Here is a 56,855-nt window from a genome sequence, read left to right as displayed (position 1 = left end):
TTGGTTTCGGCCGATGCGGTACCCACCAGCTCGATGCCGACGAAGGCAAACACCGCAATCTGGAATCCGGCCACGAAGCCCATGAAGCCGGTCGGGAACATTCCGCCGTGCTCCCACAAGTTGGTGAAGGACGCGCGGGCGCCTTCGGTCTCGAACCCGGTGATGATCATGACAAGGCCCGTGATGATCAGGGCAACAATGGCAATGATCTTGATCAGTGCGAACCAGAACTCGGTCTCACCGAACGCCTTCACCGTGGGCAGGTTCAATGCGAGCAGGGTCAAGATGCAGGCCAGAGCCGGAATCCAAAGGGCCAGGTCCGGCCACCAGAAAGCCACGTAATATGCGATCGCGACCACGTCGGCAATGCCCGTGACAATCCAGCAGAACCAGTAGGTCCACCCCGTGAAGAAGGAAGCCCACGGACCGAGGATGTCGCCGGCGAAGTCGCCGAAGTTCTTGTACTGGAGATTGCTCAGCAGCAATTCGCCCATGGCACGCATGACGAAAAAGAGCATGAAGCCAATGATCATGTACACAAAAATGACGGAAGGGCCCGCGACCGAGATGGTCTTTCCGGATCCCATGAACAAGCCCGTGCCAATGGCGCCACCAATGGCCATGAGTTGGATGTGGCGGTTTGACAGTGCCCGCTGGAGTGGGGGACTGGCTTGAGGAACGATGTCCTCCCACTCGGTTTCGGTGGAATTTTCACTCATTTTTCCGGTCCTTGGTCTAGAAGAATGAAAGGTGGTGGAAACTATCTGTCTTTCCACACGATACGCTCGAAATCGGACGATGTTCAGAGGAAACGATGCCCGCCATTTCCTCGAGGGATCAGTGGAATCACGCGCTTCTTCAAGAGTTCAACCAGGATTTTGCCGTGTGGCCCAAATGGCCGCAATGTTTGGCAGTGCGGAGCCGATCGGGACCCCTGAGTGCCCGTCGGCAGCGAGAAAAATTGCCACCCCGAAAGAACCTGGCTCCGACGGCGACTGCCAGTACACGGTGTCCCAGGGCGGGAAGTCGTGCGGCATCATCCGCCACGTGCATCCGGTGCGGTTCACGTACAGGATCGCGTCCACGATCCGCCGGCGCGAATGGATCGCGGGCCGGCCACCGGTCTTCACCGGCAGCATCGGCTCGACCAGTGCCCGTTGTTCATCCGTCAGGTCCGAGGGGTGTGGACGTTGAACCGGATCGTCCTTCATGCTTCAATGATGGCCCCGTCCGCTGCAGCGGTCATCGGGAAACACCCAAAGCTTTCCCAACACGTGTTTGGTCTGCACCAATGCGGGCCCGACGGGTGCCGCAGCCGGCCCTCCCGCCGGCTGCACCCCGGGGCTCACGGCACGATCCGCCCTTTGTCCAGGTGGATCCGGCACCCGGAAAACCGTGCCTGCAGCGCCCGGTCGTGGCTCACCAGCACAACGGTTCCGGCGAAGGACTCCAGTGCCAGCTCAAGTTCGTCGGCCAGTGCGGGGGAGAGGTGGTTGGTCGGCTCATCGAGCAGCAACACCTCCGCCGGGCGGGCAAAGAGCCGCGCCACATCGAGCCGGCGGCGCTGGCCCAACGACATCGAATCGATGCGCTGGAGCAGCTCCGCAGGCCGGAACAGTCCCAGCGACAGCAGCTGGGCCACATCGTCGGCGAGCTCCTGCCCCGAGCCGAGGCAAAACGCCTGCGCCGCCATCCACAGTGCGGGGAAAACCGTCGGCTGCTGGCGGAGGTACCCCACCGGCCCCCTGGCCACGCACGACCCGGAACCGGGCAGCGGCATCCCGGAGATGGCATCTAGCAGCGTTGATTTCCCGGCGCCGTTGGCCCCGGTGACCAGCAGCCTTCCGCCTTCGGGCACCAGCAAGTGGTCGATGGACAGGCGGCCCGGGACCCGCAACCCCTGGATCCTGATGGCCGGGAGCGACTCGCCGCGGGCGGATGAACCGGATGCGGCCGCGGGGCCCGGGCCGGGGTCAGCCAAGCGGCCGGGCAAGGGACCGGGCATGAAATGCAGCGGCTCGACGGGCGCCGGAGCCTCGTTGGCCTGCAGCTGCTCCATGCGGGTGTTCGCCCGACGCAGTGCCCCGGAGGAACCGTGGGTGCGGTCGCGGGCACGGAACGCGCCATGGCCGAAGCCGGGCTTTTCCGCCTTCCGGGGGATCCCGGCCACGGCGGCGTGCGAACGCTCGGCCAGCCGCGCTGCTGTGGCCAGGTCCTCCTCCCACTGTTCACGCGAACGGACCATGGCGCGTCGCTGCGCCGCCTTGGCCCGCAGGTACCCGTCGTAGCCGTCCGCATGGCGCATCACCGCCCCGTCGTCGAGCTCGATGATGGCGTCCGCGACCCGGCGCAGGAACAACCGCTCATGCGTGCAGAACACCACGGTCCCGCGGTGGCCGGCCAGCCGCTTCTCCAGCCAGGCCAGGGCATCCGCGTCCAGGTTGTTGGTGGGCTCGTCGAGCAGCAGCACCTCAGGGTTCGCCGCCAGCGCCGAGGCCAGCGCGAGCCGGGAGAGCTCCCCGCCGGAGAGTGTGGACAGCGGCCGATCGCCGGGGATGTTCCCCAGCCCCAGCCGGTGGGCCGATGTCGCCAGGCGCCGGGCGGCCCCGGCGCCGTCGCGGGCTTCGTGGAGTGCCGCCAGACGCGCGTATTCCTCGAGGGCGGCCGGCAGCTGGTCCTCGCGTGCGCGCGAGAGGGCCTCGGCCGCGGAAGCCAGACGTGTCTCGAGCTCGCGCACCGGGGCCAGGGCATGGGCCTGGAAGCTGGCCACGCTCCACCCCGGGTCGTATTCCGGTTGCTGCGGCAGGTAGCCGATGCCTCCGGCGGCCTGACGGATCGCGGTTCCGGATGCCGGGGCCTGGTCGCCGGCCAGCAGGCGCAGCAGCGTGCTCTTCCCGCTGCCGTTCTCGCCGATCACGGCCAGGCGTTCGCCCGGCCGCACCGAGAAGTCAAGGTCCCGGAACACCGGGCGTGCCGGATAGGAGAAGGAAAGGGCATGGAATGAAAGTTGGGTTTTCATGGGGTTTCCCGTGTATTCCGCGCAGCAGCAGGGGGTGCATGCGCAGCTGCGCTCGCTGGGGTAGGAGGAATGCATCCCCGAAACCGTTCAAGCCCGCGGCATCGACCAGTTGGCCAGCGGCAGGGCACGGCGGGGTGCCAGGAACCCGGCGGCCACCACGATCATGCGTGGTGCGAACACCGGGGACTCCGAATCACAGGAAGAAAGCCCACATGGCACGACCCTAGCAATCCGGTGCGGAGGATGTCGAGACCCCCGCGGGGAGATGCACCGCCGTCCACGCGTCCCGCCGGCACGTGCCACGCGCGGGTTCCCGCCCCGGGATCGGTCCCGGAAGGGGGTTCGGCTATCGCGCCGCCAACCCCGGATGCCTACACGGGTGCACAGGCTTGCCTATAGCATCAGGCCAAGGCGCGTTCTCCGTGCGGAACACGCGCGTGGATGGCGGCTCTGCCCCCGTGCACGCGCGGCCGGAAAGCCCGAAACACACAGAAACGAGCCCGGAGACAACGATGCACGATGGAACCGCGGCCCCGCACGTCCCCACGCCCGGCCCGGCCCGCTGGCGCGTGCTAGCCGTTCTGCTGGCGACGCTGTTCATGATGATGGTCTCAGTGAACATCGTCAATGTCCTGCTTCCATCCGTGCAGCACGGGTTGGGTGCCACGCAAGCCGACCTCCAGTGGGTGTTGGCGGGGTACGCATTGAGCTTCGGGGTGCTGCTTGTCGCCGCCGGCCGGGCCGGTGACGTCTATGGACGCGGGGCGATCTTCCTGACCGGGGTGCTGCTCTTCACGCTGTCTTCCGTCGCGGCGGGAATGGCCGTGGACCCGCTGAGCCTGAACGTTGCCCGGGCTTTCCAAGGCATTGGTGCGGGACTGATCAACCCACAGATCATGGGGATGATCCAACACTATTTCCGGGGCCAGGAGCGTGGCCGGGCCTACGGGAGCGTGGGGATGGTGCCGGGGCTCTCGGTGGCACTGGGCCCGCTGCTGGGCGGAGCGCTCATCGCCTGGCTGGGGCCGGATGCAGGATGGCGTTGGAGCTTCCTGATCAATGTGCCGGTCGGCGCCGTGGCAGTGGTGCTGGCGTTGCGCTGGTTCCCCCCCGCCCGTTGTTCACCGGCGCGCGGACCCGTTCCCGCCAGCTGGCCCGGAGCCGGGCCCCGGGCACCGGTGGACCGGTAGTAAAACGGACCGACATGGATCCGGTCGGCGGTGTGCTGCTGGGGCTCGGGGTGTTGGCCATGCTGCTGCCCTTCGTGCAGGGCCGTGAAACCCCTGGGTGTGGGGGCTGCTGCCCGCCGGGCTCGTAGTGGTGGCCGGGTGGGTGTTCTGGGAAAAGACTTATGCGGCCCGCGGTAGATCCCCGATGGTGGACTTGGGGCTGTTCCGCATCGGCTCCTACACGATGGGCACGGCGGTTGCCGGGCTCTACTTCGTCGGGGTGCCCAGCGTCTGGGTGCTGGTGGCGATCTACGTACAGCAGGGCCAGGGTTTCAGCGCGCTGGAGGCCGGGTTGCTGGGCTTGCCCGCCGCGATCTGCACCGCGGCCGGGTCCCACCTGGCCGGGCTTCGGGTCATGGAATGCGGTCGCAAGATCGTGATCGCCGGGCTTCTGTGCGCGCTCGCCGGCTTGCTCATCTGCATCGCGGTCATCGAGCTGCACGCGATCGGAATGATCGGGATATGGTGGCTGCTGGCCGGACTGGCGTTCCTTGGCCTGGCCCAGGGTGCGGTCATTGCGCCGAACCAGGCCCTGACCATGCTTGAGGTCCCGCTGGAGTCGGTGGGCAGCGCCGGGGGAGTCATGCAGACGTCCCAGCGCATCGCCACGGCCGTGGGCATGGCCATGATCACCGCGGTTTTCTTCGCGACGCTGGCGGTCAGCAATTGGGACGTGGCCATGCGGGTGGGGTTGGCCGCGATTGTCGTGGTGGCGCTGGCGACGCTGTGGGTGGCGGTCGCCGACCAGCGCCGGCGCTCACGCAAGGTCCAGAAGAATGAAAGGTGATGGGAACTACCTGTCTTTCCACACCAAACGCTCGAAATCGCGCTTTGTTCAGAGGAAACGGTTCCCGCCATTTCCTCGAGGGAGCACTGGAATCACGCGCTTCCAGAAGGTTTTCGCAAGGATTTCGCCGTGCGGCACAATGGACCGCAGTGATTGGCAGTGCGAGGCAGACCGGAACCCCTGATTGCCCGTCGGCAGCGAGAAAAATTGTCACCCCGAAAGAACCCGGCTCCGACAGCCAACGACTGATGGACACGCAGAAAGGCGCCCACGATATTCGGTCCGTGGGCGCCTTCGGCCTGGTTCTTCAGATGTTCAACGAGCGGTTTGTTCTTAGCCCCCGGCAAAGGGCGGCAGGACGTCGAGCTCGTCGGTCGGCTTCAGGGCCCGGGAACGGTCCTGCGCGCTGACGCCGTTGACGAGGAAACTGCAGCGCAGCAACACCGTGCCCAGCGAGGTGGCACGGCGCACCAACAGGTCGCCGCTCACCGGCGCGGAGACCGGTTCACGCGCCGAGAGCAGGTCCAGGACGTGCCCCAGGGTTGCCTCCCCGTCGCTGTCCGGGGTTCCGGCCAACAGGTCGTCAAGGTCGAGGTGTTCCTCGTGGGTGCCGGCAGCCTGGGCGGCTGCCGCGAAATAGCGAATGCGCATTATCCTCCGATGGCGCTCATGGAGCGGTCCGATTGTACAAAGTCCTTGGAGCCGAGCCCCACGTGGTCCATGCCGTGCGCCCGGGGCTTTCCCCACATGGCGGCACGCCAGCGTTCGGCGACCTCGGTGTCGCTGGATCCGTCGCGCAACAATGCGCTCAAGTCGGTTTCCTCGCGCGAGAACAGGCAGCTCATGACCTTGCCCTCGGCCGTGATGCGTGTGCGGCGGCAGTCGGAACAGAACGGCTCGGACACCGAGGCGATGATCCCCACGGCGCCAAGGATCGTCTGCGGATCATCGTGGGTGGACACCAGGAAGCGTTCGGCGGGCGCGCCGTCGCGCGGCCGGGTGTCCGGGTTCAGGATGAAGTGCGGTTCCAGGTAGGCGCGCAGCTGGGCCGCGGTGACCATGTTGTCCTTGCGCCACGTGTGGTCGGCATCCAACGGCATCTGCTCGATGAAGCGTAGTTCCAGCCCGCGTTCCAGCGCCCAGGCCAGCAGTTCGGGTGCCTGCTCGTCGTTGATGCCGCGCATCAGCACCGCGTTGATCTTCACCGGGGCCAGGCCGACGGCCCGGGCCGCATCGATGCCTTCGAACACCGAATCGATGTGGTCGCGGCGGGTGAGCGCGGCGAAGGTTTCGGCATGCAGGGTGTCGAGCGAGACATTGATGCGGCTCAGCCCGGCCTCGGCGAGCGCCGCGGCCTTCTTGGCGAGCCCGACCCCGTTGGTGGTCAGCGAGATCGGCAGCTCCGGGAACTCTTCACGGACTGCTGCAACGATCTGGGTCAGGTCCACGCGGACCAGCGGCTCGCCGCCGGTGAGGCGCAGCTCCCGGATGCCGAGGTCGCGGACGCCGATGCGCACGATCCTGGTGATTTCCTCCAGGGTGAGCAGCTTGGATTTGGGGAGCCAGGCCAGGCCGTCGGCGGGCATGCAGTAGGTGCAGCGCAGGTTGCACTTGTCGATCAGCGAGATGCGCAGGTCTGTGGCCTGCCTGCCGAATTTGTCGCTCAGCCCGGGGGCGTCGGCGGGGGCCGGGGTCAGGATCGTGGGCATGGGGAGGCTGACGGTCGTGGAGCGGGGTGTATCTATTTGCGTCGCCATATATCGAGGGTAGACCACTGGCCGGGGCTTTGTTCCGTGCAGTGTGCCGTGCTGCCGCGGGCGAGACCGGAAGCCGTTCCACATTTGCGGTGTTGATTGCAGGCAAATATCGCACCTGCAATCCATCGGGTTGAAGGATGACGAGTATGCGTATGTCGGGGGCGTCTTCCTCGATGGCCATCCGTGACGACGCGGTGCACCGATTGGTGGCCGACGACGGGTAGTTGGGTGTGGTTCGGGCGCCTGCGCGGGTGAACGTCACATGGGTGACTCCGCTGGGCGAAGAAGTGGCCTCGATCGCGTAGTCCTTCTCGAGGCCCTCCAGTCTGTCCCAGAGGCGCACTCCCCGGCCGAGCAGGACGGGAACCACCACAATGTGCATGTGGTCGATGAGCCCGGCGGCAAGGAACTCACGGATCATCGTGGGGCCTCCGCCGATGCGCACGTTCCGTCCGTCCGCGGCGGCCCGGGCCGTCTCGAGCGCTTAGGCAGGGGATGCGTCGAGGAGGTGGAACGTCGTGCCGCCCTCCGTCTCGATGGAAGGGTGCCTGTGGTGCCTGTGGTGCGTGAGGATGTAGACGGGTGTGCGGGGACGATTCCAGCCGGGGAATGCCCTCGACACGGCATTCGGTCGGTGCAATGCCCCAGGCAAAGCGGAGTGCCTGCGCACCGGCCGCTTCGTTGACCCTAGGATGGTTGCCATGACCTCACCATTTCGCCGCAGCGTCGCAGGGCACCAGGAATGCCTCAGGGAACTAGCCGATGCGGCACTTCTGGATTTGGGCAGCGAAACGGTCCGGTTGCGCGAAGCGCGGGGGCGAAGGCTTGCCGCCACTCTGGTCGCCCCGCGCTCGCTGCCGCCGTGGGACAACTCCCAGATGGACGGGTACGCGGTGTGCACCGGGGACCTGGGTGGCGGCCCGTTGCGCGTCGTGGCCCCGATCGCCGCGGGCGAGGCCGCACCGGCACTGGAACGGGGGAGCGCGGCCCCCATCATGACGGGTGCGCCGATCCCCGCCGGGGCCAACGTCGTCATCCCCATCGAGGCGGCGGTGCCGGACCGCTTCCCCGACGAAGTCCAGCTTGCGGCAGGCTTCCACGTGGGGCTGCCGGCAACCGCCGAGGCCGGCGCGTACATCCGCGTGACGGGCAGCGACATCGCTGCGGGGGACACCGTCCTGGAGGCGGGCACACGATTGGGACCCACCAGCCTGGGAATCCTCGCGGGCCTGGGCATCGGCGACGTGGCAGTCACCCGACGTCCCTCGGTGCTGCTGCTGTCCACCGGCGACGAGCTTGTCGCCCCCGGGGGAGAGCTGGGTCCCGGACAGATCCACGACGCCAACACCACCCTGCTGGCCGCCGCCCTCGAAGCGGCGGGCTGCACCGTCACCACCGTCGGCGTGCTCGATGACTCGCCGGCGCTCTTCACGGACTCCCTACGTGAGGCACTGGCCTCCGGCGAGCGCGGCTACCACCTGGTGATCAGCAGCGGCGGCATCTCCAAGGGGGCCTTCGACGTGGTCAAGGAGGTGCTGGCAACCCACGGCGTCGATTTCGGGTCCGTGGCCATGCAACCCGGCGGACCCCAGGGCGCCGGAACACTGGCACTGCCCGGCTGCGACCCCGTCGCCTTCATCGCCTTCCCCGGCAACCCCGTCAGCGCCTTTGTCAGCTTCGAGATCTTCCTGCGCCCCGCGCTCGCCGAACACCTGGCACTACCCGCCAGACCGACGCTCGAGGCAAGGCTCGTCGAGGACATGGAGTCGATGCCCGGTAAACTACAGGTTCGCCGCGGCACCTACCGGGACGGGACCTTCACCCCGTTGGGAGGGGCCTCCTCGCACCTGCTGGCGGCCCTCGCGGCCAGCAACGCGTTCATCCTCATCGACGAGGACACCACCGAACTCGCCGCGGGCCAGATAGTGCAAACCCTAGTCATTGGAGACGGTTCATGAGCCAGGAGCAACCACCTTCCGCGCTTTCGCACGTGCGTGCCGACGGCAGTGCCCACATGGTCGACGTCAGCGCGAAGGCCGAAACCAGCCGCGAAGCAACGGCCGAGGCAACGCTGCACACCACCGCCGCGGTGCTGGCACTTGTCTCCGTCGCCGGGATGCCCAAGGGCGACGCCCTGGCCGTGGCCCGCATCGCCGGCATCATGGGCGCCAAGAAAACCTCCGAGCTGATCCCGCTCTGTCACCCGCTGCCGATCTCCAAGGTCGTCATCGACTTCGAGCTCGACCCGGCCGGCTCCGTGCGCATCCTGGCCACGGTGAAGACCCGCGGTGTCACCGGCGTGGAGATGGAGGCGCTGACCGCCGTGAGCACCGCGGCGTTGGCCCTGTATGACATGATCAAGGCCGTCGACAAGCATGCAAGCATCGACGGCATGCGCGTGCTGGCCAAGTCCGGTGGCAAGTCCGGTTCCTGGAACATCGCGCCGCAACTACATGAAAACCCCCAAGGAGAACTCCGCGCATGAGCGCCTGCGAACCACTGCCCGGCCCGCGTAAGGCCGCCATCCTGATCTCGTCCACCCGTGCGGCACTCGGCATCTACGAGGACGCCAGCGCCCCGGTGATCGGCGACTGGCTTCAGGAACACAACTTCGACGTCATGCCCGCGGTCATCGTGCCGGACGGGCCGAGCGTCGGTGCCGCCCTGCAAGGCCTGCTGCTGGCCGGCCCGCGGGTCATCATCACCTCCGGCGGCACCGGGCTGAACCCGGACGACACCACCCCGGAGGAAACCGAGCCGCTGCTGGACCGCACGATCCCGGGCATCATGGAGGCGCTGCGCGCCACCGGCCGGGCCAACACGCCTCTGGCCTCGCTCAGCCGCGGGCACGCGGGCGTCGCCGGCGAGACGTTCATCGTGAACCTGCCGGGTTCGCCCTCCGGCGTGATGGACGGGCTGACGGTGCTGGCCCCGCTGATCGCGCACATCTGCGACCAGATCGAGGGCCGGCATGGCCACTAAAGATCCCGCCGCTCCGGGCGAGGTTGTTTACGCCGCGGTCAGCGAAACCGCCCTTGACGTGAACACCGCCTGGGACGAGGTCGAGTCGGAGCGCACGGGAGCCGTCGTCACCTTCGGCGGCATCGTGCGCAACCACGACGGCGGCAAGGAAGTCGTCAAGCTGGTCTACAGCGCCCACCCGAGCGCCAACGGACGCATGCTTGAGCTGGTCGCCGAGGTGGCCTCCCGCCACCCCGGGACACGGCTCTGGGCCGCCCACCGGGTGGGGGAGCTGCAGATCGGCGACGCCGCACTGGTTGCCGCCGCGGCCGCGGCGCACCGTGGAGAGGCCTTCGAAGCCTGCCGCGACCTCGTCGAGACGGTCAAGGCCAACGTGCCGGTGTGGAAGGAACAGTTCTTCGCCGACGGGCACGTCGAATGGGTCGGCAGCGCCTAAACCGACAGCGATTGTGGCGATCGCCCAAGTCGAGCAGGAATCAAGAAGCGCCCGCCGGTCGCTCCGCCTAGAGTGAATCTCGTCAAACAGTTCAACGAAAGGAAATCGCGATGGTCAACACCACCTTCAGCAAAGAGGAAAAAGCCGCCATGCGGGCGGCCGCGGCCGAAGCAAAGGCGGCAAAGGTCGGGGCCGACCTGGAAGCGGCATGCCTGGCCGCCATTGGCGAGATGACCGGCACCGACAAGGAACTGGCCGAGACCCTGCACGATCTGGTCAAGAAGCACACGTCCCTGGGCGCAAAGACCTGGTACGGCATGCCGGCGTACACCAACGCCGAGGGCAAGGTCGTGGTGTTCTTCCAGAGTGCAGCCAAGTTCAAGGTGCGCTATGCCACCATCGGCTTCCAGCCGGACGCCAACCTGGACGCCGGCAATTTCTGGCCGACCTCCTTCGCGGTGACCAAGCTGGCGGCAGACGACCAGAAACAACTGGTGGACCTGCTGAAGAAGGCCGTCAGCGAGGCGTAGTCCCGGAGGTTGGCGCTTTGGCCGGCGCAACGGGGGGTCCACGCGCGCAGTCCCAACCGGAATCGACCGAGCGGCCACGCGGTGGCGCTTGTTCCGTGCCGGCCTAATATGCTGAGCAGGTGCTGAAAGCCGGCCATGCGCCGAGTCGGGATCCTGCCGCATGTTCATGGTGTCCGGAATGGCCGTTCGGCTCGCTGTTAGGAAGCCCACGGTTCCGGTTGCCTCCCGTGCCGTCACCGAAGTGAAGCGCACGGTAGTTTCCCGATACCCTAGAAATCATGAGTGCACCGCTAAAAGTCGCCGTCATCGGCGCATCAGGACGAATGGGAGCCGAGGCCGTCAAGGCCGTAAACTCCGCCACCGACATGGAACTTGTTGCGGCGCTGGGCCGCGGCGACAAGCTCCAGGCCATCTTGGATGCCGGTGCCACCCACGTGGTAGACCTGAGCGTGCCGGCGAGCACCGAGGAAAACGTCCGCTTCGCGGTCGAGAACGGCCTGCACGCCGTGGTCGGCACCACCGGCTGGGACGACACCAAGCGGGCCTCCCTGGAAGCCCTGCTGGCAGAGAACCCGGGAACAGGCGTGCTCATCGCCCCGAACTTCGCCCTGGGTTCCGTGCTGGCCAGCGCCTTCGCCGCCACCGCCGCACGCTACTTCGAATCGGTGGAAATCATCGAGCTGCACCACCCCAACAAGGTCGATGCGCCGTCGGGCACCGCTGTGCGCACCGCCGAGCTGATCGCTGCCGAACGCGCCGCCGCCGGCGTGGCACCGAGCCCGGATGCCACCGAAACCCAGCTTGAGGGCGCCCGCGGCGCCGTCGTCGACGGAATCCACGTGCACTCGGTGCGCCTGCGCGGGCTCGTCGCCCACCAGGAGGTGCTGCTCGGCGGCGAGGGCGAACAGCTCACGCTGCGCCACGACTCCTACGACCGCGCGTCCTTCATGCCCGGCGTCCTGCTGGGCCTGCGCACCGTCGCCTCACGCCCGGGACTGACCTACGGCCTTGACGGCTACCTCGAGTTGGGACGCTAGACGCGCATGAAAACCAAGATCTGGGTCGGCGCCATCCTGCTGCTCTTCGTGTTCTACCTGGTTGCCGCCTTCGGCTCCGCCGCGCGTTTCATCAACTCCGCCGAACCGCTGGCCAAGGTCATCGGCTTTGCGGCACTGGTGATCCCGCTGGTGGGCGTCTGGATCCTGATCCGCGAGGTGCTTTTCGGCTCCCGGACCCAGACCATGGCGGGCATCCTCGAATCCGAGGGACTACTGCCGGAGGACAACCTGCCGCGCACCCCGTCCGGACGCATCGTCAAGGCCGCCGCGGACGAGGACTTCGTGCAGTACAAGGAAGAGGTCGAGGCGAACCCCGAGTCATGGAAGTCCTGGCACCGGCTGGCGCTGGCCTACGACGCTTCCGGGGACCGCAGGCGCGCCCGCGAGTCCATGCGCACCGCCATCGGCTTCTACCTGAAAAGCACCAAGAAGTAGCCACTAAAAACCTATGTCATGAAGTGTGGCCCCTGTTCCGTCGAAACGACGGAGCAGGGGCCACCTTCATATCTGGGCAATGACGTACCCAGTAAGGGCTGCAGCCGTGGACATGAGCCCCGCACGTCATGCGGCGAGACTTGCTCAAACCGCTAGCTGCGGACCGGGCGGGGTTCACACGCCTGACGAGACCGCGCTGTGGGCTATTTCAAGGATCTGTTGTGTCGCCTGCCGTGCCGCCTCACGGTCGGCGTCGGCGATGGCGCGCAGCAACTTGGAGTGTGGTTCGGATTCGGTGAGCTGGTCGGAGGAGAAGAAGCAGTCGTTGCCGGCGATTGACTGGCGCAAGGATTCATCGAAGCTCTGGTAGAGCGCGGTGAGCAATGTGTTGTGTGTGGCAGCGGCTACCGCCAGGTGGAAGGCGAGGTCCTGTGCGACGAACTCTTCAAAGTCGTTCTCGCGGATGGCCCTGCTGCGCAACCGCAGGATCTCCTCCAGGATGTGAATGTCCTCTGCGGTGCGGTGCATGGCGGCCTCGGTGGCTGCGAGGCTGTCCATCGAGCTGCGGACCGTGAGCACTTCCCCCGCGTCGGCGTGGTTCAAGGCGCGGCGGATGGCGACCTGGGTGGCATCGCGGGCCAACACGTATGTGCCCACGCCCTGGCGTGTGGAGAGCAGCCCTTGCTGCACCAGTGCTTTGACGGCCTCGCGCACCGAAGAGCGCGAGACTCCCATGGTTTCAACAAGGGTGGCCTCAGGCGGAATTTTTGAGCCTATAGGCCAGTTTCCACCGCTGATTTCGGCCATCAATTGATCGATCGTCAAGTCAACCAATGAGCGCCGTGAAACTGTCTTCATTGTATGAACTCTATCTTGTAAACTTCTCGCACAAAGGTCTGGTCATCAGACAACTGATGACTGTAGGATAGCAGCGTCTTGTGAAATGAATCACGTTCATTTTGTTCACTGGCGCATCCGCCCGGCGCGGCAATGGCCAATGCAATCTTCTGGAGGAGAAGTGCAATATCGCACCCTGCGGCTACTCATGCCGCTCAGTGTCTTGGCACTGTTACTGACGTCTTGCGTCGGGCAGAACCCGGTGCCACCGACACCGCTTGATCCGGCATCCTTGCTCTCCACGACCCCTGCCGGCAGCAAGGAAGTGGAACTGGTCCGCTGGAATCTGCCCTATGAGCCCATGAGCCTGGACCCCATGAAGTCGTTCAACTACGCGGAGAACACCGCTCTGGCCAACATGTGTGAAAGCCTGATGCGCCTGAATCCCGACCTGTCGATCTCGCCGGGTCTGGCTGGAAAGGTCGAGTTCCCGGATGACACCACGATTGTCTACACCGTGCGGGACGGTGTGAAGTTCTGGGACGGCAGCGACCTGACTGCCGAGGACGTTTCCTACTCGATCGGCCGCCAGGCCGGGCCGGAGAGCCCGAGCTACTTCTCGGACTATTTCCTGAACGTCGATTCGGCCACCGTCACCGGCGAACGCGAGGTCACGGTAAAGCTGGCCCGTCCCGATGCGTTGTTCGCACAGGGCATGGCCAGCGCAGCCGGAGCGATCGTACAGAAGAAGGCCACCGAAGCATCCGGCAGTGAATTCGGCACCCCGCAGGGGAACCTGCAGTGCACCGGGCCCTACCAACTGGACGAGTGGAACAGTGGCAAGTCCATGGAGCTATCCCGGTTCGACGGCTACTGGGACGATTCCCTGCCCTTGCACGTGGAGAAGTTGAGTCTGTCGTTCATTGCCGACGAGTCCACGGCGGTCAATGCGCTGCGTTCGGGATCGGTTGACGGCCAGTTCTTCTACCTGCCACCGGCAGGCATGTCCCAGATGACCGGGAGCGAAGCCGTCGACGTGGCCTACGGCAAGTCTTTGGTGTTCTTCACGCTGCGCGGCACCAGTGCCGAGGGGCCCTTCGCCGATCCGCGGATCCGCAAGGCGCTGTCGCTGGTGATGGACCGCGATGCGATGAGCCGGGTCATTCTGCAGGGCTCGGCCATCGGTGCCGGGACCATGGCCGGACCAGACTACTGGGGCGACCAGGCCGAGATCTTCGAACAAGCGGCCGACCCGCATGCCGGGGACATGGACGTGGAGCAGGCCAAGGCATTGGTCGCGGACTACGGGAAGTTCGAGAAACCCATCGTCATTGCCTTGCAGGGTTCCTCCGCGGTGCACGAGCAATTGGCCAACGTGATCCAGGCGGCCGCAAAGGCCATCGGCATCCCGGTGGAAACCCAGGTGATTCCGGTGGAACAGTTTGGCAACTTGTACTTCGATGAGAGCGCCCGCAAGGGGCTGGATGCCTTCTTCACCAGCTATTACGGCAATGTGCCAGACCCGCTGGATGTCTACCAGGTCTTCAGGAAGTCCAACTCCTCGAACTTCAGCGGCTGGGATGCCGCCGACGGCATCCTGAACCAGGCAATGAGCACCGTCGATGCGCGTGAGCGTGCCGAACTGACGGTCAAGGCCCAGCAGCTGGTCCAGGATCAACAGCCGTGGATCACGATCTCCTACCTGCCAAACATCGTGGTGCAGAACTCGAAGATCTCAGGGGCGACGGCATCGTTCGCCTACCTCTACTATCCGTGGGCTGCCACAATCGGGGGCAAGTAGCCATGAATACCCTTTCTTTCCTTCTCAAACGACTGGGCGGCCTGGCCATCGTGCTGCTCGTGACCTCGTTTCTGGTCTTCGGGCTGCTGTACCTGGCTCCGGGTTCGCCGCTGGCGTTCGTGCTCGGCCCGCGCGGCGGGACCCCGGAACAGATTGCCAAGGTCACGGCCCAGTACCACCTGGACGACCAGTTCCTGCTTCGCTATGTGAACTGGCTGGGCGACGTGCTCGGTGGCAACCTCGGCGAATCGATCGTCTACCGCCAGCCGATCACCGAGCTGTTCGGACCGCGCGTGGGCACCACCATCGCGCTTGTCGCCCTGGCCACGGTGCTGATCGCAGTGGTCGGAATCCTCTTCGGCATGCTCGCCGCGCTCAAGGGCGGGGCAGCGGACCGGATCATCTCCACCATCGCCACCCTGGGGCTGTCCGTCCCGGTGTTCGTCGTCGGCGTCGGGCTCATCAGCGTGTTTTCGGTGGGCCTGGGCTGGTTCCCCACCTTCGGCACCGGAACCGGGGGATGGGACACGCTCTACCACCTGCTGCTTCCGTCGATCACCTTGGCAGTGGCCTCCGCCGCCTACCTGGCACGCATTACCAGGGCCGCGGTAATCGAGGAACGCAGCCGAGAGCACGTGCAGACCGCGACGGTGCGCGGCCTTGCCCCAAACGTGGTCATCCGCCGCCATGTGCTGCGCAACGCGCTGGTGCCGATCACCACGGTCATGGGCTTGACCATCGCGACGCTCATCGCAGGTGCTGTGGTCGTGGAAAACGTCTTTGCCCTGGATGGACTGGGTTCGCTGTTGGTGCGCGCCATCCTGCAGCGTGACTACTCGGTGGTGCAGGCAGTGATCCTCGTGCTGGTCTTCGCGTTCGTCATCATCAATACAATCGTCGATCTGCTGTACTCGGTGATCGACCCTCGCATCAGTCTCGGGAGCAAGCAATGACATCCAGCACGATTTCAGCCGCGGGCATGCGCCAGGTGCGTACGACTTCACTGCGGACACTGACCGAGCGACTGGGGGTCACCGGCGTGGTGGCAGTGGCCATCCTGGCCCTGCTTGTCCTGCTGGCGGTCCTTGCCCCGCTGGTTGCCCCACACGACCCGAACTTCCCGAACCTCTTGGCGGCGCTGAACTACTCCAGCGCCGACCACCTGCTGGGCACCGACGCCCTAGGGCGCGACCTCCTCTCGCGGCTGATCTACGGTGCGCGGATCACCCTGGCCGGCCCCGGGCTGGTGATCCTGATTTCCACGGTCGTGGGTACGGCGCTGGCGCTCATCGCCGCCTGGTGTGGCGGGAAGGTGGACACCGTGATCTCTTGGGTGCTTGACGTGCTGTTCGCGGTGCCGGGCATCGTATTCGGCATGGTCGCCGTGGCCATCTTCGGGCCGAACCTGTTCAACGTGGTTGTCGGACTTGCCGTGGCCTACGTTCCCTACGTGGCCCGTGTGGTGCGTTCCAGCGCGCTGCGTGAGCGCACCATGCCCTACGTTCAGGCAGCCCACCTGCAGGGCCAATCCTCTATCGGAATTGTTCTCAAGCAGATTCTGCCGAACGTGCAACCGATCGTGGTGGCGCAGGCGGTCTCCTCGCTGGGCTTCGCCGTCATGGACCTGGCGGCCCTGTCCTTCCTGGGACTGGGTGTCCAGCCGCCGACCGCCGACCTGGGTCTGATGGTCAAGTCCGGGTTCGACTCGATGATGCGCGGCTACCCGTTGGAAGGAATCAGCGCCGGCGTGGCCATCGTGGCCATCGTGTGGTCGGTGACAGTGATCGGCGACAAACTGACGAGCAATGCAAGGAGCATGGGATGAACACCGCACTGTTGGAGGTCAATGACCTCACCGCAACATTGGTAACTCGCAAACAGCGGCTGCGGCTGCTCGACGGCGTCACCTTCAACATCGAGCCAGGGCGGGCCCTGGGTCTGGTCGGGGAGTCCGGGTCTGGCAAATCGCTGACAACCCGCGCGATCACCCGGCTGCTGGACCCGGCTTTCCGGGTGGGCGGGCAAATCAGCTTCCAGGGCACCGACGTGCTTTCGATGAACGCGGCCGCCCTGCGTTCCTACCGGTTGACCAGGGTGGGGATGATCTTCCAGGACCCCCGGGCCCACATCAACCCGGTATACCGGGTGGGGGACTTCCTGACCGAGGCCCTGGTGCTCGGGCGCGGGATGGACCGCGGGCAGGCCGAGGACCGGGCGATCACGCTGCTGGAAGAGGTCGGGGTGCGCAATGCGTCCTCGCGGCTGCGCCAGTACCCGCATGAGCTGTCGGGCGGCTTGCTCCAGCGCGTGATGATCGCCAGCGTGCTCCTGGCCGAGCCGGAACTGATCCTGGCCGACGAGCCGACCACCGCACTGGATGTCACCGCGCAGTCCGATGTCATGGCGATCCTGGAGGAACAACGCCGGATCCGCGGCATGTCGCTGCTGTTGATCACCCACGACCTGGAACTGGCCGCCGCCTGCTGCGACGAGCTGGCCGTCATGTATGCCGGACAGATCGTTGAACAAGGTGCCGGGATCCACGAGAATCCCAGCCACCCGTACACCACGCAATTGCTCGAGGCCCGCCCGAGCATCGAGTCGAAATCCGACCGCTTGCCCACCTTGAGCTACACCCGAGAGGACCACGAAGCATGGAAGAGCACCCGGTTCGACGCGCAGGAGGTGTCGGCATGAGTGGCGAGCCGATCATCAGGGCACTCAACCTGCGCAAGGAATACAGCTCGGGCTCCGGGAAGGTGTTGGCGGTGGACTCGGTGTCCTTTGAGCTGCATGCCAACGAATCACTGGCCATCGTGGGCGAATCGGGCAGCGGCAAGACTACCGTGGCCAAGATGCTGGTGGGGCTTGAATCACTGAGTGGTGGCTCGCTGGATGTCCTTGGAGCCAGCCGTACCCACCTGCCGCGCACGGCCGCCCAACGCCGGCGCTGGGCCAGCCAGGTGCAGTACGTGTTCCAAGATCCGTACTCTTCGTTGAATGGGCGATCCCGCATCGGGGCCATCATCTCCACCTCCATCGCGCTGCACGCCACCGACAAGCCGGACGCGGCCACGCTGCGCTCCCGTGCGATGGCGCTGCTGGACTCGGTGGGCCTGCCCGAGCGCTTCTTCGATTCCTTCCCCCACCAGATGTCCGGCGGCCAGCGCCAGCGGGTGGCGATCGCCCGGGCGCTGGCAGCGAACCCCCTGGTCCTGGTGCTTGACGAGGCGGTGGCGGCCCTGGACGTATCGATCCAGGCCCAGATCCTCAACCTGCTCAACGACATCCGCGCGGAGCGGGAGATCAGCTACATCTTCATCACCCACGACCTTGCGGTGGTGCGGCAGGTTGCCGAGCGCACCCTGGTCATGGAAAACGGGAGAATCGTTGACCAGGGGGACACCGACACACTGCTCGATACACCGAGCCACCCCTATACACGTGCCTTGCGGGCGGCGGTGCCCGGCCCGGGGTGGCGCCCGCGCCGCCGTGATGACTTGGCGTTGGCGAAGTGACCAGCACGCTGGTCACCGCACGGCACGTACTTGTCCACCAGGGCGACGGGCACCGGATGCTCCGCGACGGGGCGGTGCTCGTGCGCGGCGCGCGGATCGAATGGGTCGGTCCGGCCGAGGACGCCCCCGCTGCCGGGCAGCGCATCGAACTGGGCGAGAGCCTGCTGATGCCCGGGCTGATCGATCTGGAGGGCCTGGCCGACATCGACCACATCGTGCTGGACTCGTGGATCGACGGGGACACAGCTCTGCTGTGGTCCCGGGACTACGCGCCGCGGGCCGTCAACGCCCTGGGCGCGGAGGACCGGTCCCGCATGCGGCTGTACGCGGTGGCCCAACTGGCGCTGCACGGGATCACGTCGTTCATGCCGATCGCCTCGGAAGTCCACACGGCATGGTCCGAGACCCACGATGACGCCATGGACCTGGTGGCGGCGGCACGCGCCGTGGGGCTGCGCGGGTTCATCGGGCCCTCCTACCGTTCGGCGGTCCATGTGGCCGAACCCGACGGCTCCATGGGGATGTTCCACGATGAGGCCGCCGGCCGGCGGGGCTTCGCCGACGCGCTGCGCTTCCTGGACACCGTCCGGGAGCTGGGCGACCCGTTGGTCACCGGTGTGCTCGCCCCGTGCCGGGTCGAATCGGTCAGCCGCGAGCTGCTCGAACGCACGGCACGAGTGGCCGCCGAGCAGAACGCGCTGGTGCGTGTGCACGTGTTCCAGGACCTCTTCGAGAACGAGATGCTTGCCGCCAGCCACGGCACGGATGCGATGGGATTGCTGCGGGAGACCGGGCTGCTGAACGACCGGCTGGTGATTGCGCACGGGGTGTACCTGGACCGGCACCCGCAGGCGATTGGCGAGGATACGGGGCAGCTGGCCGAGCTGGCTGCCGCCGGGGTCTCGATCGTGCATTGCCCGGTCACCAACGCACGCTACTCCTTTCACCTGCATCGCCTGGGGGATTACCTGGAGGCGGGCGTCAACATGGCGCTGGGCTCAGATTCCTTCCCGCCGGACTTGATCCGGGCCATGGATCTGGGAACGCATCTGGCCAAGGCGCAGTACGGCAGTCTTGAATCGCATTTCTTGCCCGAGTACGTGAATGCGGCCACGCTCGGCGGCGCACGGGCGTTGCACCGGGATGACCTGGGCCGCATCGCCGCAGGGGCGAGCGCGGACCTGGCCGCCTTTGCCCTGGATTCCGTGCGCACCGGACCAATGGAGGACCCGCTGCGTACGCTGCTGCAATCGGGCACCGGGGCGAACGCGGTGTTCAGCATGGTGGCCGGGCGCCCGGTGGTCCAGGACGGAAAGTTGCCCGGGGTGGACCTGGAGGCGTTGCGCGAGGACGGGCAACGCATCTTCGACCGGCTCAAGGCTTCCTACTCGGAGCGCACCGCGAGCACTGCAGGGGAGTTGTTCCCTCCGGTTTTCCCCGAGGCCGGCCCGTTTGAATCCCGGGTCGACCCCGTGGAGGAGATGCTTCGGAACTAACCGAGCAGGGTCCCTCCGGCGGCGATCCGGCGCCCGCCGCGGACCACCGCGGCGGGCGTTGGGCGGTTGACGACCAGTTGGGCGATGCCCGGCTGGTCGAACTGCACGTAGTCGGTGGCGGTCGCCGGATCGAAATCCAGCACCCGCTCGATCCCGAGCAGCCGGGCACCTCCCATGGTGGCGATCTCGAAGCAGCGCTGCAGTTCGGCGTCGGTGATCGCCCCGGTGCGGTAACCGAGCAGGTGCATGCGGTCCACCATTGAGCCGGTGCCGAAGGGCGACCATGCGTCGCGCACGCCGTCGGAGCCCAAAGCCAACTTCACCCCGTGCTTCTCCAGCAGGTCCAGGTTGGGAACCGGATCCGGGCCAAGCGCGCAGGTCGCGATCCAGACCCCGGCCTCGGCCAACGCCTCAAGGGTGCGCTCCAGATCGGCCGAGACCGCCTCACAAATGGCGAATGCGTGCCCGATCGTGACCCGGTCGCGCAAGCCCAGTGTGGCGGTGCGTGACGCGATCTCGCGCAGTTCGACCAACCCCTCGGGTCCCATGTCGTGCACGTGGATATCGATGTCCCGGCCGTGCTTCTGCGACAGCCCGAAGACCACATCCAGGTGTCCGTGCAGGTCCTGCTCCAGCCCGATCGGGTCGATGCCGCCGACGAGGTCTGCGCCCTCGGTCAGGGCCGCCTCCAGCAGGTTGACGCTGCCGGGGTCGGTCAGCAGCCCAAACTGTGGGAACGCCACGATCTGCAGGTCCAGCATCTCGCGGTACTTCTCGGCAACCGACCGTGCGGCATGGATGTTCTTCAGGCCGATCCGTGTCCCGAAGTCGATGTGGGCGCGCATTGCCGTGGTGCCGTTGGCGATTGCCTGCTCGACCAGGGCGCCCATTCGGTGTTCCACACTGTCCTGGTATGTCAGTTGGGTTTCCATGTCGTTGGAAATGAGATCCGACAAGGTGGCGGCGGGCTTGCGAGAGAGCCAGGTGCCGCCCCAGGACGTCTTGTCCGGGTGGATATGGGCGTCCACAAATCCCGGCGTAATCAGGCGGGTGGTGGAATCGGTGGTGGACGTCATTGGCTACCTCGTATCTGGTGGGAGTCGATCGGCGATGCGCGGGACCGCTTTCCGCAATGGTATACCAATAGTGTTTGGCGCCTGATCTGCGAGGCTTTTTTGGCTCGCAGGCCCGTGCCGTAGCGAGCGTCCGCGAATTCTGGGGCCATTGCCGGACGACAACCCGCAACGGCCCCGTCGAGGCTTCCTCGGACGAGGCCTTCGCGCGGTGCGGGAGGGGGTCGAGCTCAACGCCGGGTCGCGGAAGCCCTGGATCTGCTTGGTGCTGGCCCATGACGCGGCGGTGCTGCCGGTGCTGTCGTGAGTCGATGTGCACCGCTATCGGCTTCTACCCGTCGAACGCCATGGGGTAACCGGTTCATGGACTGTGGCGATGGCGTGCAACTTGAGCCGACGCAAAGGTGGCCCGTTGGCCCGTTGGCCCGTTGCGCTGTCCGTGCGGAGGCGCGCAACCGCGCGAGAGTCGATATCGAGACTGTGCATGGGGCAATGCTCCGGGATGTTGCTAGTGCCGTTGAGGGGTGCCGAACCCCGGGTTGGCACAAGGGTCTGCCCCATGCGATGCCTGTTCGGGATTCCGGGGCCGCGAAGCTGGGGCTGCTGGGAGTCCGGTGTTCCTACTGACTACATTTTTCGATCAAACAATAGTTGGTATACCGGATTCTTTGAGGCTCATCGGTGCCGGATCCCCCGCCGTCGCCTTGGTGAATGGGGTTCGAGGGCAAGTCGTTTGACCGCAGTCAACCAGCGGTTTCGGTGATTCGCTCGAGGCCCTTCTGGTGCGGACGGGTGGCGCGCGCGAAGGGAGGCGTGCATGCGGAATCACATTTCATGACTTCACACTCTTTCTTTGGAATACCAAAATGGCTACACTTCGAAGAAAGATACTTCACCTCGGATAGAAACGACTGCTCATGACACTTTTACTCAATGCCTCTTCGCTGCAGACGGTCCTCGACATGCCTTCAACTGTTGAAGCCGTGGAACAAGTCTTTGCTGATATTGCCAACGGCACCGCCATGCAGCCGACACCTGTTGCCATGAACGTATCTCCTGCCGATTCCAGCTTCATTGTGATGCCTGGCGTAGCCGCCGGCCCCGGATTGGCGTCGGTCAAGCTACTGGCAGACGTTCCCTCCAATTCGGGTCGCGGATTGCCGACGCAACGGTCCATGATCATGCTGGCCGACCATGTGACCGGCGAACCCTTGGCGATCTTGGATGGGCGGGTTCCCACCCGCATTCGTACTGCAGCCGCTACGGCGGTGGCTACCCGTCATTTGGCTCGTCCCGAGGCATCGACCTTGGGCTTGGTTGGCGCGGGGGCACTGGCGGTGGCGCACGTCGAGGCTCTGTTGTGCGTGCGGCCCATCAAGCGGGTTGTTGTTTGGACGCGCTCGGCAGAACGAATGAAGGAGTTCCGTGCCGCAATTGCCCATCACGATTTGCACGTCGAATCGGTTGACAGCGTTGAGGCGGTTTTCGCCGCCAGCGACATCGTTTGCACGCTGACGCCCTCGGTCGAACCCATCGTCAAGGGGGAGTGGTTCCGTTCGGGGTTGCATGTCAACGCGGTGGGGGCTCGCCCGCGGCCGGGTGAGCGAGAGATCGACACGGTGGGAATGACTCGTGCGCGAGTGGTGGTTGACCATTGGGGTACGGCGAAAACCAAGTCGGGCGCATACCTCGTGGCGTTGTCCGAGGGGGCGATTGCGGCCGAGGACATCGTGGGGGAGTTGGGCCAGGTGGTCTCGGGGCAAATCGTGGGCCGGCGCAACGCCGACGACATTACGTTGTTCAATTCCGTGGGGGTGGGACTGCTGGATCTTGCGATTGGACGGTTGGCCTACGACCGTGCCATTGACCGTGGGCTTGGACAGCACGTGAACCTGGCGCTGTAGTCGAACGGTGAAGTCACGCCGTGAATCCTGAGAGACACATAGACTTGAGGGAACTAGCTGAATCGGACATTGCAACGGAAGGGCAGGAACATTGCCTGTAACGCCAGGGTTTGAACCGGAGTCGGTCCGTGTGACCGACCATATCCGCAACGAGATCATTGACGGTGTCCGTGCCCCGGGGAGCAAGCTTGTCGAGCGTGACTTGGCCAACGAGCTGGGCGTCAGTCGCTTGCCGGTTCGCGAGGCACTCAAGACGTTGGTTGCGGAAGGCATCGTGACGCCCCGGCCGCGCACCTGGGCCGTGGTCCGAGAGTTCACTCCGTCTGACATTGCAGATTTCAATGAGGTACGCAGTGGGCTCGAGCTCATGTCGTTCAAGCTGGCAGCCCAGCGTCATACCCGTCAGGGGCTTGCCGAGCTGCGGGAAGTGCTTGACCAGGAACTCTTGAGCGCTCGAAACGGCGATGCTGTTACCTCGCGTCGGAAGGGTGCCCAATTCCACGAAATCGTGACCAGGCTGGCCGGAAATGACCTGCTGATTGAATTGAACGGGATCTTGTCTTCGCGGATGCGTTGGCTGCTTTCGCAGCACGATGACTTGATCACCATGGCCGAAGAGCACGAAGAGCTATACCAAGCCATCGCGACGCGCGATGTTTCCAAGATGGATGCTTTGGTGAGCGCCCATCTTGAGACAAGTCATTCAAGCGTCATGACCCGTACCGGGGGAGTTGCAGCAGGATCTGCCTAGTGGCAGAGTGCTCCGTGGCCCCAGGAATTCCGCAGATTCCGGGAGCGCGGGGCAGGGAGAGGTGGCTTCATCGCTCTGTGATTGCTCTGGCAAAGTCCGGTCGATGATCGGAGGCGAGTCACTTTTTCACACGGACCGTGCAATTCTTGAGCCGCCAAGGCTTGCAACTTGGAGGATCTCTCCGTTCCGAGGTGAGCTCAGCCCGGGCCTTGAATGCGGGTTGGAAATGAACGGTCGCGAAACCCGAACGTGCGCAGAAGTAGCTGAAGAACGAGGCGCCACTTCAGGGACGGACCACTGTATTGAGCTCCTGCACCATTGCTGTGGACCTCACCGGCAAGCGCAATAGCGATATGGAGGCTCCGCCCCGAATGGGCAGGAGGGGTGAGTATCTTTTCCTGCCCAAGCAGCCAATTCCGGGCCTCACTGTCGCAGTGAAAGACCTCACCGTACTGCCTAAGGCCTGTGCGCGCCTGCGTATCCCGAACGGGCTTGGCCTCGGTTCATTGGTGATGACCTGCTCATGAACCGTGCCGCCACTTGTTCACGACTCCCGGCGGTGTTGCATCCGGAAATGAGTAGGGGACTGGCCGCTCCGCTCCGAGAACAAGCGGCTGAAGTAGGCCGGATCCTCGTAGCCCACCAGCCGGGAGATCCGCTGGATGGGAAGGGCCGTGTCCGCCAGGAGGGACTGTGCCCGCGACATGCGCAACTGCAGCACGAACTCTTTGGGTCCGACCCCCGTTGCGTCCTGCACGGCTCTCCGAAGTTCCGACGGCGACACTCCATGGAGTGCCGCCTGCTCTCTCAGCCCCAGCTGAAGATGGGCGGTTTCGCGCAGCCCGGAAAGTAGGCGTTCATGGGGCCCGACCGGTACGGCGTGGACATGCCTTCCGGCGTCCAGCAGGACGCGCTGGGTGAGTACGGAGGCCTCCAGATCGCCACGGGGCCCTTCGAGGCGCAGGGCTGTCCGCAGTCCTGCGAAAAGTCCAAGCGTCGCGTCAAGGTCCGGGCCTTGGCCCTCGACAAGCTGCAGCCAAGGAGGCTCACGGGGGAGATACCCGAGTTCTTCGAACGCCCGTGCCGTTGGGCCTGCGAAGAGGACCCAGTGCTCGCTCCAGCCGCCGGGGCTCGGGCCGTAGCCGTGGCTGACGCCGGGGAATAGCCACAGGAGGGCCGGCGCCCTGAGCTTCTCCGCCTTGCCCCCGCTATTGAACAGCCCGGTCCCTTCGGAAACGATCACGAGGGCGTGGCTGCTCAGCGTCCGGCCGGAGAAGGAGGGGAGTCGTCCGCTTTGCTCCCCCGCTCCGAGACACACCAAACCAAGGTTCCGCAGCGGTGGGGCGGGCTGTCTGTAGTGCGACCACTCGTCCATTGACCCCATCCTGCTCCTGTCCGGCATGGGAATCAAGCCGAAGAAAAGTCCAAGTGGGCACCGTGGAAGTCCATTCACTCCGAGAGTCCGGATCGACAGACTGGGTGAATGTTGACCTCGAACGGCTACGTCCTGGACGAATCGGAGACCCGTCTGGGCCCGCTCGACCCTGTTCCGGCGTCGGAACGCTTTGACCGTGATGCCCTCTGGACCCGGCTCCGCCGCGACGGCTACCTCTATCTGAAGGGCCAGCTGGACCCGGCCCAACTGCTGGAGTTCCGGCGCTACTACTTCGAATCGCTCGGCGGGGCCAATGTGTACGCAGCGGGAACCGACCCGCTCCTCGGCCTTGCCGCGGCCGGGGACGTGGACCGCGCCGCCATGCGCCGCAGCCTCTTCGACATCATCGTCCCGGGCCCGGAGTACGAGTCGCTGTGCACCATGCCGGCCATCGCGGACTGGTTCGCCTGGCTCCTGGACGACGATGTCCACCTGCACCGGCGCAAGATCATCCGGCACACCAAGCCCGGGGAGGCGGGGATCGGTACCGCCACCCAGGCCCACTACGATCTCGTATACCTGCGCGAGGGTAGTGACAGGGTCCTGTCCATGTGGATTCCGGTGGGCGATTGCCCCCGGGAACGCGGCGGCCTCGCCTACCTGGAGGGCAGCCACCACTGGGTCATGGCAGGGGAACGCGCCGGGACCCTCAAGCTGCCGGCCGCCTCCATCACCGCGGACCTGCCGGGCCTGGCCAGTCAGCACGATGCACGGTGGCTGCTGGCGGATTACGAGGCAGGCGACGTGGTGGTCCACTCGGCGCACATCGTGCATGCCGCCTTGGACAACACAGACGTCGGCGGCATCATGCGCCTCTCCACTGATATCCGCTACCAGCGGGCCGGTGAGCCGATCGACTGGCGATGGCAGGAGCACTGGAGTGACGACGACGGCTTATAGCCGGGCTGGTCAGGCATCCGGTTCCTCGCTTCGGTAACGGAGTTCGCGTTGGGATCCTCGGCGGGGCGACCCCGAGCGAGGCAGAGTCTCCAGATTTGTGCCGCCCGCACCACGCGCTGCAAGTCGCCGTCATAGCCATCGTATGAAACGACTTTGCAGACGCCCTGGTCTTTGGCTGCCACTGGGTCTCGCCATTCGATCGCTCTGAGTGTGGCATGGAGGCACTCCAGTGCGGTGGACCGCGGCCTTAAAGGGAGTTCTGGCAGGGCATGCAGGTTTCGATCCGTTGAGAGCCATCGAAGAAATTGGTTGACCGTTTAAGTAACCACATTTATGTTCAAGTGCGCATCTGGTATCCAGAATTTGATCGATTTTTCCCCATATTTCACAGTTTTTTGACAGCTCGATCGGTCTTTTGAACGCTGTGAATATTTTGGTATTCCATATCTGGATAGTTTGGTATACAGTTTTTCGTGTTGCATGGATCACTCTCGCGAAGGGCTTGTCGTCATGACCAACACAGCTTCGAAGGCTCAAATGCCAGCGGCCACCAAGCCGGCGGCCACGGGCCGCTCACTGCTGGCCACAGCGTGGTTGCGCATCCGCAAGAACCGCGTCGCCATGATCAGCCTGATAGTGGTGATCCTGACGGTTCTGTTCGCCATCTTTGCTCCGGTACTGGTGGCGATCTCGGGCCAAGACCCGAACACAACCAACACTTCCCCGGACGTGTTGGACGACTTCTACACACCGGGTTTGCCCCTGCCGTACTACATGTACCCCAGCGCAGAGCACTGGCTCGGGGTGGAACCGGGCCTGGGCCGGGACCTGTTTGCACGTCTGGCCTACGGGGCCCGGGTCTCGCTGAGCATTGCCCTTCTCTCCACCTTGGTTTCGGTGGTCCTGGGCACCGTTCTGGGAGCCGCTGCCGGATACTTCGGCGGCAAGATCGACATGGTCATCAGCCGCATCATGGACCTGTTCCTGGCCTTCCCCCACCTTCTTCTGGTGCTTTCGATCGCGCCCATCCTCCAATCCAGGCTGGCCGGCACGAACTTGGCCAGTGGGTCTTTCGTTCCCATCGCTTCGCTGGTCATCGTCCTGGGCTTCTTTGGCTGGGCATACCTCGCCCGTGTGGTTCGCGGACAGGTACTGATGATTCGCGAACAGGAATTCATGGATGCGGCGAAGTCTTTCGGCACTTCGCACCGCTCGATGATCCTCAAACAGGTCATTCCCAATGTTTCCGGGGTCGTCTTGGTCTACGCCACGATGATGATTCCCGCCAACATCACGGCAGAGGCGGCCCTGTCCTTCCTAGGTGTCGGCGTCAAGGACCCGACCCCCTCCTGGGGGCAGATGCTCAACGCCGCCCAAGCCGGCAACTGGTACCTGAGCGATCCGTGGTTCCTGGCCGTTCCAAGTATCGCGCTGATCATCACGGTGCTGGCCTTCAACCTGCTGGGCGATGCGCTGCGCGACGCGCTGGATCCCAAGTCCTCACGCTAGATAGATTTCCACCTTTCCAGATTCAATTCGCTTCATTTCCATAGGAGGATCCATGAAAAAGCAAGCAGTCATGATGCTGTCGTTCACGGCGGCGATGGCCCTCGGGCTGACCGCCTGTGCCGGAGGCCCCGGCGTCGCCAAGGGACCCCAAGGCGGGGTCGACCAGTCGGCCGACCGGTACGCACCCGTGGTCGTGCAATCCGGTTTCGCGGAAAAAGGCGGCAACATCAACGTGTTGATGTCCGCAGACTTCGCGACCCTGGATCCGGGCAACTCCAACTACGTGCAGACGGCCAACGTCGGCCAGCTCTACTACCGGACCTTGACCATGGCCAAGGAAACCGCGGGCCAGCCGCCGGAAATCGTCCCGGACCTGGCGACCGACTTGGGCAAGGTCTCGGATGACGGAAAAACCTGGACCTACACCCTGCGTGACGGGCTGAAGTTCGAAGACGGATCCCCGATCACTTCCAAAGACATCAAGTACGGGGTGGAACGCACCTACGCCCGCGACGTCTACACCCAGGCACCCCAGGAGCTGAATTCGGCCCTGACCGATGACGCCTACAAGGGCCCCTACTCCGACGGCGATCTCGAAGCCATCGAAACCCCGGACGACAAGACCATCGTCTTTCACCTCAAGCAGGCCTTCGCCGAATTCCCGGCGCTTGTCTCCCGTTCGAACACCGCACCGGTGCCGAAGGCGAAAGACACCAAGCAGGACTACACCAACCACCCGGTGTCCTCGGGCCCGTACAAGGTCAAGAGCTATGACCGAGGGCGCGAAATGGTCCTGGAACGCAACGAAAACTGGGACCCCGCCACCGACCCGAACCGCCCGGCGTTGCCGGACACCTACACCTTCAGCCTCTCGACCTCGCAGTCGACGATCTCCCAGAAGCTGATCTCGGACGCCGACGCGAACGCGATCACCCTGGACAGCAACGGCGCCCTGCAGGTCTCCGACGCGGCCAGCCTGAACGACCCCAAGATCAAGGAACGAACTGCCGGCGGCTTCCTGGGCTGCATCGACGTGCTCGACCTGAACACCGAGACCATCACGGACCCGACGGTGCGCAAGGCCATCGCCTTGGCCATGGACCGGGAGTCCATCCAGGTGCAGTACGGCGGCGCGCGTTTCGGCGAGCTGGTGAACACTCAGCTGACCAAGAACATGGCCGGTGTCACCGAGCAGATCAGCGATCTGGATCCGGCCGGCAAGCCCAAGCTCGAAGAAGCCAAGAAGCTGCTCGAGGGCAAGGAATACCCGAAGAAGCTGGTTTACGGCTACTCCAACGCCACCGAGCGCTACAAGAACGTCGGGACCGTGCTGCAGCAGAACCTGAAGGAACTCGGCATCGACCTGGAGCTGCGCCCGATCCCGGCCGCGAACTACTACTCGACCCTTGCCGGCGAAGGCATGCCGGACATCGCCCGCTCGGGCTGGTGCGGCGGCGCCGACTCGTCGTCGGTGCGCATGACCGTGGACCCGAACCTCGGCCCGTCGTTGGACGGCAAGACCTACGGGTTCAGCAACATCCCGCGCTTCTTCGACGAAGAGCTTTCCAAGAAGATGTACGAGCTGCGTTCCGCCACGGGAACCGCGGAGGAACTGGGCGCGAAGTGGTCCGATCTCTACAACGAGGTCATGGCCACCTACCCGCTGGTTCCGACCATGCACAGCTACACCAACTCCGTGGTCGGTTCCAACATCCGAAATGCCCAGGTCGGCTACTTCTTTGGCGCCATTGACCTGAATTCGGTCGGCGTCGCAGAGTAAGGCACCGGATCATGGCTAGTTTCCTCTTCCGCAGAATCGGCGCGATGCTCCTGCTGCTTCTCGTCGTCAGCTTCATTACCTTCACGCTGTTCCAATTCGGCCCCGCGGACCCCGCCTCCGCAGCATGCGGCCAGGAGTGCACTCCCGACCGCGTCGAACAGGCCCGGGTGGCATTGGGCCTGGACAAGCCGTTCTTCGTCCAGTACCTGGCCTTCCTCTCGGGGCTGATCGGTCCGCGGATGCTCGGGGCTCCGGGCGCCGAGCAGTTCTGCGCCTGGCCTTGCCTCGGGAAGAGCTTCCAGACCAACGAGAACGTGACGGACATGGTTGCCAACGCCCTGCCGTACACGTTGTCGCTGGCCGTGGGTGCCGTGCTGTTGTGGACGATCTCGGGCGTGGGCCTGGGACTGTTCGCCGCACTGCGGAAGGGGAAACTTGCCGACCGCATCATCGTCGGTGCCTCGTCGATCGGTGTTTCGCTGCCGATCCCCGTCACCGGACTGGTGCTCTTGCTCGTCTTCGTCGGAACGCTGGGCTGGTTCCCGTTCACCACCAACCAGATCCGTTCCCCGTTCGGCGAGGCAGGCTTTGGCGGCTGGGTCGCCAACTATTTCCTGGCCTGGGTCGCGCTGGCGGTGCTTTTCTCGGCGCAGTACGTGCGCATCACCCGAAGCAACATGATCGAGACCTTCTCCGAGGACTTCATGCGAACGGCCCGGGCCAAGGGGTTGTCGCGCCAGACCGTCGTGTTCAAGCACGGCGTGCGGGCCGGCATCACGCCGATCATCACGATGTTGGGCCTGGACCTCGGCGCCCTGCTGGGCGGCGCGGTGCTCACCGAGCAGATCTTCTCCGTACCGGGACTGGGCTTCACCGCGGTGCGCGCGGCCACCAGCGGCGACTTGCCGGTGACCATGGCCATCACCATGCTTGCCGCCTTCTTCATTATTCTTTTCAACGTGATCGTGGACGTGTCCTACGCGTTCATCGACCCGAGAGTCAAGGTGGGCTGACCATGGAACCGATGCTGACGGTCAAGAACCTGAGCGTGAAATTTCCGACCGACGACGGACACGTGGCGGCCCTGAACGGCATGGACCTGACCCTGCACCGCGGGGAGACCGTGGGGTTGGTGGGCGAGTCCGGGTCCGGGAAATCCGTGACCAGCCAGGCCATCATGGGCCTGTTCAAGGAGACGCGTGCGCAGGTCGAAGGGGAGATCACCTTCGAGGGCACCGACCTGCTGGCCCTGGGGGAGGATGCGATGCGTGCCTACCGGGGAAAGAAGATCGGCATGATCTTCCAGGACCCGCTCTCTGCCATGCACCCCTTCTACACGGTCGGGTCCCAGATCGCAGAGGCCTACCGGGTGCACAACAAGGTCTCGAAAAAGGCCGCCCGCGCGGTGGCGATCGACATGCTCGGCAGGGTGGGCATTCCCGACCCGAAGCGGCGGGCGGACAGCTACCCGCACGAGTTCTCCGGCGGCATGCGCCAGCGCGCCATGATCGCCATGGCCCTGGTCTGCGAGCCGGAGCTGCTGATCGCCGACGAGCCGACCACGGCGCTGGACGTCACCGTCCAGGCGCAGATCCTGGACCTCATCTCCGATCTGCAGGCCGAGACGAACTCCGCCGTCATCTTCGTGACCCACGACCTGGGAGTGGTGGCCCAGCTGTGCAAGCGCGTGGTCGTCATGTACGGCGGCCAGTGCGTCGAGCAGGCCACCGTGCGCCAGATCTTCCAGCAGCCGTCCCATCCCTACACCCGGGGACTGATGGCCTCGATGCCGCACCTGTCCGGCGAGGGGGACCGGCTGACGCCGATCCCCGGGTCCCCTCCGGCGCTCCTGTCGCTGCCCCAGGGCTGCATCTTCGCCGACCGCTGCGAATTCGCGCAGCTTGTCCCCGGCAGCCTGTGCACCACGAAGCGACCCGGATTGCTGCTCGAGGGCGGGCATGCGGTGCGCTGCCACGCCCACGAGCTTGACCTGCTGGGCGAAACCAGCCTGATCGGAGCGGGATCATGAACACGCCACTTCTCGAGGTCAGCGACCTGACCAAGCACTTCCCGACCAAGGGGGCCATGGGCCGGACAACCGGCGCGGTCAAGGCCGTGGACGGGGTGAGCTTCACGCTCGAACGCGGGACGACGCTCGGCCTGGTCGGCGAGTCCGGCTGCGGAAAATCCACCACCGGCAAGGTGCTCATGCGGCTGCTGGATCCCACCAGCGGCAGCATCAAGCTGGACGGCGAGGAGGTCACGGGCCTGCGCGGCAGGCAGCTGGACGGCTTCCGCCGGCGCGTGCAGATGGTCTTCCAGAACCCCGCCTCGTCGCTGAACCCGCGCCAGTCGATCGGCGCGACCATCGCGGCTCCGCTGGTCGAACAGCGCATCAAGCCCCCGGGCGGCATCAAGGCCACGGTGATGGACCTGATGGAGCGGGTGGGCCTGCGCCCGGAACACGTCAATCGCTTCCCGCACGAGTTCTCCGGCGGCCAGCGCCAGCGCATCGGCATCGCCCGGGCGTTGGCCCTGGAGCCGGACGTGGTGATCTGCGACGAACCGGTCTCCGCGCTGGACGTCTCCGTGCAGGCCCAGGTGGTGAACCTGCTCAAGGACATCCAGCGAGACACCGGGGTCGCCTACATCTTCATCGCCCACGACCTGGCGGTGGTCAAGCACATGGCCGACGAGGTGGCCGTGATGTACCTGGGCAAGATGATGGAAAAGGCGCCCAAGCAGCAGATGTTCGCCGACCCGCGCCACCCCTATACCCGCGCGCTGCTCTCGGCCGTGCCCAGCGTCGACCTGGACGCCGCGCTGACCGAGCGCATCCGGCTGGGTGGGGACCTGCCCTCGCCGAGCAACCCGCCCTCGGGCTGCGTGTTCCGCACGCGCTGCCCGGCCTACCAACTGCTGGACGAGGCGGGCCAGGCCCGCTGCGCCAGCGAGGTGCCCGCCGGCGAACTGGCCTGCCATTTCCCGCAGGCCCCGATGGCCATGGCCGCCGCCGCCATGCAGAGATAGCACGACCCTGACATGGAACGACCCGATGAACCACCTGGAAGGAACCCCCACATGCTGATCAGCAACGCCCGTCCCTGGGCCGGAAAAGCCAGCGACATCCTGATCGAGGACGGCAAGATCGCCGCGATCACCGAGCACGACCCGACCCTCGAGCCGGGCGCGGATGACGTCGATGGCCGCGGCCGGATCCTGATCCCGTCGTTCTCCGACGTGCACGTGCACCTGGACTCGACCCGCATCGGCCTGCCGTTCCGCAAGCACACGGGCCGCCCCGGGGTGTGGGGCATGATGAGCAACGACCGCGAGCACTGGCGCGACGCCGAGATCGGGCTGGAGGAACGCGTGGCGGAAACGCTGGAGCGCATGATCGCCCGCGGCACCACCCGCGTGCGCTCCTTCGCCCAGGTGGACGTCGACTGCAAGCTCGAGAAGTACGAGGCCGTCGTGGCCGCGAAGGAAAAGTTCGCCGACCAGGCCGACGTGCAGGTCATGGTGTTCCCGCAGGCAGGCATCCTGCTGGAACCGGGCACCGAGCGCTACCTCGAGGACGCGCTGCGGGCCGGCGCCGACGTCATGGGCGGCATCGACCCCTGCGAGCTGGACCGGGACCCGGTCCGCCACCTGGACGTGGTCTTCGGGCTGGCCGAGAAGTACCAGGTCGAGATCGACATCCACCTGCACGAGGCCGGCACCCAGGGGGTCTTCTCCGCCGACCTGATCGCCGAACGCACCCGGGCCCTTGGCATGCAGGGCAAGGTCAACCTCTCGCACGCCTACGAGCTGGGCAGCGTCAACGCCGCGACCAGCCGCCGGCTGATCGACACGTTCGCCGAACTGGACATCTCGCTGACGTCCGTGGCGCCGAGCACCTCGAACCACCTGCCGCTGGTCGACCTGGTCGAGGCCGGGGTGCGCTTCGGCCTGGGCGAGGACGGGCAGCGCGACTACTGGAGCCCGTACGGCAACTGCGACCTGCTGGATAGGACCTGGCAGCTGGCCTTCGTCAACGGCTTCCGCAAGGACGAGCTGATCGAACACTCCCTGGCCGTGGCGACCATCGGCGGTGCCTCCATCATGGACCGCGACGTTCCGCGGCTGGCCTCCGTGGCCGACCGACCGGGCGTTGCCGTGGGCGACCGCGCCGACCTGGTGCTGGTCGACGGCGAGACCATCGCCTCCACGGTGATGGACCGCGGCACCGACCGCACCGTCATCCACGATGGGCGCGTCGTCGCCGACGGGCTGAAGGTCCTCTCGGTGGAACGCAGCCGCTAACTACCGGCGGCCGCACGAACCAACGGCCGGCGGGGTCCCGAGACGGGGCCGCCGGCCGTTTGTCGTTCGGCAAGGGGCGGGTCGCGATGGGCCAATCGACCCATCGTGCGGGGGAGCTTCCGCACAAGAATCAAGAACAAGAAGCAAGAACAAACACCAACGCAAGGGAGCATAAATTGGGTCGGATCACCCGGGTCAGGGCGGCATTCGTGGTCGGCTACGCGGACGGGGACCACTGCATCTGGCCCGGGGGCGAGCTGGTGCACGAGGACGATGTCGTCGTCTTCGTGGGCCGCGGCTACGCCGGGCGCGTCGATAAGGAAATCGACGCAGGCAACGCCATCGTGTCGCCCGGCTTCATCGACCTGAACGCGCTGGCGGACATCGACCACGCGATCTTCGATTCGTGGCCGGCGGGCGAGAGCCGGACGGGCCTGGCCTGGTCCCGGGAGTACCTGGCCAACCACGGCCCGGTGTTCACCGAGGAGGAGGAACTCTTCCGGCGGCAGTTCGCAATCAGCCAGCTGGTGCGCAACGGGATCACCACCATGATGCCGATCGCCGCGGAGACCTACAAGCCGTGGTGCGAGGACTACGCCGACGCGGCGCAGCTGGCCTCGGCCGTGACCGAGATCGGGCTGCGCGCCTACCTGGGCCCGAGCTATCGCACCCACGTCCCCTACACCGACGGCACCGCCTCGCTGCTTCACGAGGACGAGGCCCAGGGCCTGGACGGGTTGGAACAGGCGATCCGGTTCTGCCGGGACTTCGAGGGCGCCGCCGGCGGGCTGGTCCGCACCGCGCTGCTGCCGGCTCGCATCGAGACGCAAACCGAGCTGACGCTGAAGATGACCCGGGAGGCCGCCGACGAGCTCGGGGTTCCGGTGCGACTGCATGCGGCCCAGGGCCTGTTCGAGGTCGGGGAGATCGTGGCCCGCACCGGGCTGCGCCCGATCCCGTACCTCGAGTCGATCGGGTTCCTGGGGGAGAAGACCTTCATCCCGCATGCCTGGACGGTGCCCGGGCACCGCCACATGCCCGAATCCTTCGGGGAGGGCGACGACGTGGCGATCCTGGCCGGGCACGGCACCACGGTGATCTTCTGCCCGATCCCCACCGCCCACTACGGCGTCTGCCTGGAGGACTTCGATTCCTACCGGGCCCGGGGCGTGCGCGTGGTGCTGGGCACCGATTCGGCCCCGCCGAACATGATCCGCGCCATGGACCTGGCCATGGGCATGACCAAGGCGGCCACGGGGGAGCGGACCAGCGCCCGGGCCGAGGACCTTTTCCGGGCCGCGACCCTGGACCCGGCGAACGCGCTGGGCCGGGAGGACCTGGGCCGGTTGGCCGCCGGCGCCCAGGCGGACTACTTCGTGCTGGACCTGGACGGCACCCACATCGGGCCACACGGGGACCCGGTCCGCACGCTGGTGATGAACTGCGACGGCCGGGACATCACCCGGGTGGTGGTCGCAGGCAAGACAATCGTGGAGGACAAGGAGATCGTGACCGTCGAGACCGGATCCTACGCCGAGCGGGCCCAGCGGTTCCTGGAAAAGTACATGGCCTCCTTCAGCGTCAGCGACTTCAGGAAACGCCCGACGCACGAGCTTTTCCCGCCCAGCTTTCCGCTGTGCTGACACCATGAAATAGCTACTGGCCGGCGGTTTCACGGGTGCGGCCCCGACTCGTCGATACAGCGTTCGGGACCACAACCCTATGCTGGGGGCATGACAAAGATCTTGCATCTGGCCGAATCCGGGCACTGGTTCCAAGCGCAGGCGACTGGCATCTACAGCCGATCGACCCGTGGCGCGAGCCTTGAGGATGTCGGGTTCATCCACTGTTCCTCGCCGGAGCAGCTTCCGCTGGTCGCCGGATTCATCTACGCGGATTTCGCGGGGGAGCTGGTGGTGCTGGAACTCGACGGCCCCGCCATCGAGGCCGCCGGAATCGACATCAGGCACGAGGACGGCGGTGACGGTGAGCTCTATCCGCACATCTACGGTCCCCTGAAGCTCGCGTGGGTGAAGGCAACCCATCCGGCACGGATGGCCAATGGCGTGCTACAGGCAGACTCGCCGTACCCGGGGTCCTGGACATGACCAGCCAGCACCGTGACTCGACAAGCGCGGCAGACCAGGCTGGGCGTCCGATCGCCACATGGGTGCTCATGGCCGTGGCACTTGCCGCAACGCTGCTCATGCCGGATTGGTCAGGTTCCGGAATCCCACGGTCCCCGTGGCTCCTGGCAGCCCCCGCCGTTCTGGGGCTGGCCGGGGCGCTCCTTGCCGCGCGGAACAACCGCCCGGGGTGGATGGTGGCCTCGGGCATCTGGGGAGTGGCCTTGGTCCCGGGCCTGATCACGGTCGTGACCCTCGTTTCGGGTCCCTGATCGACCGGCACGTGTGATTGCGGGCGATCCAAAATCCGAGGTCGACGTTCCCACGGGCGATAGCGCCGGCCTTGCGGCACGGATTTCACGAGGGCGGTATGGCTGGTCGGCCACGCCGCGGGCATCTACGATCGGAACCGAGGGCCACCTCGCCTTCCATCGGGAGGAGAACGCACGGCAGGAAGGCTATGTGATGAGTAGACGAATCGTGAGGCTGGGCGAGACTGACACAGATCGGACGATCAAGTTGTTCGAGCTCATGGCGGAGGTTTTCGAGGAACCGGCAGCGGTCTTGGATAGGGGCTACGTGGCCACGATGCTGGCCAATCCGTCATTCTGGGCCTACGCGGTGCTCATGGACGACGCCGTGCTTGGGGGCCTCACCGCCCATGTCGTGCCCATGACACGCTCCATGGACAACGAACTCATGATCTACGATTTTGCGGTGGCTGACGAACACCAGCGCACAGGTCTGGGCCGGCAGCTCATGCAAGCAGTCATCGACGATGCGGCGAGCGCCGGGATCTCCACGGTGTTCGTGCCGGCCGAAGCGGCAGATGCCCATGCGCTGGAATTCTACAAAGCCCAAGGCGGAGTGCCGATGGAGTGCGTCATCTTCAGCTTTGAGACCACCGGCGTCGTATCAGAGGCAATCGAACCAACCCTTCGGGAGTAGCCATGCGTCGCTCGAAACGACGTGGCGCATGAGCATCTCTCCGTGTTCGTCGACGCCCCGGGCGACCTGTGCAGTGCCGCAGCCGCGCCGTTGCTCTTCTTCACGACGGGAATGCGCACCGGACACCCCGGGCGACCGGATCATCCGCCAGCACGGGGATCAAGCAGCGTACCGGCACGGCGCCCGGAGCCAAGGACCGCGGGTTTCCGGTCCTTGGACGACGGCTACTTGGCGCGGGAAAGCGTCGTCGAAACGCTGTGCACCAAGGCCTCGAGCGGGCCGCGGCGCCCGATGAACTTCAGCAGCAGCCCCAGCAGCAACGCGGCCACGACGTAGATGATGAACAGCAGGTTCCTTGGCAGGGGAGCGGAAACATCGCTGAACAGGTCCAGCGCCACCAGATGCCCGGCGTAGATCGTGAGGGTTGCGGCGCCGGCCCCGGTCAGCGGCCACAGCAGCATCTGGCCCACGCCGCCCAGCAGGGCGGAGAACGCCATGCACAGGAGCTGGGCCGCGCCGAGCACCGCGAGCGCGCAGCCCGTCACGTGCAGGACATCCAGCGGGGCACCGCTGTGCGGCGCGGAGACGGCCAGGAACCAGGGTGTGCCCATGGAGCCGTCCAGCCGTTGGCCGGTTGCGAGGGCAACCTCAAGTCCGTTGGCATTGAGCTCCGTTGCCGAACGAAGCGCCTTGAGCGCGCCGGGACGATCCAGCAGCCACTCGGAGGCAAGTTTCGATCCCACGGCCATCGCCGATCCGGCGACCAGCAAACCCAGGGCCACCGGCGGCCGGGAAAGCGCCAGCCGGCCGACGAACAACCCGGCGAGCAGGAAACCGAACCACACCAGCAACGGGTAGTAGCCGGTGAGCAACACGTCCGCCAGGAACACCAACGGGGTTCCAAGGTCGGCGAAACCGGGGGAGTTGCCCAACCGGAACGGATCCATGGCCCCCTCCACCCACGGGCGCAGCACGTAATAAAGCAAGGGGGAGAGCAGCAGCCAGCCGGCGGCCCACCAGGCCAGCTTTCGCCGGCGCATGTTCAGGAACGGGAGCGCAGCGAGGAAAAGCAGTCCGTAGTGCACCAGGATGACCGCGACGTTCGTGTCCAGCATTCCCACGCCAAAACCGATCAGCGCGATCAGCCCGGCCCGGATGAGCACGTTGCGCCGCAGGGCGCCGAGCTTGCCCGGTGCCGGTCCGGAGGCGCCGCCGGTGAGCAGCGCCAGGCCGACTCCCGCAAGCAACACGAACAGGGCGGAGGCCCTGCCGGAAAACAAAGATGCGGCCCAGGACGGGGCAAACCCGTCCCCGGCGAGTGCCACGCGCAGCGGCAGGATGTGCACCGCCATCATGCCAACCAGCGCAACGGCCCTTGCCAGGTCCACGCCGAGGATGCGGGGGGATCCGCCTGCCGGGCGCGCACCGCGGCTTCCGGCCTTGGTTCCCCGGGACGAAGTTTCGGTCATTGTTACAGCCTATTGCCTGGCGCCGAATGAACCGTTGGGGCGCGCAAAGTGTAACGTTGATGTCATGGCTGAATCTGCGTTGAATACCCCACGTCCGAATTACACCCTGGGAACGGTGCTCACCGCCATGGTGACCCCCTTCAAGGACAACGGGGAGGTCGACTACGAAGCAACCGCCAAGCTGGCGAACAAGCTTGTCGACGACGGCTGTGACGGCCTGGTGGTCACCGGCACCACCGGCGAAACCTCGACGCTGACCGACGAGGAAAACCTCGCCATGTTCGCCGCCGTGCGCGACGCCGTGGGCGACCGCGCCAAGATCATCGCCGGAACCGGCACCAACGACACCCGCCATTCGATCAGCCTCTCCAAGCGCGCCGAAGCGCTGGGCGGCATCGACGGACTGCTGCTCGTCACCCCGTACTACAACAAGCCGTCGCAGGCAGGCGTCAAGGCCCACTTCGAGGCCATCGCCTCCGCCACTGACCTGCCCGTCATGCTCTACGACATTCCCGGCCGCGCGGGCATCCCGATCGAACCCGAAACCATCATCGAGCTGTCCAAGCACCAGAACATCGTGGCGCTGAAGGACGCGAAGGCCGACTACCAGTCGACCACCACGGTGCTGGGCGCCACCGACCTCGACGTCTACTCGGGCGACGACGGACTGACCCTGCCGCTGATGGCAGCCGGCGCCGTCGGCGTCGTCTCGGTGACCGCGCACATCGCCGCGGCCCAGTACCGCGTCCTGGTCGACGCCATGCTCGCAGGCGACCTGGCCACGGCCCGCGCCGCCCACTTTGCCCTGGACCCGATCCAGCGCGCCGTGATGAACCACATCCAGGGTGCCGTCTCGGCAAAATACATTCTTCACTGGCAGGGAGTCCTGCCGAACACCGTTGTCCGGCTGCCGCTTGTGGCACCGTCGGAAGCGGAACTCGATTCCATCCGCACCGATTTGCGCGAGGGCGGATGGGAGCTCTAGAAAGGTAATCAATTCATGACCGATTCTTCCGTTGGGGTCACCGATACGGTGCTCCATTCCCTGCCGCCCAAGCTCCAACCGGGCACCTTGCGCATCGTGCCGCTCGGTGGCCTGGGTGAGATCGGGCGGAACATGGCCGTCTTCGAAATCGACGGCAAGCTGCTGATCGTCGACTGCGGCCTGCTCTTCCCCGAGGAGCACCAGCCGGGCGTCGATGTCATCCTGCCCGATTTCAGCTACATCAAGGACCGTCTCGATGACGTCGTCGGGCTCGTGCTCACGCACGGCCACGAGGACCACATCGGCGCCGTTCCGTACCTGTTGCGCCTGCGCGGGGATATCCCGCTGATCGGCTCGCGGCTGACCCTTGCACTGATCTCGGCCAAGCTGGAGGAACACCGCATCAAGCCGGTGCTGCGCCAGGTTGTCGAGGGCGACGTGGAGACCTTCGGTCCGTTCGAGACCGAGTTCGTTGCCGTCAACCACTCGATCCCGGACGCGCTTGCCGTGTTCATCCGCACCGATGCCGGCAACGTGCTGCACACCGGCGACTTCAAGATGGACCAGCTGCCGCTGGATGGCCGCATCACCGACCTGCGCCACTTCGCGCGCCTGGCCGACGAGGGTGTTGACCTGTTCATGCCCGACTCGACCAACGCGGACGTCCCCGGCTTCACCACCGCGGAAAAGGAAATCGGCCCGGTGCTCGAGGGCCTCTTCGGCCGCGCGCGCAAGCGCATCATCGTCGCCTCGTTCTCCTCGCACATGCACCGCGTGCAGCAGGTCATCGACGCCGCACAGGTCCACGGGCGCAAGGTGGCCTTCATCGGCCGCTCGATGGTCCGCAACATGACCATCGCCGAGAAGCTCGGCTACCTGCACATACCGCCGGGAATCCTGGTGGACATGAAGAACGTGGACAAGCTGCCTGACAACAAGGTCGTGTTGATGTCCACCGGTTCGCAGGGCGAACCGATGGCCGCGCTCTCCCGCATGGCCACCGGCGACCACCGCATCCAGGTGGGCCCGGGCGACACCGTCATCCTGGCTTCCTCGCTGATCCCGGGCAACGAGAACTCGGTGTTCCGCGTGATCAACGGCCTGATGCGCCTCGGCGCCGACGTCATCCACAAGGGCATGGCCAAGGTGCACGTCTCGGGCCACGCATCGGCCGGCGAGCTGCTGTACTGCTACAACATCCTGCAGCCGCTGAACGTCATGCCGGTGCACGGCGAGACCCGCCACCTGATCGCCAACGCGCGCCTCGCGGCGCAGTCCGGTGTCCCGGCCGAGAACGTGCTGCTCACCGAGGACGGCTCCGTCGTGGACCTCAAGGACGGCGTGGCGAAGCTCGTCGGCCAGGTCGATTGCGGGTTCGTGTATGTGGACGGCTCCAAGGTCGGCACCATCACCGACGAGGACCTCAAGGACCGCGTCACGCTGGCCGAGGAGGGCTTCATCTCGGTGATCTCCGTGATCAACCGCCAGACCGGCAAGCTGATTTCCGGCCCCGAGATCCACGCCCGCGGCGTGGCCGAGGACGACAGTGTGTTTGACGAGATCCGGCCGAAGATCGCCGAGGCTCTGCAGGACGCGGTGCGCAACAACCCGACGCACACCACGCAGCAGCTGCAGCAGATCGTCCGCCGCGTCATCGGTTCATGGGTTTCGCGCAAGCTGCGCCGCAAGCCGATGATCGTGCCGGTCGTGCTCGAGGCCTAAACAGCCTCGTGCGGGGTAGTTCAATACCTCACACCGGTTGGTGAAAGCCCCCGGAATTTCGCGCTCCACGCGTGGATTCCGGGGGCTTTTGTGCGTGTAAATCCGGGTGCGACCCAGGTATTCACGGTAGCCTTGCACTCATGGCCACCCGCACTCCCTCCGGCAATCCGAAGGCCCCCGCCCGCTCCTCGAGCGGCACCGGGGCACGATCCAAGAGCACCAAGACAGCAAAGAGCGCACCCGCTTCACCGGTGCACGACTTTCCGCTGCCGGTGCGCATGATCCGTTCGGCCTGGATGGGCACCGCCCGCGTGGTGGCAGGAGCCTTCCGCAAGATCGGCCGCGATGTGCACCCGCCCTACGAGGTGCGCCGCGACGGCACCGGGCTTTTCCTTGTCATCCTGGCCGTGGTCATCGCCTCGGTCGAGTGGTGGGGTCTGCGTGGGGTCGGCTGGTACGGCACCTTCGTGCACTCCGTGGCCGGGGGCACGTTCGGGTTCATGGCGGCCTTCATGCCGCCGATCCTGCTCATCGGCGCCATCAGGCTCTTCCGCTGGCCGGAGGAACACCGGGCCAACAACCGGGTGGGCATCGGCCTGGCCCTGCTCACCGTGGCCGGGTCCGGCATCGCCCACGTGGTCGGCGGCATCCCGGCACTGAACGCCTCCTTTGACGATCTCTGGGCCGCAGGCGGCGTGCTCGGCGCGTTGGCCACGGTCCCGCTGGCCGGGCTCATCAAGGCGCCCGGCGCCATGGCGGCCATGATCGCGCTCGCGCTGTTGAGCCTGATGATCCTCACCGCCACGCCGCTCAAGCAGGTCCCCGAACGCATCCGCGAGGGCTACGACAAGCTCATGGGCCAGGACCCGGACGGCACCCCGGCACCCACCCGCCGCGGCGTGAAGCTCGACGCCGAGGAACACGACCAGTCCTACCTCTACGAGGAACTGCCCGCGGCCAAGAAGCCGCGGAAGAAGGCCCGGCTCTTCGGCAAGGACCGCGACGAGGCCACGGCCGCCGAGGACCTGCTGGGCAACACCGGCGAGGGGGCCTACGACACGGCCGTCATCACCGACGACCACGGCGTGCCGATGGCCCAGGACCCGGCGGTGGACCTCTACGACGAATCCGTCGAGCCCGGCTACCGGGAACCGTCCGTCCGCCCCGGCGTGCGCAGGCCCACCAAAGCCGAGCTCGAGATGGCGGCGATCATGGACCAGGTCGGCCTGGGCCAGGAGCCCGAGGCCGACACCCAGGCGATGAGCGCGATCGACCTGACCAACTTCGGCGCCGACGACGTGGCCACCACGGCCGTGCCGCAGGTGCCCTCACGCCCCGCCGCGGCCCCGCTGCCGCCGATCCCCGCGCGCACCGAGCAGCTCCAGCTCTCCGGCGACGTCACCTACACGCTGCCCTCCTCCGACTTCCTGCCGGCCGGCCCGCCGTCCAAGGAACGTTCGGAGGCCAACGACGCGGTGGTCGCCGCGCTCACCGACACCTTGCAGCAGTTCAAGGTCGACGCGAAGGTCACCGGGTTCTCCCGCGGCCCGACGGTCACCCGCTACGAGATCGAGCTGGCCCCCGGCACCAAGGTGGAGCGCGTCACCGCGCTGTCCAAGAACATCTCCTACGCCGTGGCCTCCTCCGACGTGCGCATCCTGTCCCCGATCCCGGGCAAGTCCGCGATCGGCATCGAGATCCCCAATGCGGACAAGGAAATCGTGGTGCTGGGCGACGTGCTGCGCAGCCACAACGCCCGCAAGACCGACCACCCGATGGTCATGGGCGTGGGCAAGGACGTCGAGGGCGGCTTCGTGGTCGCCAACCTCGCCAAGATGCCCCACCTCCTGGTCGCCGGCGCCACAGGCGCGGGCAAGTCCTCGTTCGTGAACTCGATGATCACCTCGATCCTGATGCGCGCCACCCCGGACGAGGTCCGCATGGTCATGGTCGACCCCAAGCGCGTGGAACTCACCGCCTACGAGGGCGTACCCCACCTGATCACCCCCATCATCACCAACCCCAAGAAGGCCGCCGAGGCGCTGCAGTGGGTGGTCAAGGAGATGGACACCCGCTACGACGACCTCGCCAACTTCGGCTTCAAGCACGTCGACGACTTCAACAAGGCCGTGAAGAACGGCAAGGTCATCCCGCCCGCGGGCTCCAAGCGGGTCATGAAGCCCTACCCTTACCTCTTGGTCATCGTCGACGAGCTCGCCGACCTCATGATGGTCGCCCCGCGCGACGTCGAGGACTCGATCGTGCGCATCACCCAGCTGGCCCGTGCCGCCGGCATCCACCTGGTGCTGGCCACCCAGCGCCCGTCGGTCGACGTGGTCACCGGCCTGATCAAGGCCAACGTGCCCTCCCGCATGGCGTTCGCGACCTCCTCGGTCACCGACTCCCGCGTGGTGCTCGACCAGCCCGGCGCCGAAAAGCTGCTGGGCCAGGGCGACGCGCTCTTCCTGCCCATGGGCACCTCCAAGCCCATGCGCGTGCAGGGTGCCTGGGTCACCGAATCGGAGATCCACGCGGTCGTCGAGCACGTCAAGGGCCAGCTGAAGGCCGAGTACCGCAACGACGTCGCCGTCGAGGCGCCCAAGAAGCAGATCGACGACGACATCGGAGACGACCTGGAGCTGCTGCTGCAGGCCACCGAGCTGGTTGTCACCACCCAGTTCGGTTCCACCTCGATGCTGCAGCGCAAGCTGCGCGTCGGCTTTGCGAAGGCCGGCCGCCTCATGGACCTGCTCGAATCCCGCGGCGTCGTCGGCCCGTCCGAGGGTTCCAAGGCCCGCGACGTGCTGGTCAAGCCCGACGACCTGCCCGCGGTGCTGGCCGCGATGCGCGGGGACGAGACCTCCGCCGACGACGTCGTCCCGACGGCGCAGGAGGCAGCGCTGGCGGAGAACGCCAACGCCAACCACTACGGGACCGACCTGGTCGCGGAGGACCTCGACAGCTACGCCCAGGCCGTCGACTACCACGACGGCGCGGACGACGACGGCTCGGAAGACGCCTGGAACCTCACCGGAAGGTAACCTAGAGACGTGAGTGATTCCCCGGAAAGCCCAGCCCAGAAGCCCGTTCCGAACCTGAACATCGCCAACGTGCTCACCACGTTGCGCATCTTCATGGTCCCGTTTTTCGTCTGGGCGTTGTTGGCCGACCACCAGCAGTACGGCTGGCTGCGTTGGGTGGCCTTCGGGCTCTTCGCGCTGGCCATCTACACCGACAAGCTCGACGGGGATCTGGCGCGCAGCCGCGGGCTGATCACCAACTTCGGCAAGATCGCCGACCCCATCGCGGACAAGCTGCTCACGGGCTCGGCCCTGGTGCTGTTCTCGGTGCTGGGGGAGCTGCCGTGGTGGATCACCGTGGTGATCCTCGTGCGCGAATGGGGCATCACGCTCATGCGCTTTGTCGTCATCCGCTACGGAGTGATGGCGGCCTCGAAGGGCGGCAAGCTCAAGACGGTGCTGCAGGCCGTGGCGATCCTGCTCTACCTCTTGCCGTGGACCCACACCGTTGCGTGGCTGGGCTTCGTGGCGGTTGCGGTGATGTGGCTGGCCCTGGCCGTCACCCTGGTCACCGGCATCGACTACCTCATCAAGGCGTGGCAGCTGCGCGCGCAGCACCTGGCAAACCCAGGGTCCAAGGCCTAGCCGGAAACCGGAGCAAACCCCATGGATTCGCAACCCCAACAGGCAACGGGCAACGAGCTGGCCCGCGAAGCGATCGCTGGTGCGATTGCTGCAGGGTTGACCCTGGCCACCGCCGAGTCCCTGACCGCCGGCCTGATTGCCGCAACGCTGGCCGAGGTGCCAGGCGCCTCGGCGGCGCTGCAGGGCGGGGTCGTGAGTTACAGCAGCGAGGTCAAGGCGCGCGTGCTGTCGGTTGACCGGGACCTGCTGGAATCCAAAGGGTCGGTTGACGGCGAGGTGGCTCGCCAGATGGCGGTGGGCGCCAGGGAATGCTGCCTCAGCGACGTCGCGGTTTCGGCCACCGGCGTTGCCGGCCCGGACGCCCACGACGGCAAACCGGTCGGAACGGTTTTCCTGGGCTTTGCCCATCCCGGCGGAAGCGGCTATGCCGAGTATCATTTTCAGGGAGATCGGGCGCGGATTCGGGCCGCAGCCACCGACGCAGCTTTAACACTGCTCATTTCCACGCTTCGCTCAGTTGCCGCACAGGTTGATGGGGCAATGTAGCTATCGATGCGGTTTGTGACATAGTTATTGACCCATTCAATAATGTTGTGGAAAATCGACCCCGGCTCTGGATAGGGTGGGGGTCGTGGGAACAAACTACGATTCTTCGTAGTTGTACCCCATGACGGGCACATCAAGTGTCCGCACCGATCGCCCCACAAAGGCAATAGGACCGGAGAACAAAGGCAATGCACATGGTCAAGCAACCAGTATCGGTAAACGGTGTGGTCCGTTGGCGTGATGTGGGCCTACAGAGCGAGGTCCGCCGCGAAAAAGAGGAGCGCAAGATGGTAGTCCTACGACACGAAATCGGTGACGTCCTCCGCGACGTTCGTCAGCGCCAGGGTCGTACCCTGCGTGAGGTTTCCCATAGCGCTCGTGTTTCCCTTGGATACCTTTCCGAGGTCGAACGCGGACAGAAGGAAGCTTCGTCCGAACTGCTCTCCTCGATCTGCAGCGCCTTGGAGGTTCCGCTTTCGCTGATGCTTCGCGAAGTCAGCGACCGCGTGGCCATCGCCGAAGGCATCACCATCCCGGATACCGTTCCCGTGGATCTCACCAGCGAATTCGCAGGGGACCTCGGCAAGCGTCTTGCACCGAGCCACTAACCAACGTTTTTAGACCCCGGGCGGGTGTGTACCCCGGGGGACGATATTTGGCCTTCGGGTTCTCGGCTTTCGGGCCGGAACCCGAAGGCCAAGTCTTTTAACGCCGGCCACGAGTCCTCGCGCAGAAGGTGTGTGGCGGTACGTGGCACAATTGCCCAGTGCGATTGAGTGATTTCTGGCGTCTGATGGATGACGAATTTGGTGCGGGCTATTCCCGCACGCTGGCTTCCAGCCTGGTGCTGGCCGAGGTCGGCGGTGTAACCGCCGAGGACGCGCTGAACCGAGGCACCCCGCCCAGGGCGGTGTGGTTGGCCATCTGCAACATGCAGGATGTACCGCCGGAGCGACGGCTCGGCAAGGACCTGCCGCCCAAGGACCACTAAGGGTTTCGACGACAGCCACTCCAAATGTTCGAATATCTGTTCGGAAGAGTGTATTGTTCATGGTGAAAGTTCGTTGGGTGCCGTCACCGGTTTTCCACAGCTTGAACACCCGAATGCCAAAGTGTCGGCCAGCAGTCGTACGCTCGTGGACAGACAAAGAGTATTGGCCAATATGGCCCTAACAACCGAGGTGAATGATGGCCGCAGCAGGTAACAATCGCGAGAAGGCCCTCGAAGCGGCACTTGCGCAGATTGACAAGCAATTCGGCAAGGGATCTGTCATGCGCTTGGGCGACGACACTCGTGCGCCTATCGCCACCATTCCCACCGGATCGGTCGCATTGGATATTGCGCTGGGCATAGGCGGGCTTCCCCGTGGACGAGTCGTGGAGATCTACGGTCCGGAATCCTCGGGTAAGACCACCGTTGCACTGCACGCCGTGGCCAGTGCCCAAAAGCTCGGCGGCATTGCCGCGTTCATTGACGCCGAACACGCCTTGGACCCCGAATACGCCAAGAGGCTTGGCGTGGACACGGACGCCCTTCTGGTGTCCCAGCCGGACACTGGTGAGCAGGCCCTGGAAATCATGGACATGCTTGTGGGCTCCGGCTCCATCGACATCATCGTGATCGACTCCGTGGCAGCGTTGGTTCCACGCGCCGAAATCGAAGGCGAGATGGGCGACAGCCACGTCGGCCTGCAGGCTCGTTTGATGAGCCAGGCACTGCGAAAGATCACTGGCCGGTTGAGCCAGACCCGCACCACTGCGATCTTCATCAACCAGTTGCGCGAAAAAATCGGTGTGATGTTCGGTAGCCCGGAAACCACGACCGGCGGTAAGGCACTTAAGTTCTACGCCTCTGTCCGAATCGACGTTCGCCGCATCGAAACGTTGAAGGAAGGCACCAACCCGGTCGGCAACCGTACGCGTGCCAAGATCGTCAAGAACAAGATGGCTCCGCCCTTCAAGCAAGCCGAATTCGACATCATCTACGGTCTGGGTATCTCCCGAGAGGGAAGCCTTATCGATATCGGTGTGGAGCAGGGCTTCGTCAAGAAGTCCGGTGCATGGTTCACCTACGACGGTGACCAGCTCGGCCAGGGCAAGGAAAACGCGCGGAAGTTCCTGCGTGACAATCCAGATCTGGCCAACGAACTTGAGCGCCAGATCCTCGAAAAGCTGGGCATCGGACAGGGTGCCATCGACGACGGGGAAGATGCGTTGCGCATCGTCAAGGATTCCTAGTTTCGTGAGTTCCAAACAGCACCAGGGCGGTTCGTCCGGTACCCCACAAGGTTCCGAACGACCGCTTTGGTCATTTCCAGCCGACGGCAATTCCGAGTGGGGAACCCCTGACGAAATGCCGCAATGGGCGCAAACGCCCGTTGCGTTTGAGGCCCCGCCGGCCGATCTTGCCCCGGGACCGCCGGAACCGAAGAAGGAATTCGGTGAACGCCAGGCCTATGCCGGACGCAGCAAACGCACTGGCTCGCGAACCGATTCGGCATTCCGAGGCGCACGCGGTACCCGCAACGGTGCCACGCGTTCGGCTGGCGCCAAAAGGGAAAAGCCCGCGGCAGAACCCGTCGAACTGAGCGACGAGCAGTATGCAACCAAGGGGCGTGCGATCCTTCTGCGCCAGCTCACCGCGTCTTCAAAGAGCCGGGCGCAGCTGCTGAAGAAGCTGTTGGAAAAGGAAATCCCGGCACATATCGCGGAAGAGCTGCTCGACCGTTTCGAAGAGATCCAGCTGGTGGACGACAATTCGTTCGCCGAAAGCTGGGTGCGTTCTCGCGCCCGCAGCCGCGGGCTCGCCCGTTCCGCCATCAGGCGCGAACTGCGCGACAAGGGCATCGAGGGGGACATGGCGGAGAACGCCCTGGAACAACTCGACGAAGAATCCGAGGAAGCCACGGCCAAGGACCTGGTGGAACGGAAGCTGCGGGCGCCCTCCATGGGAGTGGACAAGGACAAGAGCGTGCGAAGGCTCGTGGGCATGCTGGCCCGCAAGGGATATTCCCCGTCGATGGCATTCCGCATCGTCAACGAGGCCTGGGAAGAGCAATTCGGCCAAGAGCCATCCTAGGGCGGGGCACTCCGGCTTGGGCCGATCAAGATTCGGTACCCTAGGAGGGTGACTGTGAGCATTCCTTCTTCCACCGAAAGAAAACCGGCTGACCCCCTGCGCACATACGAGGTGCGAACATACGGCTGCCAGATGAACGTACACGATTCGGAGCGACTCTCCGGCCTGCTGGAATCCACGGGGCTTGTCCCGCAGCAACCCGAAGACGACATCGCAGACGTCGTGGTTTTCAATACCTGCGCCGTGCGTGAGAACGCCGACAACAAGCTGTACGGAAACCTTGGCCTGCTGGCACAGGTCAAGGAAAAGCGACCGGACATGCAGATAGCCGTCGGAGGCTGCCTCGCACAGAAGGACCGCGAAACGATCCTACGCAAGGCCCCCTGGGTGGACGTCGTCTTCGGCACCCACAACGTCGGCTCGCTTCCGGCGCTGCTCGACCGGGCCCGTCACAACAACAAGGCCCAACTGGAAATCCTTGAGTCCCTTGAAGTCTTCCCGTCCACGCTGCCGACCAAGCGGGACTCGGTGCACTCGGGCTGGGTCTCGATTTCCGTGGGCTGCAACAACACCTGCACGTTCTGCATCGTTCCGTCGCTGCGCGGCAAGGAACGCGACCGCCGCCCGGGGGAGATCCTTGCAGAAATCGAGGCACTGGTCGCCGACGGCGTCATTGAAGTGACCCTGCTGGGGCAGAACGTGAACTCCTACGGCGTGGAGTTCGGGGACCGGCTGGCGTTCGGCAAGCTGCTGCGCGCCTGCGGCCGGATCGAGGGACTTGAACGCGTCCGCTTCACCAGCCCGCACCCCGCCGCGTTCACCGACGACGTCATCGAGGCGATGGCCGAGACTCCCAACGTCATGCCACAGCTTCACATGCCCCTGCAGTCGGGCTCCGACAAGGTGCTCAAGGACATGCGCCGCTCCTACCGCTCCAAGAAGTTCCTGGGCATCCTCGAGAAGGTGCGCGAAAACATCCCGCATGCCGCGATCACAACCGACATCATCGTGGGTTTCCCCGGGGAAACCGAGGAGGATTTCCAGGCGACCCTTGACGTCGTTGAGGCCTCGCGCTTTGCCAGTGCCTTCACCTTCCAGTACTCCAAGCGCCCCGGCACTCCCGCCGCCGAGCTGGAACACCAGCTGCCCAAAGCCGTGGTGCAGGAACGCTACGAACGCCTGACCGCGCTCCAAGACCGAATCTGCGCGGAGGAAAATGCCAAGCAGGTCGGCAGGACCGTCGAGGTCATGGTCACCGCCCAGTTGGGCAAGAAAGCCTCTGAAACCCAGCGGCTCAGCGGACGTTCCACCGACCAGCGGCTTGTGCACTTCTCCATTCCCGAGGGAGGGGAGACCCCGCGCCCCGGCGACCTGGTGACCATTCCGATCACCGAGGCTGCTGCCTTCCACCTGGTCTCCGACCCGGCGAACCCGGCGGAGTACTCGGTGCGCCGCTCGCGAGCCGGCGACGCCTGGGACCGCTCACAAACTGATTCCTGTGGCACACCCGCCACGGGTTCCTCCGGCACCAAGGGCGTTTCCCTTGGCATGCCAACTTTGCCCACCAGAAAGTAGTCGTTGCACATGACTCTCCCGGTTATCGCCGTGATTGGACCAACCGGGACGGGTAAATCGGATCTCTCGATTGCCCTTGCCCGGGAACTTGGCGGGGAAATCGTCAATGCCGACGCCCTGCAGTTCTACCGCGGAATGGACATCGGCACGGCGAAGCTTTCCGTTGCCGAACGCGCCGGGATCCCGCACCATCTCATGGACATCATGGACGTCCGGGAAGAGGCCAGCGTCGCCCGCTTCCAGGCCGATGCACGCCGGACCTTCGATGAAATCCGCTCCAGGGGAGCGGTGCCCATCCTGGTTGGGGGTTCGGGCCTCTACGTGCGTGCAGCACTCGATGAAATCGATTTTCCTCCCACAGACCCGCACGTGCGCCAGCGCCTCGAGCTCGAGGTCCGGGAGCACGGTCCGGGAGCGTTGGCACGCCGCCTTGCCGAGGTCGATCCCGCCTCCGCCGCACGCAACCTCGATGAACGGCGCATGATCCGGGCCCTAGAGGTCTACGAAATCAGCGGACAGCCGTTCAGCTCTTTCATGCCGGAACGCGAGTACCACGCCCCGGCAGTGCAGATCGGGCTGAATCTGGACCGTGCGCTCCTGCACCAGCGACTGGAGCTGCGCGTGGCGAAGATGCAGGAATCGGGCCTGCTGGACGAAGTCCGCCGACTGGACTCCGCGGGCCTGCGCGAGGGCAAGACGGCCTCGCGTGCCATCGGCTACGCACAGTTCCTTGCCGTGCTCGACGGGACCATGGGCGAGGCCGAGGCGGTCGAGAGGACTGTGATCGCCACCCGGCAGTTCGCACGCCGACAGGTCACCTGGTTCAACGCCGATGAACGCGTGCAATGGTTCGACCCACTCAGCGCCGCGTTGGTCGGTGACGTGCTCGAACGAATCCGGGCGGCCTAGGGTACGCCGGGCGGCGTAGCAAAATACCCAAGCAAGTTGCGCTGCCCGTATCCTTAAAACCATGAGCATCACCGAACCCCTGTCCACCCAAGGCGAGTCACTTCTGGCCGTCGCGGGGCCGCTGAGCTACGCGAAGGGACACGGCACCGGAAACGATTTCGTGCTCATCTCCGACCCCGACGACAAACACGACCTGAGTCCGGAACAGATCGCAGCGATCTGCGACCGCCGCCGCGGCATCGGCGGCGACGGACTTATCCGCGCGGTGCCATCCGAAAGCTTGGCGGAGGGGCGGGAGATCCTCGAGGCCCAGCCGGAGGCCCGCTGGTTCATGGACTACCGCAATGCCGACGGCTCGATCTCCGAAATGTGCGGAAACGGTGTCCGCGTGTTCGTGCACTTCCTTGTGAGTGAGAAACTTGTCGATCTCCAGGTGGGAACCGAGCTGTTCATCGGCACCAGGGCCGGGCTCAAGGTCGTGACCCGGCTTGTCGACGGATACTCGGTCGACATGGGTCCCTGGGAGTTCATCTACCCGGATGCGGCCGGCAAGGGTGGGCTCGACTCCGTGGTGCAGACAGAGGGGCTACCTGATCCCCGCGCGGCGCTCTCCGTGAGCATGGGAAACCCCCACACCGTTGTCGCCGTGGCAAGCCAGACGGAGCTCGGAGGCCTCAACCTCTTCGCCATCCCCGTGGTGGACCCGTTGCCGCCCCACGGAACCAATGTGGAGTATGTGCTGCCGGCCGAACCCCTCGTCGAGGGCGGGCGCGGCGCCCTCCGGATGCGGGTGCACGAACGCGGCGTCGGCGAGACGCTCTCGTGCGGAACGGGGGCCTGCGCTGCGGCAGTTGCCACAAGGCATTGGGCCCGAGCCCAAGACGTTGCCAACTGGGAAGTCACGGTTCCCGGCGGCGTGCTGGGGGTCCGGTTTGCCCCGGGCGCCGGGGGCGCCGAGCACGTGTTCCTCAGCGGGCCGGCAGTGCTCGTCACCCGCGGCAGCATTTCCGAGGTTTAGCACCAAACTCAAACGAGGGCGTTGAAACACACCGTGTGTTCAACGCCCTCGTGTTTTGCGCACGGGCATGTGCGATTGAAGTTAGGACTCCTGCGGGCGGTGGATCCGGATCGTGCGGAAGGCATTGTCCGTCGAGGTGCGTTCCACCGTCCAGGACGCGGGCATTTGGGTTCCAATCCACTTTTGCAGCGAGTCGGCACCGAGGTTCTTCTGGACGACCAGCCAAGCCGTTCCGCCCGGTGCCAGTCGCGGCAGCCACAGCAGGAGCAGCTCGTGGAGGGCTTCCTTGCCGATGCGGATGGGCGGGTTCGACCAAATGGTGTCGAAGGTGGTGGCCGGGTCGACGGCCTCGGGCAACGAGGCCTTCACGTTGCCAAGGCCCAGCGCACGCGCGTTGTCGCGAGTCAGGCCGATGCTGCGCTCGTTGACGTCCACCGCATAGACGATGGCCTCGGGCGATGCAAGGGCCAGGCTGAGCGCGATCGGTCCCCAACCACAGCCGATGTCAAGCAGGTTTCCGGTCGTTGAAGGCTCCGGAGCCGACTCCAAGAGCACGGCCGTTCCCTTGTCGATTCTGTCCGGGCTGAAGATGCCGCCGGAGGTTTCGACCTTGCGGGTTGCACCGCCCAGTTCGACGCTGATGGTGCGCCGCTTTTCCGGTTTTGACGGTTGCGCGCTGAAATAATGATCCGAGGTCATGTTGGCAGGTTAACCGCCCGGAGGCCGCAACCCCAAACCGTGCATGGGGATACGGGCATGTATTGGCCCGTTCGGGGGTGTGATTTACGTTAATGCGGGCCGCGCTTTGCAGTGATAGAGTTTTCCCTATGACTTTTCTGTAAGACGCACACTGCGCATTTTCAACACACCAGACGGCCTCCACGGCCGAAGAATCTGGGTATCTGCCACGCGCCGAAAAGTCATAGTTCAAAGTCTTCCCAAGCCATGCCTCACCATTTCAAGGCACCCCGGACAAGTGTTTCCGGCACCATGGCCCTTGCAGACTTCATTGACCCAGCATGCGGTGGACCCCCTCGAAACGATCCATCCAAGGACAACACATGCATTCTCATGATGATCAAGCACACGAATACGGCGCTTCTGTCGGCGCAGGGCACTATTCTGGAATACAGCACGCAAAGGGGAACATGACCAACTCACAGCATTCCGGTCCACACGACAACGACATGGACGAGGCGCAGATCCAGGCCGCCATCGAAAGGATCCTTGCCAGCGACCATTCGGTTGCCGATAAGAGCAAGCATTTCGGGGCACCCGAGCACGAGGGAATCTTCTCGGGCCGCGCCCAGGCACTGAGCAACCAGACCCGGGAACATTCGTCCTTCGACGGCGCACAGGAAGATCTTGCCGAACGCCGGGCACTCCGCCGTGTTGCGGGACTGTCCACCGAGCTCGAGGACGTCACCGAGGTCGAATACCGACAGCTGCGCCTCGAACGCGTGGTGCTGGCCGGGATATGGAACGAAGGCACCGCGCAGGACGCTGAAAACTCCCTGCGCGAACTCGCCGCCCTGGCCGAGACGGCCGGCTCCGAGGTGCTTGACGGCATCGTGCAGCGCCGCGCCAAGCCGGACCCGGGAACCTTCCTGGGCTCGGGCAAGGCCATGGAACTGCGTGAGATCGTGGCCGCCACGGGCGCCGACACGGTGATCATCGACTCCGAGCTCTCCCCGTCGCAGCGCCGTGCGCTTGAAGACGTCGTCAAGGTCAAGGTCATCGACCGGACCGCGCTGATCCTGGACATCTTCGCCCAGCATGCCAAGAGCCACGAGGGGCGCGCCCAGGTCGAGCTGGCACAGCTCGAATATCTTCTGCCGCGACTGCGCGGCTGGGGCGACTCCATGTCGCGCCAGGCCGGTGGCCGCGTGGGTGCCGCGGGCGGCGGCATCGGTTCCCGCGGACCGGGTGAAACCAAGATCGAACTGGACCGCCGGCGCATCCGCGACCGCATGGCCAAGCTTCGCAAGGAAATCAAGGGAATGCTCCCGGCCAGGGAAGCCAAGCGGGCAAACCGCAAGCGCAACGAAGTGCCCTCGGTCGCCATTGTTGGCTACACCAATGCGGGCAAGTCCTCGCTGCTCAACAGGCTCACCCAGGCAGGTGTCCTGGTGGAAAACGCGCTCTTCGCGACCCTGGACCCCACGGTGCGACAGGCCGAAACCGGCGACGGCCTGAACTACACGCTCACCGACACGGTGGGCTTCGTGAAGTCGCTTCCCACCCAGCTCGTGGAGGCGTTCCGTTCCACTCTGGAGGAGATCGCGGACTCGGACCTGATCCTGCACGTGGTCGATGCGGCGCACCCGGACCCGGAAGGGCAGATCCAGGCGGTGCGCACGGTGCTCAACGACATCGATGCCCGGAACATCCCCGAAATCATCGTGCTGAACAAGGCCGATGTGGCCGACCCGTTCGTGGTGGAACGCCTGCGCCAACGCGAGCCGAACCACGTGATTGTCTCGGCCCGCACCGGTGACGGCATCGAAGAACTGCTGCAGAAGATCAGTGCCGCAATTCCGCGCCCCAGCATCCAACTAGAATTGATGATTCCCTACGATCGAGGCGACGTGGTCAACAAGCTGCACGGCGCCGAGGCTGAAATCCTGGCCATCGAACACACCGAAAACGGGACACGCATGATGGTCAAGGTGCGCGAAGGCATGGCCGCGGAAGTGGAGCAATTTAGTATTCATGGCTGAGGAATCAGAAGTCATCGCCCTGTTGGACGCTGCGGTGTCCGCGATGGGTGGGCAAAGCAGGCCGGGCCAGCACGAGATGGCAAAACAGGTAGTACGTGCCATGGAAACCGGCGAACACCTTTTGGTGCAGGCCGGGACCGGAACCGGAAAGTCGATGGCTTACCTGGTTCCCGCCCTCGCGCATGCGCTGGACTCGGAAAAGCCCGTGGTGATTTCGACCGCAACGCTGGCTCTCCAGGCTCAAATCGTGGGGCGCGACGTTCCGCGGCTCTTGAAGTCGCTGAAGAACGAACTGCCCCGCGAGATGGATGTGGCCCTGGTCAAGGGCCGCTCCAACTACGTGTGCCAGTACAAGCTCGGCGGCGGCTACCCGGACGACGACGAGGGAACGCTGTTCTCGATCGAATCCGACGCCCCGGCCGCCGGCGGCTTCGCGGACGGCCCGTCATCCGCACTCGGACAGGAGGTCGTGCGGCTGCGCCAATGGGCCGAGCGCACCGAAACCGGTGACCGCGACGACCTGACCCCGGGTGTCAGCGACAAGGCCTGGCGCCAGGTATCGGTCAGTGCGATGGACTGCCTCGGTTCCCAGAAGTGCCCGATGGCTTCCGAATGCTTCAGTGAGATGGCCCGTGCCCGAGCGGCCGATGCCGACGTGATCATCACCAACCACGCAATGCTCGCGGTGTCGGCGTTCGAAGGCTTGGCCGTGCTGCCGGACTTCGACACCGTCATCATCGACGAGGCCCACGAACTGCAGGACCGGGTGACAAGTTCGGTGACCCGCCCGATGTCGGTCAACATGGTGCAGACCGCCGCTTCGGCGGCCCGCAAGCATTGCGCGGTGAGTGTGGATGCACTGAACCAGGGTGCTAAGGCGCTGCAGCGCAGCCTCGAAGGCGTCCCCACGGGCCTGATGGCCCGCGGCCTCAACGAGGAACAGGAAGCCGCGATCAACCAGATCGCCGAGGCGGCACGCGTGGTGCTCTCCGATTCGAAGCCCGAGGCCAACGCGCCCGCGGACGGCGGACGGCAGATGGCACGTTCCCAGGTCATGTACCTGGTCGAGCAATGCACCAAGATGCTTGAAATGACCGAGGAACGGGAAGTCATCTGGGCTTCGCGCCCGGGGCATTTCAGCCCGGGGGAGGGCTACGTCCAGCCGGACGAGTCGAGCCAGCCCACCCTGAATGTCGCGCCCTTGTCGGTTGCCGGCAAGCTGCGCGAAGGGCTCTTCGACGGCCGCACTGTCATCCTGACCAGCGCGACGCTGGCCATCGGCGCGGCTTTCGAACCAGTCGCCGGTGCCTTGGGGCTGGTCGGTGACGGCGCGCCCACCTGGAACGGGGTCGATGTGGGAAGCCCCTTCGACTACCCCAAGCAGGGAATCCTGTATGTGGCCAAGCACTTGCCGAAGCCCGGGCGCCAGATGTCGCAGGAAATGATCGGCGAGATCGAAGACCTCATCAAGGCATCCGGGGGCGGGGCCTTGGCGCTCTTCACCTCGCGCCGAGCGGCGGAGGAAGCGGCCGAGATCCTGCGTTCCCGGCTGGACGTGCCGATCCTGTGCCAGGGGGAATCGAGCATGAAGGCCCTGGTTGACCAGTTCTCTGCCGAACCGGACACTTGCCTGTTCGGCACCATGACACTGTGGCAGGGCGTCGACGTGCCGGGCAATGCATGCCGCCTGGTGATCATTGACAAGATCCCATTCCCGCGGCCCGACGACCCGCTCTCCTCGGCGCGCAGCCGGGATGTCGCCAAGCATGGCGGCAACGGGTTCATGGCGGTGGCTGCGAGCCATGCCGCCGTCAGGTTGGCCCAGGGCGCTGGGCGCTTGATTCGTTCGGTCAACGACCGCGGTGTCGTGGCCGTCCTGGATTCGCGCCTGGCGACGGAACGCTACGGAAGCTTCCTGCGGGCCTCCTTGCCGCCGTTGTGGGCCACCCCGGACAAGCCGACGGTGTTGGCCGCGCTCGAACGGCTCAGCGAAGGCTAGGGGCAGCGCGGCTCACTTGGGAGTCCATGCGTCAAAACGTTAAATGAGTCAGGGGACGGTCGCGATGACCGGCCCCTGACTCGTTGAAATGCCAGTGACGTCCCTAAATGGAGCGCATGACCGAAACGACCTTGCCCATGACCGTTGCCGCGTCACCGAGGATCGGTTCGTAGCGGGAGTTCTGTGGCAGCAGCCAGGTGTGGCCATCGCGCTGGCGGAAGGTCTTGACGGTGGCTTCGTCATCGAGCAGCGCTGCAACTATGTCGCCGTTGACTGCCGTTTGCTGACGTCGCACGACGACCCAGTCGCCATCGCAAATGGCGGCGTCGATCATTGAGTCGCCGCTGACCTTTAGCATGAAAAGTTCGCCATGGCCCACGAGCTGGCGCGGCAGCGCAAACACGTCTTCCACTGCCTGGTCGGCGAGAATCGGGTTGCCGGCGGCGATTCGTCCCACCAGGGGGACCATTGCCGTGTCGGACGAGGTCGTCAGCTCAGAGACGTTCATGCCGTTCGCTGCCTTGAGTTCGGCCTGCCCGGAAACCACTTCAA

At 65.3% G+C, this 56,855-nt stretch carries 52 protein-coding genes and 2 pseudogenes (2 of these 54 cut by a window edge); 42 read left to right on the top strand and 12 right to left on the bottom strand.

Annotation, left to right across the window (positions count from 1 at the left end):
- The 3 genes and pseudogenes from cycA to ACIQLF_RS19425 form a co-directional block, all read right to left on the bottom strand.
- A protein-coding gene (gene cycA / locus ACIQLF_RS19435; protein WP_400302181.1) for a D-serine/D-alanine/glycine transporter crosses the window boundary here: on the bottom strand, positions 1-719 show its beginning. It extends 757 nt beyond the left edge of the window; the window shows 719 of its 1,476 coding nt (coding positions 1-719); the start codon lies at positions 717-719; the stop codon falls past the left edge of the window.
- A gap of 279 nt (positions 720-998) precedes the next feature.
- Positions 999-1,211 (bottom strand): annotated as a pseudogene (locus tag ACIQLF_RS19430) (transposase); the annotation flags it as partial.
- Between the two features lie 134 nt (positions 1,212-1,345).
- Entirely contained in the window at positions 1,346-3,019 is a 1,674-nt protein-coding gene (locus tag ACIQLF_RS19425; protein ID WP_400302179.1) for an ABC-F family ATP-binding cassette domain-containing protein, read from the bottom strand.
- Positions 3,020-3,531: 512 nt separating this feature from the next.
- On the opposite strand from ACIQLF_RS19425, the gene ACIQLF_RS19420 reads away from it, so the two are divergent.
- Together ACIQLF_RS19420 and ACIQLF_RS19415 are read left to right on the top strand one after the other, a co-directional pair.
- Positions 3,532-4,209 carry an MFS transporter gene (locus ACIQLF_RS19420; protein WP_400302176.1) on the top strand — a complete coding sequence of 226 codons (678 nt, stop codon included), beginning with the start codon at positions 3,532-3,534 and terminating at the stop codon, positions 4,207-4,209.
- Positions 4,210-4,306: 97 nt separating this feature from the next.
- Entirely contained in the window at positions 4,307-5,035 is a 729-nt protein-coding gene (locus tag ACIQLF_RS19415) for an MFS transporter (protein ID WP_400302174.1), read from the top strand.
- Between the two features lie 333 nt (positions 5,036-5,368).
- Here the strand turns inward: ACIQLF_RS19415 and ACIQLF_RS19410 are convergent, their stop codons facing one another.
- From ACIQLF_RS19410 to ACIQLF_RS19400, 3 genes and pseudogenes are all read right to left on the bottom strand, one after another.
- A complete protein-coding gene (locus ACIQLF_RS19410) occupies positions 5,369-5,686 on the bottom strand; it encodes a MoaD/ThiS family protein (RefSeq protein ID WP_400302171.1) in 318 nt (105 codons plus the stop codon).
- Entirely contained in the window at positions 5,686-6,792 is a 1,107-nt protein-coding gene (gene moaA, locus ACIQLF_RS19405; RefSeq protein WP_400302169.1) for a GTP 3',8-cyclase MoaA, read from the bottom strand. The genes ACIQLF_RS19410 and moaA overlap by 1 nt, the downstream gene beginning before the upstream one ends.
- Before the next feature lie 337 nt (positions 6,793-7,129).
- Positions 7,130-7,246 (bottom strand): annotated as a pseudogene (locus tag ACIQLF_RS19400) (dihydrofolate reductase family protein); the annotation flags it as partial.
- A gap of 247 nt (positions 7,247-7,493) precedes the next feature.
- On the opposite strand from ACIQLF_RS19400, the gene glp reads away from it, so the two are divergent.
- The 7 genes from glp to ACIQLF_RS19365 all read left to right on the top strand — a co-directional run bounded on the left by glp (position 7,494) and on the right by ACIQLF_RS19365 (position 12,233).
- On the top strand, positions 7,494-8,750 hold the full coding sequence (glp, locus tag ACIQLF_RS19395) for a gephyrin-like molybdotransferase Glp (RefSeq protein WP_400302166.1): 1,257 nt from the start codon (positions 7,494-7,496) through the stop codon (positions 8,748-8,750).
- The gene (gene moaC, locus ACIQLF_RS19390; RefSeq protein ID WP_400302164.1) at positions 8,747-9,277 is read left to right on the top strand and encodes a cyclic pyranopterin monophosphate synthase MoaC; all 531 of its coding nucleotides are present in this window, start codon (positions 8,747-8,749) and stop codon (positions 9,275-9,277) included. The genes glp and moaC overlap by 4 nt, the downstream gene beginning before the upstream one ends.
- Positions 9,274-9,774: a molybdenum cofactor biosynthesis protein B gene (locus tag ACIQLF_RS19385; protein ID WP_400302161.1), complete on the top strand. Its 501-nt coding sequence runs from the start codon at positions 9,274-9,276 to the stop codon at positions 9,772-9,774. Before moaC ends, ACIQLF_RS19385 begins: the two co-directional genes overlap by 4 nt.
- Positions 9,764-10,210 (top strand): molybdenum cofactor biosynthesis protein MoaE, encoded by a 447-nt coding sequence (locus ACIQLF_RS19380; RefSeq protein ID WP_400302158.1) that lies wholly within the window; start codon positions 9,764-9,766, stop codon positions 10,208-10,210. The genes ACIQLF_RS19385 and ACIQLF_RS19380 overlap by 11 nt, the downstream gene beginning before the upstream one ends.
- A 110-nt stretch (positions 10,211-10,320) precedes the next feature.
- The gene (locus tag ACIQLF_RS19375; RefSeq protein WP_400302155.1) at positions 10,321-10,740 is read left to right on the top strand and encodes a hypothetical protein; all 420 of its coding nucleotides are present in this window, start codon (positions 10,321-10,323) and stop codon (positions 10,738-10,740) included.
- A gap of 278 nt (positions 10,741-11,018) precedes the next feature.
- The gene (dapB, locus tag ACIQLF_RS19370) at positions 11,019-11,777 is read left to right on the top strand and encodes a 4-hydroxy-tetrahydrodipicolinate reductase (protein WP_400302152.1); all 759 of its coding nucleotides are present in this window, start codon (positions 11,019-11,021) and stop codon (positions 11,775-11,777) included.
- A gap of 6 nt (positions 11,778-11,783) precedes the next feature.
- Positions 11,784-12,233 carry a tetratricopeptide repeat protein gene (locus ACIQLF_RS19365; protein WP_400302149.1) on the top strand — a complete coding sequence of 150 codons (450 nt, stop codon included), beginning with the start codon at positions 11,784-11,786 and terminating at the stop codon, positions 12,231-12,233.
- Between the two features lie 174 nt (positions 12,234-12,407).
- Here the strand turns inward: ACIQLF_RS19365 and ACIQLF_RS19360 are convergent, their stop codons facing one another.
- Positions 12,408-13,091 (bottom strand): FadR/GntR family transcriptional regulator, encoded by a 684-nt coding sequence (locus ACIQLF_RS19360; protein WP_400302147.1) that lies wholly within the window; start codon positions 13,089-13,091, stop codon positions 12,408-12,410.
- A 160-nt stretch (positions 13,092-13,251) separates the two neighbouring features.
- Between ACIQLF_RS19360 and ACIQLF_RS19355 the strand changes: the two genes are divergently transcribed.
- The 6 genes from ACIQLF_RS19355 to ACIQLF_RS19330 are packed head-to-tail and all read left to right on the top strand — an operon-like array spanning position 13,252 to position 19,885.
- On the top strand, positions 13,252-14,871 hold the full coding sequence (locus ACIQLF_RS19355; RefSeq protein WP_400302144.1) for an ABC transporter substrate-binding protein: 1,620 nt from the start codon (positions 13,252-13,254) through the stop codon (positions 14,869-14,871).
- 2 nt (positions 14,872-14,873) lie between these two features.
- On the top strand, positions 14,874-15,824 hold the full coding sequence (locus ACIQLF_RS19350) for an ABC transporter permease (RefSeq protein ID WP_400302142.1): 951 nt from the start codon (positions 14,874-14,876) through the stop codon (positions 15,822-15,824).
- Positions 15,821-16,696, top strand: a complete 876-nt coding sequence (locus ACIQLF_RS19345; RefSeq protein WP_400302140.1) for an ABC transporter permease — start codon at positions 15,821-15,823, stop codon at positions 16,694-16,696. Before ACIQLF_RS19350 ends, ACIQLF_RS19345 begins: the two co-directional genes overlap by 4 nt.
- Positions 16,693-17,568, top strand: coding sequence for an ABC transporter ATP-binding protein (locus ACIQLF_RS19340; RefSeq protein WP_400302138.1), 876 nt, complete (start codon positions 16,693-16,695; stop codon positions 17,566-17,568). Before ACIQLF_RS19345 ends, ACIQLF_RS19340 begins: the two co-directional genes overlap by 4 nt.
- Entirely contained in the window at positions 17,565-18,389 is an 825-nt protein-coding gene (locus ACIQLF_RS19335; protein WP_400302135.1) for an ABC transporter ATP-binding protein, read from the top strand. The genes ACIQLF_RS19340 and ACIQLF_RS19335 overlap by 4 nt, the downstream gene beginning before the upstream one ends.
- Complete coding sequence (locus tag ACIQLF_RS19330) at positions 18,386-19,885, top strand: chlorohydrolase family protein (protein ID WP_400302132.1); 1,500 nt, start codon at positions 18,386-18,388, stop codon at positions 19,883-19,885. Before ACIQLF_RS19335 ends, ACIQLF_RS19330 begins: the two co-directional genes overlap by 4 nt.
- Here ACIQLF_RS19330 and ACIQLF_RS19325 read toward each other — a convergent pair.
- Complete coding sequence (locus ACIQLF_RS19325) at positions 19,882-20,961, bottom strand: amidohydrolase family protein (RefSeq protein ID WP_400302130.1); 1,080 nt, start codon at positions 20,959-20,961, stop codon at positions 19,882-19,884. The two genes, ACIQLF_RS19330 and ACIQLF_RS19325, sit on opposite strands and share 4 nt — an antisense overlap.
- A 914-nt stretch (positions 20,962-21,875) precedes the next feature.
- Here ACIQLF_RS19325 and ACIQLF_RS19320 point away from each other — a divergent pair.
- Positions 21,876-22,862, top strand: a complete 987-nt coding sequence (locus ACIQLF_RS19320) for an ornithine cyclodeaminase family protein (protein ID WP_400302127.1) — start codon at positions 21,876-21,878, stop codon at positions 22,860-22,862.
- Between the two features lie 130 nt (positions 22,863-22,992).
- The gene (locus ACIQLF_RS19315) at positions 22,993-23,613 is read left to right on the top strand and encodes a GntR family transcriptional regulator (RefSeq protein WP_400302125.1); all 621 of its coding nucleotides are present in this window, start codon (positions 22,993-22,995) and stop codon (positions 23,611-23,613) included.
- Between the two features lie 544 nt (positions 23,614-24,157).
- On the opposite strand, the gene ACIQLF_RS19310 is transcribed toward ACIQLF_RS19315, so the two are convergent.
- Positions 24,158-24,988, bottom strand: a complete 831-nt coding sequence (locus ACIQLF_RS19310) for a helix-turn-helix domain-containing protein (RefSeq protein WP_400302123.1) — start codon at positions 24,986-24,988, stop codon at positions 24,158-24,160.
- A gap of 108 nt (positions 24,989-25,096) precedes the next feature.
- Between ACIQLF_RS19310 and ACIQLF_RS19305 the strand changes: the two genes are divergently transcribed.
- The 11 genes from ACIQLF_RS19305 to ACIQLF_RS19255 all read left to right on the top strand — a co-directional run bounded on the left by ACIQLF_RS19305 (position 25,097) and on the right by ACIQLF_RS19255 (position 36,616).
- Positions 25,097-25,948 carry a phytanoyl-CoA dioxygenase family protein gene (locus tag ACIQLF_RS19305; protein WP_400302121.1) on the top strand — a complete coding sequence of 284 codons (852 nt, stop codon included), beginning with the start codon at positions 25,097-25,099 and terminating at the stop codon, positions 25,946-25,948.
- 510 nt (positions 25,949-26,458) lie between these two features.
- Entirely contained in the window at positions 26,459-27,457 is a 999-nt protein-coding gene (locus ACIQLF_RS19300; protein WP_400302118.1) for an ABC transporter permease, read from the top strand.
- Between the two features lie 52 nt (positions 27,458-27,509).
- Positions 27,510-29,237 (top strand): ABC transporter substrate-binding protein, encoded by a 1,728-nt coding sequence (locus ACIQLF_RS19295; RefSeq protein WP_400302116.1) that lies wholly within the window; start codon positions 27,510-27,512, stop codon positions 29,235-29,237.
- A gap of 11 nt (positions 29,238-29,248) precedes the next feature.
- The gene (locus ACIQLF_RS19290; RefSeq protein WP_400302113.1) at positions 29,249-30,250 is read left to right on the top strand and encodes an ABC transporter permease; all 1,002 of its coding nucleotides are present in this window, start codon (positions 29,249-29,251) and stop codon (positions 30,248-30,250) included.
- A 2-nt stretch (positions 30,251-30,252) separates the two neighbouring features.
- Positions 30,253-31,266 carry an ABC transporter ATP-binding protein gene (locus ACIQLF_RS19285; protein WP_400302111.1) on the top strand — a complete coding sequence of 338 codons (1,014 nt, stop codon included), beginning with the start codon at positions 30,253-30,255 and terminating at the stop codon, positions 31,264-31,266.
- A complete protein-coding gene (locus ACIQLF_RS19280; RefSeq protein ID WP_400302108.1) occupies positions 31,263-32,267 on the top strand; it encodes an ABC transporter ATP-binding protein in 1,005 nt (334 codons plus the stop codon). The genes ACIQLF_RS19285 and ACIQLF_RS19280 overlap by 4 nt, the downstream gene beginning before the upstream one ends.
- A gap of 51 nt (positions 32,268-32,318) precedes the next feature.
- A complete protein-coding gene (locus ACIQLF_RS19275) occupies positions 32,319-33,542 on the top strand; it encodes an amidohydrolase family protein (RefSeq protein ID WP_400302106.1) in 1,224 nt (407 codons plus the stop codon).
- Positions 33,543-33,718: 176 nt separating this feature from the next.
- A complete protein-coding gene (locus ACIQLF_RS19270; protein ID WP_400302104.1) occupies positions 33,719-35,185 on the top strand; it encodes a chlorohydrolase family protein in 1,467 nt (488 codons plus the stop codon).
- 90 nt (positions 35,186-35,275) lie between these two features.
- Complete coding sequence (locus ACIQLF_RS19265; protein ID WP_400302101.1) at positions 35,276-35,650, top strand: DUF952 domain-containing protein; 375 nt, start codon at positions 35,276-35,278, stop codon at positions 35,648-35,650.
- Complete coding sequence (locus tag ACIQLF_RS19260) at positions 35,647-35,940, top strand: hypothetical protein (protein WP_400302098.1); 294 nt, start codon at positions 35,647-35,649, stop codon at positions 35,938-35,940. The genes ACIQLF_RS19265 and ACIQLF_RS19260 overlap by 4 nt, the downstream gene beginning before the upstream one ends.
- A 193-nt stretch (positions 35,941-36,133) precedes the next feature.
- Positions 36,134-36,616: a GNAT family N-acetyltransferase gene (locus ACIQLF_RS19255; RefSeq protein WP_400302095.1), complete on the top strand. Its 483-nt coding sequence runs from the start codon at positions 36,134-36,136 to the stop codon at positions 36,614-36,616.
- Positions 36,617-36,840: 224 nt separating this feature from the next.
- On the opposite strand, the gene ACIQLF_RS19250 is transcribed toward ACIQLF_RS19255, so the two are convergent.
- On the bottom strand, positions 36,841-38,085 hold the full coding sequence (locus ACIQLF_RS19250; RefSeq protein ID WP_400302092.1) for a heparan-alpha-glucosaminide N-acetyltransferase domain-containing protein: 1,245 nt from the start codon (positions 38,083-38,085) through the stop codon (positions 36,841-36,843).
- 64 nt (positions 38,086-38,149) lie between these two features.
- Here ACIQLF_RS19250 and dapA point away from each other — a divergent pair, with 64 nt between their 5' ends.
- The 12 genes from dapA (at position 38,150) to dapF (ending at position 51,584) form a co-directional block, all read left to right on the top strand.
- Positions 38,150-39,070: a 4-hydroxy-tetrahydrodipicolinate synthase gene (dapA, locus tag ACIQLF_RS19245; RefSeq protein ID WP_400302090.1), complete on the top strand. Its 921-nt coding sequence runs from the start codon at positions 38,150-38,152 to the stop codon at positions 39,068-39,070.
- 15 nt (positions 39,071-39,085) lie between these two features.
- Positions 39,086-40,792 (top strand): ribonuclease J, encoded by a 1,707-nt coding sequence (locus tag ACIQLF_RS19240; RefSeq protein ID WP_400302087.1) that lies wholly within the window; start codon positions 39,086-39,088, stop codon positions 40,790-40,792.
- A gap of 140 nt (positions 40,793-40,932) precedes the next feature.
- Positions 40,933-43,833, top strand: coding sequence for a DNA translocase FtsK 4TM domain-containing protein (locus ACIQLF_RS19235; RefSeq protein WP_400302084.1), 2,901 nt, complete (start codon positions 40,933-40,935; stop codon positions 43,831-43,833).
- A gap of 9 nt (positions 43,834-43,842) precedes the next feature.
- Positions 43,843-44,457 (top strand): CDP-diacylglycerol--glycerol-3-phosphate 3-phosphatidyltransferase, encoded by a 615-nt coding sequence (gene pgsA, locus ACIQLF_RS19230; protein WP_400302081.1) that lies wholly within the window; start codon positions 43,843-43,845, stop codon positions 44,455-44,457.
- Positions 44,458-44,478: 21 nt separating this feature from the next.
- Entirely contained in the window at positions 44,479-45,003 is a 525-nt protein-coding gene (locus tag ACIQLF_RS19225) for a CinA family protein (protein ID WP_400302078.1), read from the top strand.
- A gap of 194 nt (positions 45,004-45,197) precedes the next feature.
- Positions 45,198-45,611 carry a helix-turn-helix domain-containing protein gene (locus tag ACIQLF_RS19220; protein WP_209996009.1) on the top strand — a complete coding sequence of 138 codons (414 nt, stop codon included), beginning with the start codon at positions 45,198-45,200 and terminating at the stop codon, positions 45,609-45,611.
- Between the two features lie 158 nt (positions 45,612-45,769).
- On the top strand, positions 45,770-45,994 hold the full coding sequence (locus ACIQLF_RS19215) for a DUF3046 domain-containing protein (RefSeq protein WP_400302074.1): 225 nt from the start codon (positions 45,770-45,772) through the stop codon (positions 45,992-45,994).
- A gap of 194 nt (positions 45,995-46,188) precedes the next feature.
- Positions 46,189-47,241: a recombinase RecA gene (recA, locus tag ACIQLF_RS19210; protein ID WP_400302072.1), complete on the top strand. Its 1,053-nt coding sequence runs from the start codon at positions 46,189-46,191 to the stop codon at positions 47,239-47,241.
- Positions 47,242-47,245: 4 nt separating this feature from the next.
- Positions 47,246-48,082: a regulatory protein RecX gene (locus tag ACIQLF_RS19205; RefSeq protein ID WP_400302070.1), complete on the top strand. Its 837-nt coding sequence runs from the start codon at positions 47,246-47,248 to the stop codon at positions 48,080-48,082.
- A gap of 48 nt (positions 48,083-48,130) precedes the next feature.
- Entirely contained in the window at positions 48,131-49,657 is a 1,527-nt protein-coding gene (miaB, locus tag ACIQLF_RS19200) for a tRNA (N6-isopentenyl adenosine(37)-C2)-methylthiotransferase MiaB (protein WP_400302068.1), read from the top strand.
- 9 nt (positions 49,658-49,666) lie between these two features.
- Complete coding sequence (gene miaA / locus ACIQLF_RS19195; RefSeq protein WP_400302065.1) at positions 49,667-50,566, top strand: tRNA (adenosine(37)-N6)-dimethylallyltransferase MiaA; 900 nt, start codon at positions 49,667-49,669, stop codon at positions 50,564-50,566.
- Positions 50,567-50,627: 61 nt separating this feature from the next.
- Positions 50,628-51,584, top strand: coding sequence for a diaminopimelate epimerase (gene dapF / locus ACIQLF_RS19190; RefSeq protein WP_400302063.1), 957 nt, complete (start codon positions 50,628-50,630; stop codon positions 51,582-51,584).
- Positions 51,585-51,665: 81 nt separating this feature from the next.
- Here the strand turns inward: dapF and ACIQLF_RS19185 are convergent, their stop codons facing one another.
- Positions 51,666-52,283, bottom strand: a complete 618-nt coding sequence (locus ACIQLF_RS19185) for a class I SAM-dependent methyltransferase (RefSeq protein WP_400302060.1) — start codon at positions 52,281-52,283, stop codon at positions 51,666-51,668.
- A 449-nt stretch (positions 52,284-52,732) separates the two neighbouring features.
- On the opposite strand from ACIQLF_RS19185, the gene hflX reads away from it, so the two are divergent.
- Complete coding sequence (hflX, locus tag ACIQLF_RS19180; protein WP_400302058.1) at positions 52,733-54,304, top strand: GTPase HflX; 1,572 nt, start codon at positions 52,733-52,735, stop codon at positions 54,302-54,304.
- Complete coding sequence (locus ACIQLF_RS19175; RefSeq protein ID WP_400302055.1) at positions 54,297-56,303, top strand: ATP-dependent DNA helicase; 2,007 nt, start codon at positions 54,297-54,299, stop codon at positions 56,301-56,303. The genes hflX and ACIQLF_RS19175 overlap by 8 nt, the downstream gene beginning before the upstream one ends.
- A gap of 103 nt (positions 56,304-56,406) precedes the next feature.
- Here the strand turns inward: ACIQLF_RS19175 and lexA are convergent, their stop codons facing one another.
- Positions 56,407-56,855: the 3' portion of a transcriptional repressor LexA gene (lexA, locus tag ACIQLF_RS19170; protein ID WP_400302053.1), read on the bottom strand. Its footprint extends 271 nt past the window's final position; the window shows 449 of its 720 coding nt (coding positions 272-720); its start codon lies off the right edge, out of view — the gene reads right to left on this strand; its stop codon occupies positions 56,407-56,409.

Origin of the sequence: Paeniglutamicibacter sp. NPDC091659 (assembly GCF_044756805.1) — a bacterium.
Taxonomy (GTDB): domain Bacteria; phylum Actinomycetota; class Actinomycetes; order Actinomycetales; family Micrococcaceae; genus Paeniglutamicibacter.
The sequence above is the reverse complement of the archived record's forward strand: the minus strand, read 5'-3'. Positions and strand labels throughout refer to the sequence as shown.

Excerpts from the sequence above, each read along its gene's own strand:
- ACIQLF_RS19425 (WP_400302179.1), bottom strand. The coding sequence starts at position 3,019 with ATGAAAACCCAACTTTCATTCCATGCCCTTTCCTTCTCCTATCCGGCA.
- ACIQLF_RS19420 (WP_400302176.1), top strand. The coding sequence starts at position 3,532 with ATGCACGATGGAACCGCGGCCCCGCACGTCCCCACGCCCGGCCCGGCC.
- ACIQLF_RS19410 (WP_400302171.1), bottom strand. The coding sequence starts at position 5,686 with ATGCGCATTCGCTATTTCGCGGCAGCCGCCCAGGCTGCCGGCACCCAC.
- moaA (WP_400302169.1), bottom strand. The coding sequence starts at position 6,792 with ATGGCGACGCAAATAGATACACCCCGCTCCACGACCGTCAGCCTCCCC.
- glp (WP_400302166.1), top strand. The coding sequence starts at position 7,494 with ATGACCTCACCATTTCGCCGCAGCGTCGCAGGGCACCAGGAATGCCTC.
- moaC (WP_400302164.1), top strand. The coding sequence starts at position 8,747 with ATGAGCCAGGAGCAACCACCTTCCGCGCTTTCGCACGTGCGTGCCGAC.
- ACIQLF_RS19385 (WP_400302161.1), top strand. The coding sequence starts at position 9,274 with ATGAGCGCCTGCGAACCACTGCCCGGCCCGCGTAAGGCCGCCATCCTG.
- ACIQLF_RS19380 (WP_400302158.1), top strand. The coding sequence starts at position 9,764 with ATGGCCACTAAAGATCCCGCCGCTCCGGGCGAGGTTGTTTACGCCGCG.
- ACIQLF_RS19375 (WP_400302155.1), top strand. The coding sequence starts at position 10,321 with ATGGTCAACACCACCTTCAGCAAAGAGGAAAAAGCCGCCATGCGGGCG.
- dapB (WP_400302152.1), top strand. The coding sequence starts at position 11,019 with ATGAGTGCACCGCTAAAAGTCGCCGTCATCGGCGCATCAGGACGAATG.
- ACIQLF_RS19365 (WP_400302149.1), top strand. The coding sequence starts at position 11,784 with ATGAAAACCAAGATCTGGGTCGGCGCCATCCTGCTGCTCTTCGTGTTC.
- ACIQLF_RS19360 (WP_400302147.1), bottom strand. The coding sequence starts at position 13,091 with ATGAAGACAGTTTCACGGCGCTCATTGGTTGACTTGACGATCGATCAA.
- ACIQLF_RS19350 (WP_400302142.1), top strand. The coding sequence starts at position 14,874 with ATGAATACCCTTTCTTTCCTTCTCAAACGACTGGGCGGCCTGGCCATC.
- ACIQLF_RS19345 (WP_400302140.1), top strand. The coding sequence starts at position 15,821 with ATGACATCCAGCACGATTTCAGCCGCGGGCATGCGCCAGGTGCGTACG.
- ACIQLF_RS19340 (WP_400302138.1), top strand. The coding sequence starts at position 16,693 with ATGAACACCGCACTGTTGGAGGTCAATGACCTCACCGCAACATTGGTA.
- ACIQLF_RS19335 (WP_400302135.1), top strand. The coding sequence starts at position 17,565 with ATGAGTGGCGAGCCGATCATCAGGGCACTCAACCTGCGCAAGGAATAC.
- ACIQLF_RS19325 (WP_400302130.1), bottom strand. The coding sequence starts at position 20,961 with ATGACGTCCACCACCGATTCCACCACCCGCCTGATTACGCCGGGATTT.
- ACIQLF_RS19320 (WP_400302127.1), top strand. The coding sequence starts at position 21,876 with ATGACACTTTTACTCAATGCCTCTTCGCTGCAGACGGTCCTCGACATG.
- ACIQLF_RS19310 (WP_400302123.1), bottom strand. The coding sequence starts at position 24,988 with ATGGACGAGTGGTCGCACTACAGACAGCCCGCCCCACCGCTGCGGAAC.
- ACIQLF_RS19305 (WP_400302121.1), top strand. The coding sequence starts at position 25,097 with ATGTTGACCTCGAACGGCTACGTCCTGGACGAATCGGAGACCCGTCTG.
- ACIQLF_RS19300 (WP_400302118.1), top strand. The coding sequence starts at position 26,459 with ATGACCAACACAGCTTCGAAGGCTCAAATGCCAGCGGCCACCAAGCCG.
- ACIQLF_RS19295 (WP_400302116.1), top strand. The coding sequence starts at position 27,510 with ATGAAAAAGCAAGCAGTCATGATGCTGTCGTTCACGGCGGCGATGGCC.
- ACIQLF_RS19290 (WP_400302113.1), top strand. The coding sequence starts at position 29,249 with ATGGCTAGTTTCCTCTTCCGCAGAATCGGCGCGATGCTCCTGCTGCTT.
- ACIQLF_RS19285 (WP_400302111.1), top strand. The coding sequence starts at position 30,253 with ATGGAACCGATGCTGACGGTCAAGAACCTGAGCGTGAAATTTCCGACC.
- ACIQLF_RS19280 (WP_400302108.1), top strand. The coding sequence starts at position 31,263 with ATGAACACGCCACTTCTCGAGGTCAGCGACCTGACCAAGCACTTCCCG.
- ACIQLF_RS19275 (WP_400302106.1), top strand. The coding sequence starts at position 32,319 with ATGCTGATCAGCAACGCCCGTCCCTGGGCCGGAAAAGCCAGCGACATC.
- ACIQLF_RS19265 (WP_400302101.1), top strand. The coding sequence starts at position 35,276 with ATGACAAAGATCTTGCATCTGGCCGAATCCGGGCACTGGTTCCAAGCG.
- ACIQLF_RS19260 (WP_400302098.1), top strand. The coding sequence starts at position 35,647 with ATGACCAGCCAGCACCGTGACTCGACAAGCGCGGCAGACCAGGCTGGG.
- ACIQLF_RS19255 (WP_400302095.1), top strand. The coding sequence starts at position 36,134 with ATGAGTAGACGAATCGTGAGGCTGGGCGAGACTGACACAGATCGGACG.
- ACIQLF_RS19250 (WP_400302092.1), bottom strand. The coding sequence starts at position 38,085 with ATGACCGAAACTTCGTCCCGGGGAACCAAGGCCGGAAGCCGCGGTGCG.
- dapA (WP_400302090.1), top strand. The coding sequence starts at position 38,150 with ATGGCTGAATCTGCGTTGAATACCCCACGTCCGAATTACACCCTGGGA.
- ACIQLF_RS19240 (WP_400302087.1), top strand. The coding sequence starts at position 39,086 with ATGACCGATTCTTCCGTTGGGGTCACCGATACGGTGCTCCATTCCCTG.
- ACIQLF_RS19235 (WP_400302084.1), top strand. The coding sequence starts at position 40,933 with ATGGCCACCCGCACTCCCTCCGGCAATCCGAAGGCCCCCGCCCGCTCC.
- ACIQLF_RS19225 (WP_400302078.1), top strand. The coding sequence starts at position 44,479 with ATGGATTCGCAACCCCAACAGGCAACGGGCAACGAGCTGGCCCGCGAA.
- ACIQLF_RS19220 (WP_209996009.1), top strand. The coding sequence starts at position 45,198 with ATGGTCAAGCAACCAGTATCGGTAAACGGTGTGGTCCGTTGGCGTGAT.
- recA (WP_400302072.1), top strand. The coding sequence starts at position 46,189 with ATGATGGCCGCAGCAGGTAACAATCGCGAGAAGGCCCTCGAAGCGGCA.
- miaA (WP_400302065.1), top strand. The coding sequence starts at position 49,667 with ATGACTCTCCCGGTTATCGCCGTGATTGGACCAACCGGGACGGGTAAA.
- dapF (WP_400302063.1), top strand. The coding sequence starts at position 50,628 with ATGAGCATCACCGAACCCCTGTCCACCCAAGGCGAGTCACTTCTGGCC.
- ACIQLF_RS19185 (WP_400302060.1), bottom strand. The coding sequence starts at position 52,283 with ATGACCTCGGATCATTATTTCAGCGCGCAACCGTCAAAACCGGAAAAG.
- hflX (WP_400302058.1), top strand. The coding sequence starts at position 52,733 with ATGACCAACTCACAGCATTCCGGTCCACACGACAACGACATGGACGAG.
- ACIQLF_RS19175 (WP_400302055.1), top strand. The coding sequence starts at position 54,297 with ATGGCTGAGGAATCAGAAGTCATCGCCCTGTTGGACGCTGCGGTGTCC.